General features: G+C 35.6%; 58 protein-coding genes (1 of these 58 cut by a window edge). 27 read left to right on the forward strand and 31 right to left on the reverse strand.

Translation table 11 applies throughout. From position 1 onward, the window contains the following. From lpdA to B2C77_RS12960, 5 genes are all read right to left on the reverse strand, one after another. Positions 1 to 460: the beginning of a dihydrolipoyl dehydrogenase gene (gene lpdA / locus B2C77_RS12940; RefSeq protein ID WP_077704467.1), read on the reverse strand. It extends 947 nt beyond the left edge of the window; the window shows 460 of its 1,407 coding nt (coding positions 1-460); it begins with the start codon at positions 458 to 460; its stop codon lies off the left edge, out of view. A 4-nt stretch (positions 461 to 464) separates the two neighbouring features. Further along, on the reverse strand, positions 465 to 1,733 hold the full coding sequence (locus B2C77_RS12945) for a dihydrolipoamide acetyltransferase family protein (RefSeq protein WP_077704469.1): 1,269 nt from the start codon (positions 1,731 to 1,733) through the stop codon (positions 465 to 467). Positions 1,734 to 1,758: 25 nt separating this feature from the next. Beyond that, complete coding sequence (locus B2C77_RS12950; RefSeq protein ID WP_077704472.1) at positions 1,759 to 2,736, reverse strand: alpha-ketoacid dehydrogenase subunit beta; 978 nt, start codon at positions 2,734 to 2,736, stop codon at positions 1,759 to 1,761. 3 nt (positions 2,737 to 2,739) lie between these two features. Beyond that, positions 2,740 to 3,783 carry a pyruvate dehydrogenase (acetyl-transferring) E1 component subunit alpha gene (gene pdhA, locus B2C77_RS12955; protein ID WP_176087400.1) on the reverse strand — a complete coding sequence of 348 codons (1,044 nt, stop codon included), beginning with the start codon at positions 3,781 to 3,783 and terminating at the stop codon, positions 2,740 to 2,742. A gap of 704 nt (positions 3,784 to 4,487) precedes the next feature. After that, positions 4,488 to 5,177, reverse strand: coding sequence for a YkyA family protein (locus tag B2C77_RS12960; RefSeq protein ID WP_077704478.1), 690 nt, complete (start codon positions 5,175 to 5,177; stop codon positions 4,488 to 4,490). A gap of 320 nt (positions 5,178 to 5,497) precedes the next feature. Here B2C77_RS12960 and def point away from each other — a divergent pair, with 320 nt between their 5' ends. Next, on the forward strand, positions 5,498 to 6,049 hold the full coding sequence (def, locus tag B2C77_RS12965) for a peptide deformylase (protein WP_077704480.1): 552 nt from the start codon (positions 5,498 to 5,500) through the stop codon (positions 6,047 to 6,049). 227 nt (positions 6,050 to 6,276) lie between these two features. Here the strand turns inward: def and B2C77_RS12970 are convergent, their stop codons facing one another. Beyond that, positions 6,277 to 7,050: a Cof-type HAD-IIB family hydrolase gene (locus B2C77_RS12970; RefSeq protein WP_077704483.1), complete on the reverse strand. Its 774-nt coding sequence runs from the start codon at positions 7,048 to 7,050 to the stop codon at positions 6,277 to 6,279. Between the two features lie 558 nt (positions 7,051 to 7,608). Here B2C77_RS12970 and B2C77_RS12975 point away from each other — a divergent pair. The 3 genes from B2C77_RS12975 (at position 7,609) to B2C77_RS12985 (ending at position 10,438) form a co-directional block, all read left to right on the forward strand. Beyond that, on the forward strand, positions 7,609 to 7,818 hold the full coding sequence (locus tag B2C77_RS12975; protein ID WP_073005381.1) for a DNA-dependent RNA polymerase subunit epsilon: 210 nt from the start codon (positions 7,609 to 7,611) through the stop codon (positions 7,816 to 7,818). 3 nt (positions 7,819 to 7,821) lie between these two features. Then, positions 7,822 to 9,489, forward strand: coding sequence for a ribonuclease J1 (rnjA, locus tag B2C77_RS12980; protein WP_077704486.1), 1,668 nt, complete (start codon positions 7,822 to 7,824; stop codon positions 9,487 to 9,489). A 193-nt stretch (positions 9,490 to 9,682) separates the two neighbouring features. After that, positions 9,683 to 10,438, forward strand: a complete 756-nt coding sequence (locus B2C77_RS12985) for a transposase (protein WP_497012658.1) — start codon at positions 9,683 to 9,685, stop codon at positions 10,436 to 10,438. Between the two features lie 211 nt (positions 10,439 to 10,649). Here B2C77_RS12985 and B2C77_RS12990 read toward each other — a convergent pair whose 3' ends face one another. From B2C77_RS12990 to cbpB, 8 genes are all read right to left on the reverse strand, one after another. Next, the gene (locus B2C77_RS12990; protein ID WP_073005395.1) at positions 10,650 to 11,315 is read right to left on the reverse strand and encodes a potassium channel family protein; all 666 of its coding nucleotides are present in this window, start codon (positions 11,313 to 11,315) and stop codon (positions 10,650 to 10,652) included. Positions 11,316 to 11,616: 301 nt separating this feature from the next. Beyond that, on the reverse strand, positions 11,617 to 13,458 hold the full coding sequence (locus B2C77_RS12995; RefSeq protein WP_077704492.1) for an ABC transporter ATP-binding protein: 1,842 nt from the start codon (positions 13,456 to 13,458) through the stop codon (positions 11,617 to 11,619). Between the two features lie 16 nt (positions 13,459 to 13,474). After that, complete coding sequence (locus B2C77_RS13000; protein ID WP_077704495.1) at positions 13,475 to 15,226, reverse strand: ABC transporter ATP-binding protein; 1,752 nt, start codon at positions 15,224 to 15,226, stop codon at positions 13,475 to 13,477. A gap of 243 nt (positions 15,227 to 15,469) precedes the next feature. After that, positions 15,470 to 15,895, reverse strand: coding sequence for a TlpA family protein disulfide reductase (locus B2C77_RS13005; RefSeq protein WP_077704497.1), 426 nt, complete (start codon positions 15,893 to 15,895; stop codon positions 15,470 to 15,472). Positions 15,896 to 15,984: 89 nt separating this feature from the next. Next, complete coding sequence (locus tag B2C77_RS13010; RefSeq protein ID WP_077704500.1) at positions 15,985 to 16,227, reverse strand: YkuS family protein; 243 nt, start codon at positions 16,225 to 16,227, stop codon at positions 15,985 to 15,987. A 170-nt stretch (positions 16,228 to 16,397) separates the two neighbouring features. Next, positions 16,398 to 17,513 carry an N-acetyldiaminopimelate deacetylase gene (locus B2C77_RS13015; RefSeq protein ID WP_077704503.1) on the reverse strand — a complete coding sequence of 372 codons (1,116 nt, stop codon included), beginning with the start codon at positions 17,511 to 17,513 and terminating at the stop codon, positions 16,398 to 16,400. Between the two features lie 16 nt (positions 17,514 to 17,529). Next, positions 17,530 to 18,249, reverse strand: a complete 720-nt coding sequence (gene dapD, locus B2C77_RS13020; RefSeq protein WP_077704506.1) for a 2,3,4,5-tetrahydropyridine-2,6-dicarboxylate N-acetyltransferase — start codon at positions 18,247 to 18,249, stop codon at positions 17,530 to 17,532. Positions 18,250 to 18,636: 387 nt separating this feature from the next. Beyond that, positions 18,637 to 19,077 carry a cyclic-di-AMP-binding protein CbpB gene (gene cbpB / locus B2C77_RS13025; RefSeq protein ID WP_077704509.1) on the reverse strand — a complete coding sequence of 147 codons (441 nt, stop codon included), beginning with the start codon at positions 19,075 to 19,077 and terminating at the stop codon, positions 18,637 to 18,639. A 282-nt stretch (positions 19,078 to 19,359) separates the two neighbouring features. On the opposite strand from cbpB, the gene B2C77_RS13030 reads away from it, so the two are divergent. Both B2C77_RS13030 and B2C77_RS13035 read left to right on the forward strand, forming a co-directional pair. Continuing rightward, complete coding sequence (locus B2C77_RS13030) at positions 19,360 to 19,662, forward strand: ArsR/SmtB family transcription factor (RefSeq protein WP_077704511.1); 303 nt, start codon at positions 19,360 to 19,362, stop codon at positions 19,660 to 19,662. An 11-nt stretch (positions 19,663 to 19,673) separates the two neighbouring features. Continuing rightward, a complete protein-coding gene (locus tag B2C77_RS13035; RefSeq protein WP_077704514.1) occupies positions 19,674 to 20,594 on the forward strand; it encodes a cation diffusion facilitator family transporter in 921 nt (306 codons plus the stop codon). Between the two features lie 475 nt (positions 20,595 to 21,069). Here B2C77_RS13035 and B2C77_RS13040 read toward each other — a convergent pair whose 3' ends face one another. Further along, positions 21,070 to 22,245 (reverse strand): IS4 family transposase, encoded by a 1,176-nt coding sequence (locus B2C77_RS13040; RefSeq protein WP_077704518.1) that lies wholly within the window; start codon positions 22,243 to 22,245, stop codon positions 21,070 to 21,072. A 348-nt stretch (positions 22,246 to 22,593) separates the two neighbouring features. Between B2C77_RS13040 and B2C77_RS13045 the strand changes: the two genes are divergently transcribed. From B2C77_RS13045 to B2C77_RS13055, 3 genes are all read left to right on the forward strand, one after another. Beyond that, positions 22,594 to 23,448: a metallophosphoesterase gene (locus B2C77_RS13045; protein WP_077704521.1), complete on the forward strand. Its 855-nt coding sequence runs from the start codon at positions 22,594 to 22,596 to the stop codon at positions 23,446 to 23,448. Positions 23,449 to 23,570: 122 nt separating this feature from the next. After that, complete coding sequence (locus B2C77_RS13050) at positions 23,571 to 24,044, forward strand: YkyB family protein (protein WP_077704524.1); 474 nt, start codon at positions 23,571 to 23,573, stop codon at positions 24,042 to 24,044. Positions 24,045 to 24,215: 171 nt separating this feature from the next. Then, the gene (locus tag B2C77_RS13055; protein WP_237342742.1) at positions 24,216 to 24,419 is read left to right on the forward strand and encodes a hypothetical protein; all 204 of its coding nucleotides are present in this window, start codon (positions 24,216 to 24,218) and stop codon (positions 24,417 to 24,419) included. A 292-nt stretch (positions 24,420 to 24,711) separates the two neighbouring features. Here the strand turns inward: B2C77_RS13055 and B2C77_RS13060 are convergent, their stop codons facing one another. Continuing rightward, complete coding sequence (locus B2C77_RS13060; protein ID WP_077704527.1) at positions 24,712 to 25,056, reverse strand: hypothetical protein; 345 nt, start codon at positions 25,054 to 25,056, stop codon at positions 24,712 to 24,714. Positions 25,057 to 25,704: 648 nt separating this feature from the next. On the opposite strand from B2C77_RS13060, the gene B2C77_RS13065 reads away from it, so the two are divergent. Beyond that, positions 25,705 to 26,607 (forward strand): DMT family transporter, encoded by a 903-nt coding sequence (locus tag B2C77_RS13065; RefSeq protein WP_077704530.1) that lies wholly within the window; start codon positions 25,705 to 25,707, stop codon positions 26,605 to 26,607. A 97-nt stretch (positions 26,608 to 26,704) separates the two neighbouring features. Here the strand turns inward: B2C77_RS13065 and B2C77_RS13070 are convergent, their stop codons facing one another. Then, a complete protein-coding gene (locus tag B2C77_RS13070) occupies positions 26,705 to 26,860 on the reverse strand; it encodes an FbpB family small basic protein (protein WP_077704533.1) in 156 nt (51 codons plus the stop codon). A 117-nt stretch (positions 26,861 to 26,977) separates the two neighbouring features. Between B2C77_RS13070 and B2C77_RS13075 the strand changes: the two genes are divergently transcribed. Then, entirely contained in the window at positions 26,978 to 28,141 is a 1,164-nt protein-coding gene (locus tag B2C77_RS13075; protein ID WP_077704536.1) for an aminotransferase A, read from the forward strand. Here the strand turns inward: B2C77_RS13075 and B2C77_RS13080 are convergent. Further along, positions 28,138 to 28,317 carry an aspartyl-phosphate phosphatase Spo0E family protein gene (locus tag B2C77_RS13080; protein WP_077704539.1) on the reverse strand — a complete coding sequence of 60 codons (180 nt, stop codon included), beginning with the start codon at positions 28,315 to 28,317 and terminating at the stop codon, positions 28,138 to 28,140. The two genes, B2C77_RS13075 and B2C77_RS13080, sit on opposite strands and share 4 nt — an antisense overlap. Positions 28,318 to 28,969: 652 nt before the next feature. On the opposite strand from B2C77_RS13080, the gene lepB reads away from it, so the two are divergent. The 4 genes from lepB (at position 28,970) to B2C77_RS13100 (ending at position 33,129) form a co-directional block, all read left to right on the forward strand. Beyond that, positions 28,970 to 29,503, forward strand: coding sequence for a signal peptidase I (gene lepB, locus B2C77_RS13085; RefSeq protein WP_101934078.1), 534 nt, complete (start codon positions 28,970 to 28,972; stop codon positions 29,501 to 29,503). A gap of 726 nt (positions 29,504 to 30,229) precedes the next feature. After that, positions 30,230 to 31,333, forward strand: a complete 1,104-nt coding sequence (locus tag B2C77_RS13090) for a zinc ribbon domain-containing protein (protein ID WP_254843970.1) — start codon at positions 30,230 to 30,232, stop codon at positions 31,331 to 31,333. A gap of 27 nt (positions 31,334 to 31,360) precedes the next feature. Beyond that, complete coding sequence (locus B2C77_RS13095) at positions 31,361 to 32,494, forward strand: S1C family serine protease (RefSeq protein WP_077704548.1); 1,134 nt, start codon at positions 31,361 to 31,363, stop codon at positions 32,492 to 32,494. 485 nt (positions 32,495 to 32,979) lie between these two features. Then, positions 32,980 to 33,129 (forward strand): YjcZ family sporulation protein, encoded by a 150-nt coding sequence (locus tag B2C77_RS13100; protein ID WP_073005450.1) that lies wholly within the window; start codon positions 32,980 to 32,982, stop codon positions 33,127 to 33,129. A 66-nt stretch (positions 33,130 to 33,195) separates the two neighbouring features. On the opposite strand, the gene B2C77_RS13105 is transcribed toward B2C77_RS13100, so the two are convergent. From B2C77_RS13105 to B2C77_RS13115, 3 genes are all read right to left on the reverse strand, one after another. Beyond that, entirely contained in the window at positions 33,196 to 35,142 is a 1,947-nt protein-coding gene (locus tag B2C77_RS13105; RefSeq protein WP_077704550.1) for a bifunctional diguanylate cyclase/phosphodiesterase, read from the reverse strand. Between the two features lie 21 nt (positions 35,143 to 35,163). Then, positions 35,164 to 36,528 carry a TrkH family potassium uptake protein gene (locus B2C77_RS13110; protein ID WP_077704553.1) on the reverse strand — a complete coding sequence of 455 codons (1,365 nt, stop codon included), beginning with the start codon at positions 36,526 to 36,528 and terminating at the stop codon, positions 35,164 to 35,166. A 208-nt stretch (positions 36,529 to 36,736) separates the two neighbouring features. Next, a complete protein-coding gene (locus tag B2C77_RS13115; RefSeq protein ID WP_077704555.1) occupies positions 36,737 to 37,147 on the reverse strand; it encodes a YwpF family protein in 411 nt (136 codons plus the stop codon). A gap of 203 nt (positions 37,148 to 37,350) precedes the next feature. Between B2C77_RS13115 and nfsA the strand changes: the two genes are divergently transcribed. Beyond that, positions 37,351 to 38,106, forward strand: a complete 756-nt coding sequence (gene nfsA, locus B2C77_RS13120; RefSeq protein ID WP_303046183.1) for an oxygen-insensitive NADPH nitroreductase — start codon at positions 37,351 to 37,353, stop codon at positions 38,104 to 38,106. Between the two features lie 75 nt (positions 38,107 to 38,181). On the opposite strand, the gene B2C77_RS13125 is transcribed toward nfsA, so the two are convergent. After that, positions 38,182 to 38,631: a hypothetical protein gene (locus B2C77_RS13125; RefSeq protein WP_077704560.1), complete on the reverse strand. Its 450-nt coding sequence runs from the start codon at positions 38,629 to 38,631 to the stop codon at positions 38,182 to 38,184. Between the two features lie 236 nt (positions 38,632 to 38,867). Here B2C77_RS13125 and B2C77_RS13130 point away from each other — a divergent pair, with 236 nt between their 5' ends. From B2C77_RS13130 to B2C77_RS13165, 8 genes are all read left to right on the forward strand, one after another. Beyond that, positions 38,868 to 39,074, forward strand: coding sequence for a DUF1657 domain-containing protein (locus B2C77_RS13130; RefSeq protein WP_073005461.1), 207 nt, complete (start codon positions 38,868 to 38,870; stop codon positions 39,072 to 39,074). A 323-nt stretch (positions 39,075 to 39,397) separates the two neighbouring features. Continuing rightward, entirely contained in the window at positions 39,398 to 39,868 is a 471-nt protein-coding gene (locus tag B2C77_RS13135) for a hypothetical protein (RefSeq protein WP_141130722.1), read from the forward strand. Positions 39,869 to 39,884: 16 nt separating this feature from the next. After that, a complete protein-coding gene (spoVAC, locus tag B2C77_RS13140) occupies positions 39,885 to 40,364 on the forward strand; it encodes a stage V sporulation protein AC (protein WP_073005463.1) in 480 nt (159 codons plus the stop codon). Then, positions 40,364 to 41,365 carry a stage V sporulation protein AD gene (gene spoVAD, locus B2C77_RS13145; protein ID WP_077704566.1) on the forward strand — a complete coding sequence of 334 codons (1,002 nt, stop codon included), beginning with the start codon at positions 40,364 to 40,366 and terminating at the stop codon, positions 41,363 to 41,365. The genes spoVAC and spoVAD overlap by 1 nt, the downstream gene beginning before the upstream one ends. Before the next feature lie 18 nt (positions 41,366 to 41,383). Further along, a complete protein-coding gene (spoVAE, locus tag B2C77_RS13150) occupies positions 41,384 to 41,734 on the forward strand; it encodes a stage V sporulation protein AE (RefSeq protein ID WP_077704569.1) in 351 nt (116 codons plus the stop codon). A 15-nt stretch (positions 41,735 to 41,749) separates the two neighbouring features. Continuing rightward, on the forward strand, positions 41,750 to 41,950 hold the full coding sequence (locus B2C77_RS13155; RefSeq protein ID WP_077704571.1) for a hypothetical protein: 201 nt from the start codon (positions 41,750 to 41,752) through the stop codon (positions 41,948 to 41,950). Between the two features lie 21 nt (positions 41,951 to 41,971). Then, complete coding sequence (locus B2C77_RS13160; protein WP_077704574.1) at positions 41,972 to 42,826, forward strand: DUF421 domain-containing protein; 855 nt, start codon at positions 41,972 to 41,974, stop codon at positions 42,824 to 42,826. Positions 42,827 to 42,983: 157 nt separating this feature from the next. Beyond that, positions 42,984 to 44,216, forward strand: a complete 1,233-nt coding sequence (locus B2C77_RS13165) for a dicarboxylate/amino acid:cation symporter (protein ID WP_077704577.1) — start codon at positions 42,984 to 42,986, stop codon at positions 44,214 to 44,216. A gap of 37 nt (positions 44,217 to 44,253) precedes the next feature. On the opposite strand, the gene B2C77_RS13170 is transcribed toward B2C77_RS13165, so the two are convergent. The 5 genes from B2C77_RS13170 to B2C77_RS13190 form a co-directional block, all read right to left on the reverse strand. Beyond that, on the reverse strand, positions 44,254 to 45,234 hold the full coding sequence (locus B2C77_RS13170) for a zinc-binding dehydrogenase (protein WP_077704579.1): 981 nt from the start codon (positions 45,232 to 45,234) through the stop codon (positions 44,254 to 44,256). A 121-nt stretch (positions 45,235 to 45,355) separates the two neighbouring features. Continuing rightward, the gene (locus tag B2C77_RS13175) at positions 45,356 to 46,279 is read right to left on the reverse strand and encodes an ArsA family ATPase (protein ID WP_077704582.1); all 924 of its coding nucleotides are present in this window, start codon (positions 46,277 to 46,279) and stop codon (positions 45,356 to 45,358) included. A gap of 16 nt (positions 46,280 to 46,295) precedes the next feature. Further along, positions 46,296 to 46,553: a cory-CC-star protein gene (locus tag B2C77_RS13180; protein ID WP_077704584.1), complete on the reverse strand. Its 258-nt coding sequence runs from the start codon at positions 46,551 to 46,553 to the stop codon at positions 46,296 to 46,298. A gap of 182 nt (positions 46,554 to 46,735) precedes the next feature. Beyond that, on the reverse strand, positions 46,736 to 48,466 hold the full coding sequence (locus B2C77_RS13185; RefSeq protein WP_077704587.1) for a carbon starvation CstA family protein: 1,731 nt from the start codon (positions 48,464 to 48,466) through the stop codon (positions 46,736 to 46,738). Positions 48,467 to 48,888: 422 nt separating this feature from the next. Further along, positions 48,889 to 50,310, reverse strand: a complete 1,422-nt coding sequence (locus B2C77_RS13190; protein ID WP_077706911.1) for a hypothetical protein — start codon at positions 50,308 to 50,310, stop codon at positions 48,889 to 48,891. Between the two features lie 384 nt (positions 50,311 to 50,694). Between B2C77_RS13190 and B2C77_RS22105 the strand changes: the two genes are divergently transcribed. After that, entirely contained in the window at positions 50,695 to 50,877 is a 183-nt protein-coding gene (locus tag B2C77_RS22105) for a nucleoside/nucleotide kinase family protein (protein ID WP_237342744.1), read from the forward strand. A gap of 60 nt (positions 50,878 to 50,937) precedes the next feature. Continuing rightward, a complete protein-coding gene (locus B2C77_RS22110; protein ID WP_237342745.1) occupies positions 50,938 to 51,237 on the forward strand; it encodes a hypothetical protein in 300 nt (99 codons plus the stop codon). Between the two features lie 210 nt (positions 51,238 to 51,447). Here the strand turns inward: B2C77_RS22110 and B2C77_RS13200 are convergent, their stop codons facing one another. Beyond that, positions 51,448 to 53,235, reverse strand: a complete 1,788-nt coding sequence (locus tag B2C77_RS13200) for a M3 family oligoendopeptidase (protein WP_077704590.1) — start codon at positions 53,233 to 53,235, stop codon at positions 51,448 to 51,450. 345 nt (positions 53,236 to 53,580) lie between these two features. Between B2C77_RS13200 and B2C77_RS13205 the strand changes: the two genes are divergently transcribed. Beyond that, positions 53,581 to 54,117, forward strand: coding sequence for a YceI family protein (locus tag B2C77_RS13205; RefSeq protein WP_077704593.1), 537 nt, complete (start codon positions 53,581 to 53,583; stop codon positions 54,115 to 54,117). Positions 54,118 to 54,498: 381 nt separating this feature from the next. Here the strand turns inward: B2C77_RS13205 and B2C77_RS13210 are convergent, their stop codons facing one another. The 3 genes from B2C77_RS13210 to B2C77_RS13220 all read right to left on the reverse strand — a co-directional run bounded on the left by B2C77_RS13210 (position 54,499) and on the right by B2C77_RS13220 (position 57,325). Further along, the gene (locus tag B2C77_RS13210) at positions 54,499 to 54,732 is read right to left on the reverse strand and encodes a hypothetical protein (protein ID WP_141130723.1); all 234 of its coding nucleotides are present in this window, start codon (positions 54,730 to 54,732) and stop codon (positions 54,499 to 54,501) included. A 272-nt stretch (positions 54,733 to 55,004) separates the two neighbouring features. After that, positions 55,005 to 56,234, reverse strand: coding sequence for an IS4 family transposase (locus B2C77_RS13215; RefSeq protein ID WP_077704598.1), 1,230 nt, complete (start codon positions 56,232 to 56,234; stop codon positions 55,005 to 55,007). Between the two features lie 218 nt (positions 56,235 to 56,452). Next, positions 56,453 to 57,325, reverse strand: coding sequence for a VanW family protein (locus B2C77_RS13220; protein WP_077704601.1), 873 nt, complete (start codon positions 57,323 to 57,325; stop codon positions 56,453 to 56,455). Positions 57,326 to 57,671 lie beyond the last annotated feature (346 nt).

Here is a 57,671-nt window from a genome sequence, read left to right on the forward strand (position 1 = left end):
TTTCAATTGGTGTTGATCCTGTAGCAATAATGCAATGATTAAAGGTATATGTTTGAGAATTTTTCTCATCCATAATTTTTGCAGTGTTTTTATCTACAAAGTATACTTCACCTTTAACAATATCCACTTTGTTTCCTTTTAACAAGCCTTCCACACCAGAAGTCAGCTTGTTAACGACACTTGCTTTCCACTCTTGGACTTTAGAAAAGTCAACAGAAACATTTTCTGTTTTAATTCCCATTTCTTCATTTCCATGAGCTTGTTCAGCTAAATGTCCAGCTTGGATTAATGCTTTGGATGGAATACATCCAACGTTTAAACAAACCCCACCTAAAGCGCCTTTATCAGCAATTGTTACTTTTTGGCCTAACTGTGCAGCACGAATAGCAGCAACATAACCACCAGGACCTGCTCCAACAACGAGTGTGTCTACTTCAATTGGAAAATCTCCTACTACCATAAACTCACGCCTCCATCATAATTAATTGTGGGTCGCTTAATAATCGTTTGATTTGATTTAGAGCATGTTGTGCAGTTGCTCCATCAATAATACGATGATCAAAGCTTAATGATAATGCAAGTACAGGTGCTACAACAACTTCCCCATCACGAACCACTGGTTTTTCTGCGATACGGCCAATACCAAGAATAACCGCTTCTGGGTAATTCAATACTGGCGTAAACCATTGACCACCAGCAGAACCGATATTTGTAATTGTATTCGATGCACCACTCATCTCTTCAGGTGCTAGTTTACCACTTCTAGCCTTTTCTGCCAATTCATTAATCTCTTTAGAAATTTCAAAGATGGATTTACGATCGGCATTTTTCACGACTGGAACAAGTAGACCTTTGTCTGTATCTGCTGCAATACCTACATTGTAATAGTGCTTGTGAACAATTTCATTCGTTTCATCATCAACGGAAGCATTTATCATTGGGTATTTTTTAGAAGCAGATACTAGTGCTTTAACAACATACGGCAAGTATGTTAATTTAATCTCTTGCTCAGCAGCTACGGCTTTAAACTTCTTACGGTGAGCTACTAATTCTGATACATCTACTTCATCCAATAAAGTTACATGAGGAGCTTTTGTTTTAGAATTAACCATCGCATTGGCAATTGCTTTGCGAATTCCACTCATAGATTCACGAGTTTCAGGGAAGTCTCCCACTGTTTCTGTAGCTGCTTCTTTCTTAGGAGATGCAGCTTCTTCTGTTGTTCCTTTTACATCTATAGCAGGTTGGTCTCCACTTAAGTAAGCATCAATATCCTCTTTTAAAATACGTCCGTTTTTACCTGATCCCGTAACTTTAGAAATCGTTACCCCTTTATCACGTGCGTACTTCCTTACTGATGGCATTGCAATTACTCTTTCACCATCATCTTCTTCCACTTCTTCATTTGTAGTCTCAGGAGCTTCAGATGTTTTTTCGTCAGCAGAGGCTTCTTGTTTTGAATCTGCCGCTTCTTCCTCGTCATCTGATTCATAGCCTTCTGCATCAAACGTAATAATAGTGTCACCTACAACTGCTACCGTTCCTTCTTCTACATGTAATTTTGTCACTGTTCCTTCCACTGGTGATGGAATTTCCACTACAGCTTTATCATTTTGCACTTCACACAAAACATCATCTTCTTTAACTTCGTCGCCTTCATTAACGAACCATTTAACGATTTCACCTTCATGAATTCCTTCACCAATATCAGGTAATTTAAAATTGAAAGCCATAATATTTTACCTCCTGTCTTAATAATTAAAAGTTCATCACACTGTTTACTTTTTCTACAATATCTTTATGATTAGGTAACCAAACTTCTTCTGCTTCTGAGAATGCGTAAACGGTGTCTGGAGCCGCAACACGTAATACAGGAGCTTCTAAATGCAGAATGGCACGTTCTTGTATTTCAGCTACTACATTCGCAGCAACGCCCGCTTGGCGTTGCGCTTCTTGAACTACAACAGCACGATTTGTTTTCTTAACCGATTCAATGATCGTTTCGATATCAAGTGGCGATACAGTACGTAAGTCAATAACTTCAGCATTAACACCATTTTCAGCTAGCTCTTCAGCAGCTTTTAACGAAGCATGTACCATCGCACCGTAAGCAATTAATGTAACGTCTGTACCTTCACGTTTAACATCTGCTTTTCCTAGTTCAATCGTGTATTCCCCTTCAGGAACTTCACCACGGAATGAGCGGTATAATTTCATGTGCTCCAAAAACACAACCGGATCATTATCACGGATGGAAGAAATAAGTAAACCTTTAGCATCATGAGGAGTAGAAGGAATAACTACTTTAATACCTGGTTGTTGAGCAATTAACCCTTCTAATGAATCAGCATGAAGTTCTGGTGTATGAACACCTCCGCCAAATGGAGCACGTACTGTAATTGGTGAATGATGAACGCCACCTGAACGATATCGCATGCGAGCCATTTGTCCGCTAATGGAATCCATTACTTCATATACGAAGCCGAAGAATTGAATTTCTGGAACAGGGCGGAAACCTTGTAAGCCTAAACCAATTGCTAGACCACCAATACCTGATTCGGCTAAAGGTGTATCAAACACGCGTTCTTCACCAAACTCGGCTTGCAATCCATCAGTAGCACGGAACACGCCACCATTCTGACCGACATCTTCTCCGAAAACAAGCACATTTTCATCATTTTTAAGTTCCGTACGTAGTGCGTCTGTAATGGCTTGAATCATTGTCATTTGTGCCATGATTTACTTCGACTCCTTTTCTTTATATTCTTCCATCTGTTCTTGTAAATTATATGGAAGTTCTTCATACATATTTGCCATTAAATCTGTTACTTTCTGTTTTGGATGTTGGTCTGCTTGCTTAATGGCTTGCTTAATTTCCTCTTTTGCTTCTTCAATTACTTTATTTTCATCTTCTTCAGACCATAGATTTTTTGCTTCTAGATACTTACGGAAACGAACTAATGGGTCTTTCTTTTCCCATTCATTATCTAAATCTTCTGTACGGTAACGAGTCGGATCGTCACCAGCCATTGTATGAGGACCATAGCGATACGTCATTGTTTCAATAAGCATCGGACCTTCACCATTAACTGCACGCTCTCTAGCATGTTTTGTAGCAGCGTAAACAGCAAGTACATCCATACCGTCTACTTGAATGCCTTCAATTCCTGCAGCAACAGCTTTTTGAGCTAATGTTTTTGCATTTGTTTGTTTTTCTACTGGTACAGAAATTGCAAAACGGTTATTTTGTACAAAGAAAATCGCTGGAGCTTTATATGCACCTGCAAAGTTAATTCCTTCATAAAAATCACCTTGTGATGTACCACCATCACCAGTGTAAGTAACAGCTACATTTTTCTTACCACGCTTTTTCATTCCTAAAGCTACGCCAGCAGCCTGTACATATTGAGCGCCAATAATAATTTGCGGACTTACAGCATGAACACCTTCTGGCATCTGGTTACCATGGAAATGTCCTCTAGAGAATAAAAATGCTTGATATAATGGAAGACCTTGCCATATCAATTGTGGCACATCTCGATATCCAGGCAATAGAAAATCCTCTTGTTCAAGTGCAAACTGACTTCCTAACTGTGAAGCCTCTTGCCCTGCTGTTGGTGCATAAAATCCTAAACGCCCTTGGCGGTTCAATGCAATTGAACGTTGATCTAAAACCCTTGTGTAAACCATTCTACGCATAAGTTCTTTTAACTGCTCATCGGAAAGATCGGGAACGTCTTCTTCATTGACAATCTTTCCATCTTCATTAAGAATTTGGAACATTTCGAACTGACTCTCAACACTCTCTAAAACGTGTTTCAAAATAGTTCACCTCTTCCTTTCTGTATCCATTTAGTATTGTCATTTCTAGCCTACCCAAAATCAGAAAAAAACTGTACTTTTTATGGTATTCCCATTTTTGCTTACTATAAATCTATAAGTGAATGCCCAAATAGGCAGAGCACACAAATAAAACATTCCACCCTTGCTCTATACCAGCAAGTAGAGGCTTTTATATTGATTGGCCCCCCATCTGTATGTACATACACATCATAAACAGCTATTTAAACTGTTACATAAAAAAGCAAAAAATCATTAGTACAATTTCTTTTCATATAAATTCTAGCTCAATTCTACTTAGTGGTCAAACACTTTGTTTTCTTTAATTTATTTTCCCATAATTTAAAAGATAGCTTTATTTAATAAAGCGCTTTCTTCCTTATTCTGTTATAGTTCGTTTTCTTATCTGTATTACCTATTATTAGGAACAATAGCGAGAGTTTAATATTTTACATCTATGACAAACCACCTCCTTCTCATCACCCTGTTTTCGCCGAAGGATCTATACGATAAGCAAAACGACGACGTTTTATCGTCTTAAAGACTTTGGATTTTTAAATTGGTTTTACTTTGTAAAAATGTGTACCGTTATCCTTAGACTAGCAAAAAACACTCTCTTAGTTTCACCTAGAGAGTGTTTCAATATCTTACTTATCTTCTGTTTTTTTGTCAGAATCTCCTTCATAGGTAACATCCATACCCACTTGCTCGTAAAAATCTCTTTTCATTTCATTGTATTCTTTCGTATGCTTGTTAAAAGTATCGTTTGACGCAATTACTTTTTCATATGCATTATTAATAGCATCTATTATTTCCGTTAACGTTTCTTGCTTTAAATCTTCTTTTGATAACAATTCATACATTTCCTTTTCCAATTTCAATGCATCTTTGTAAGCTTTATTTAGATTATCGTATACTTTATAACGATCTTGCATCGTCTCTACCATTTTTTTAGCAGTATCTTTAGCTTCTTTAGCTTCTAAATCTTCCACAACTTCTTTCGTTTTAGTAAATTCTTCTTTTGCTTGTTCTATGCTTTCTTCTTCTTTCTTTATCGCTTCTTTCCGTTTATCTACCGTTTCAATAGCTTGTTTAGCTAACTTTTTAATTTCATCCATTTCGTCTTTACCAAGATCCATAATTTGGTTATATAACTCTTGTTCCTTTTTTTCCAAATCAGTTATTTTACTTTGCTGTTCTTCAAATCCTTCTTCTAGCGTAACTGCTTCTTCTAAATGATTCTGTATTTGTTCTTCAGGAGTCCCATTACTACACGATGCTAATATAAATAAAAGCATAAAACCTAATGCAACGATTGCGAACTTTTTTAATGACATTATTTACCTCCTACACCTATAAATCAAATATACGATTTATAGTATAACATAAAATGGGTTGTACAAAAGGAAAAAATCAATTCCTCCTTGGCTCCATAATAAAGTGTTTCTTTTAAAAAATCCGTTCCATCTACAAATTACTCTTTAGTGCCTTGAAGGACGAAATACCTCAAAGCTTATGGTTGAAATAAGTTAACATTATTCAGCTTATATAAATAGTGAACAGATACGTCGGTCCCTAATAGCAAATTATGATGAAATGCGTATAAATATGATAAAATGATCTTTGGAACTATGCACATAGAATTAGGAGTGGTACGATGTTAACTATGAAAGATATCGTTAGGGAAGGCCATCCTTCATTAACAACAATTGCTGATGAAGTAACTATTCCTTTAACGAAAGAAGATAAGCAATTACTTGGTGATATGCTACAATTTATAAAAAATAGCCAGGATGAAGAAATTGCTCAAAAATATGGCCTTCGTGCTGGTGTTGGGTTGGCTGCTCCTCAGCTAGGATTGAATAAACGTTTAATAGCTGTTCACTTTGAAGATGGTAGAGGGAAAAAATACAGCTATGGACTTGCTAATCCAAAAATAATTAGCCATTCTGTAGAAAAAGCATATCTTCCGTCTGGAGAAGGATGTTTATCCGTCGATCGAAATATAGAAGGATACGTTCCTAGATATGCTAGAGTCACCGTAAAAGCCATAAATATGGATGGAGAAGTCATTAAATTAAGATTAAAAGATTATGCTGCTATTGTGTTTCAACACGAAATTGATCATTTAAACGGAATCATGTTCTATGATCATATTAATCAACAAAACCCCTTCTTCATACCAGACAACGCAAAACCTATAGAATAGATAGGGCTTGGGTGAACATTTTATTCATGAAAGTAAATGGTATATCACATACCGTCGCTTTGATAATGCCCTTGGCACCACAGGTACCTAGTGAGTTTCTTCATGCTTAAGCACTTAAGAAACTCACCAAGGTCTTTTCCAAGCATGGTTACGCATGTCTTTGTAACTAACTTATAGATAGCTGCTTTCGTAGCAAACACCTAACATTTCTTTGAAACATAGTAAGGTTAAATTAAACCAAGATGCTTCAACCCATTTGCAAGCCCATCCTTATCAACGTCCTCCGTTATATAATCTGCTACCGCTTTTAAATCAGAAACTGCATTCCCCATCGCTACCCCTGTTCCAATTTCCTGTAACATTTGCATATCATTTAACCCATCCCCGAAGGCAAATGTATTTTCAAACGCTAAACCGCTAGCTTCAATTAATTTTTCTACTCCAATCGCTTTTGACCCACCTAACGGAATAACATCACACGAGTACTCATGCCAGCGAATAAAGTCTAACGTAGGAAGCTGTTTAGCTAACTGTTTTTCTTCTTCTTGTTTACAAAATAATAAAGCTTGATAAATCAATGTAGACTGATAAAAGTTAGGATCCACTTCTGGATAACTGAAATTCATGCTGCTTAAACTTTCTTCTATAAATGAATGGTTAGGTTCAGAAGCTTTCATTTTCTTCGAGCTAGAAAAAACAATGGGATAATTATTTTTCGTAATCTCATGGTTTAAACGCAAAAGATCATCTTTTTTTATCGGGTTTTGATAAACTTCTTTCCCTTCAAACACAACATACTGCCCATTAAAACTAACAAAAGAATGGATGTTTAACTCTTCACGTATAGGCTCAAACATAAAAGGTGCCCTTCCAGTTGCTATCGCTACGTACACATCATTATCCTGCAATTGTTTAATGGCTTGCTTTGTACTATGTGGAATTTCATTTTTTTTGGTTAAAATCGTGCCGTCAATATCTAAGAAAACCATTTTTTTATGCATGTTTATCCCCTTTTCTGATGTATAAATTTAATCGTGTTGTAAAAAATAAGCGTAGTAATCATCGGATCTTATTTCAACAAACTGTGCTCCTACATTCACTAAACGAAGCACAGTTTCCAACTTTTATGCACTCTTTTCTATCACAGCCATGAGAAATATTTTTAAGAAATAGCGTGTTTTTATTTCAAATTTCCTCAACTCATACTATACTATAGATAAGAGGGATTGGATCGGTAGATGTTTTTCTTGTTTTTTAAAACAAAGAAAGGAGATGACACGTCATGCTGAAACGTCTAAGAAAAAAGCTCAAAAAACGCTGGAAGGACTTTTTAGGCCAAGGACGTGTGCCAACTACTTGTAAAAAGACTACCAATGATTAATTTGCCCAATCACATACTAAAGGTACCATAAAGTAAATGAAAAAGACAAAGCTACACTATTTGGAAAAAGACGATACCTTTATCTTCATTCTTGTGTCGGGTAAGATATAGCATTAACTCCGTGTTCAAAACTGTAATAATAATAAACCAACAATGAAATTAGTCAAGGAGAGATGAGATGATTTATAAAGTTTTATATCAAGAACTGGCTGACGAGATTCCAGTTCGAGAACGTACAAAAAGCGCTTATGTGGAGGGAAACTCTGTAAGAGAAGTTAGAGCAAAAATCAACGAACGCAAGTATAATATTGAATATATCCATGAATTGGATGAAGCACATTTAGCATATGAAAAACAATCCGAAGATTTTCACGTGGAGAAAATCTAAACAATGAAATTCGTGAAAAATGATCAAGCTGCCGTTTTTGCTCTAGGTGGCTTAGGAGAGATCGGAAAAAATACGTATGGCATTCAATTTCAGGATGAAATTGTGCTAATCGATGCTGGAATTAAATTTCCGGAAGATGAGTTGTTAGGTATTGATTATGTTATCCCTGACTATACGTATTTAGTACAAAACCAAGATAAAATTAAAGGATTATTTATTACCCACGGACACGAAGACCATATTGGGGGGATCCCATATCTTCTCCGTGAAATTAATGTGCCAATATATGCTGGTAAACTTGCGTTAGGATTAATTAAAAATAAATTAGAAGAACACGGTTTATTAAGAAATGCTAAATTACACACGATTCAAGAAGACGATATTATAAAATTCCGAAAAACATCGGTAAGCTTTTTCCGAACAACTCATAGTATTCCAGATTCCTATGGTATCGTAGTGAAAACTCCGCCAGGAAATATTGTTCATACTGGAGATTTTAAATTTGATTTTACTCCAGTTGGTGAACCAGCTAATTTATCGAAAATGGCTGAAATTGGAAATGAGGGTGTGCTTTGCCTTTTATCAGATAGTACGAACAGTGAAGTTCCCGGATTTACGATGTCCGAAAAAGTGGTTGGGGAAAATATAAAAGATATTTTTAGCAGAGTTGACGGACGTGTTATATTCGCAACTTTTGCGTCAAATATTTATCGATTACAACAAGTAGTGGAAGCATCTGTTAAAAACAACCGTAAAATAGCTGTATTCGGAAGAAGTATGGAATCTGCTATTAACTTAGGACAAGAATTAGGTTATATTCAAGCGCCGAAAAATACGTTTATTGATGCTAATCAAATAAACCGTCTTCCAGCACAAGAAGTGACCATTCTTTGTACCGGATCTCAAGGTGAACCGATGGCCGCTCTCTCAAGGATTGCCAATGGTACTCACCGGCAAATACAAATTATCCCTGGCGATACAGTGGTGTTTTCTTCATCTCCAATCCCTGGAAACACCATTAGTGTCAGCCGAACAATTAATAAATTATATCGTGCAGGTGCCGATGTCATCCACGGAAAATTAACCAATATTCACACATCAGGGCATGGTAGTCAAGAAGAGCAAAAGCTCATGCTACGCCTAATTAAACCAAAATACTTTATGCCTATACATGGTGAATACAGAATGTTAAAAGAGCACATTAAATTGGCCGTTGCTTGTGGTTCAGACGCTGATAGTTGCTTTGTCATGGACAACGGAGATGTTTTAGCACTTGGAAAAGATACAGCAACAATAGCTGGAAAAATTCCTTCAGGTTCCATTTATGTAGATGGAAACGGAATAGGCGACATAGGTAATATTGTCCTAAGAGATCGTCGAATACTTTCAGAAGAAGGGCTCGTTATTGTAGTTGTAAGCATTAATATGAAAGAGTTTAAAGTTTCTGCAGGCCCTGACATCATTTCACGTGGCTTTGTCTATATGAGGGAATCGGAGGACTTAATTAATGAAGCACAGAAATTGGTCGCGACGCATTTAACCAAAGTGATGGAACGCAAAACGTCACAATGGTCTGAGATTAAAAATGAAATTACAGATACTATCGCTCCATTTCTGTATGAAAAAACAAAGCGTCGCCCTATGGTACTACCTATTATTATGGAAGTTTAACATAAAAAAAGGGGCTGTTGCACAATCAGGTAATTGATTGTGTAACAGCTTTTTTGTGTATACACAAAAAACAGACCACAAAGGGCCTGTTCTCATGTATTATTAATTTATGACCAATAAACAAATAACACAAACCCAGTATACGCAAACTGCAGCAAATTATCAATTATATTTACCGATGGATGTAGAAGAAATGATTCCTATGGATGATTCGGTCCGGCTCCACTGCCTCTTATGTGAAAGGATGGATTATAGAGAACTACTACAGGCATACGCTTCCAAAGGGAGAAAACCAGCAGTCGATCCAGTCATTCTATTTAAGGTCATTACCTACGCAGCCTCGCAAAAAATCTACTCTTCCCGAGGGATAGAAAAAGCATGTCGTCGGGATATCAATTTCCGTTGGCTTCTTCAAGGGTATGCAGCTCCTGATCATTCTACTATCAGTCGTTTCAAGCAAAAATATCTGACCGATATGGTGATGGAACAGCTCTTCTTTCAACAAGTCGTGTGGCTTTATCAACAAGAAGCGATTACCGGTGAAACCATCTATATCGATGGCACCAAAATCGAAGCGTATGCCAATCGGTATTCTTTCGTATGGAAAAAGGCAATCACCAAACATGAAGCCAAGATGTATACCAAATGGCAAGCCCTGCTGGAACAGATCAATACAACATACTGTCAGATTTTCACCAGTCCTTACGAGACCTTTTTAGAAGATTTGAAAAAAGTGCTTGTTTTCCTGGAGAAAGTAAAAGCGAAAGAAAACATCACGTTCGTTTATGGAAAGGGGAAAAGAAAAACGGTCCTTCAACGTTATCATGAACAAGTAAAGGAAATGCTTCAACGTAAAGAACACTACGATACTTCCAATCAGATTATGGGAGAGAAACGAAACAGTTATTCTAAAACAGACCATAATGCCACGTTTANTATTCTACTATAAAATCGGATAAAATAAATCTACAATTGGATCCCCGCTTTGTTAGTAGCCTAAAAGTATGACAAGGGCTTCGCTTCATCATAAAAACTCGGTTATTGCCAAATCTTTATGGCGATGGAAAGTCGTCGTTTTGCTTATCTATAAAGCCTAGAAGTTTATTGCTTTCCTATAATACGAAAAAGGAGATTTAAATTTTGTATCCTACTTAGACTGTTTATTCTTCAATCACTAAATGCTTTTCAAAACGCGATATATCTTTATCTGCACCAATAACGATTAAAATGTCCCCTTCCGAAAAACGATGATCCGCACTAGGCGATACGTTAATATCTTTCCCATGTTTAATGGCTACTACGTTACATCCATAATTAGCACGAATATCTAATTCGACAAGCGTCTTGCCTAGCATTTTTTCACCAACTTTTACCTCAACAATGCTATGGTCATCGGATAGTTCTAAGTAATCCAATATGTTATTTGATATAATACTATGTGCAATTCTTTTTCCCATATCTCTTTCTGGATGTACCACCTGATCTGCGCCAATTTTATTAAGAATTTTCGCATGGTAATCATTTTGAGCTTTTACTGTAATTTTCTTAATACCTAAATCCGTTAAAATAACCGTTGTTAAAATACTTGCTTGAATATCATCTCCGATTGCAACAATAACATGGTCAATATTCTTTATTCCTAGTTCTTTTAAAGAAGCTTCATCTGTTGAGTCAACAATAACAGCATGAGAAGCTATATTTTTAAACTCATTAATTCTATCTTCATTGTTATCAATAGCAAGCACTTCCATCCCTTCCATGCTTAACTCTTTACAAATACTTCCACCAAATCTTCCTAATCCAATTACTGCGAATTCTCGTTTCATCCTTTGTTCCTCCATGTTTCGTCTTTGTTCATAGCTTATCACAGTTCTATTCGTTCTACCATATTTCAAGATGAAAACTTTATTGAAAAAAGATGTACAAAATACTCTTTTATTACAATAGAAAACCACGATTTATAGCATTTGAAAGACTTGGCTATCGCCAAGTCTTTACATTCAACCATCATGTACCATAAACTTTAAGAACAATGAACGCAAAAATGAACGTATACAGCTACATTTACTATACGTCCACCTACAATCACGAGGAATGAAAGAACCCCATACTGACTGAAGATTTACTTTATATTGCATCTAACATTTGAAATTGTGCTTTTACTAAATGGTAGTACTCTCCACCTTGTTTCATTAAATCGTCATGATTTCCGCTTTCTAATATGTGTCCATTCTCAAGCACAAATATATTATCAGCCTTACGAATGGTAGATAAGCGATGCGCAATAATAATAGCAGTGCGTCCTTTCAATAATTTAGCTAAAGCATCTTGAATCTTAACTTCTGTTTCTGTATCAATACTTGCTGTAGCTTCATCAAGTATTAAAATTTTCGGATTAGCTAATAATGCTCTTGCAAACGATAACAATTGTCTTTCCCCTGCAGATAAAATATTGCCACGCTCTTCAACTTCCGTTTCATAACTATTCGCCATACGCTTTATAAATTCATCAGCGCCAACGACTTCTGCTGCGCGAATGACTTCTTCATCAGACGCATCTGGCCGCCCAAAACGAATATTTTCCATAATAGTGCCTGAAAAAATAAATGTATCCTGTAAAACAACGCTTATACTTTGTCGTAAGCTATCTAATTGGACTTCACGTAAATCATAGTTATCAATTGTAACCTTCCCTTTTGTTGGATCATAAAATCTACTTATTAAATTAGCAATTGTTGTTTTACCACTTCCAGTATGGCCAACTAATGCAACTGTTTGCCCCGCATGAATAGTCAGAGATATATTGTTCAATGCAATGCGATCTTTATTGTAATAAAAATTCACTTTATCAAAGACAATTTGTCCTTTCATGTCCTTGAAAACATGAGCATCGCTCTTTTCTTGAACATTTGGCCGTTCATCTAAAAATTCAAAAATACGCTCAGATGCTGCCATTGCCATGAGCATTTGATTATACATCTGACCTAAACGAGATATTGGTTCCCAAAACATACCAATAAAAAAGGCGAACGAAACAAACGTTCCAATAGCAATGCCACCACTATTTTCACCAAGTAAAATTAAGTATGCCCCATAAGATATTAAAATAACTGTACCGATAGCATTGCTCAATTCAACAAACGGACGAAACATAGCACTCTTCTTCGTAGCTTCCTTCCAGCTACTAAAATTATCTTTATTTACTCCATGAAAATACTCACTATTTTCTTGTTCTTGAGAAAATGATTGCGTAATTCGTATCCCTTGTAAACCTTCATTCAAATGAGAATTCATGCGTGATTGTTGAATTCTTACTTGTTGCCAAGAACGACGAATCGTCCGTCGTAACTTGGTTGTTAGGTAGAACATTAGCGGAAGTATAACCATAATCGCTAACGCAAGCTTAGGGCTAAGCACAAACAAAATAACAATGATCCCTACTAATGTTACAATGTCCATAAGCAAGTTAATAATTCCATTTGTAAATAATTCCTGAAGTGAATTAATATCATTCATAATGCGAACTAAAATAGAACCGGCTGAACGGGAATCAAAAAAACGATGCGATAACCGTTGGACGTGCGAAAACAAATGTTGTCTAATATCGTAAATAACATTTTGACCTAAAATATTTACCCACTTTATCCGAAATACATTTCCCGCATAGCTTAATAAGTATAAAATGCCAATAACCACCACTAAATAAGTCAACAGCGTTACATTTTGTTCACTTATAGCTACATCAATAGCGACTTTTCCGATTAAAATTGGTACAATTAATCGTACAGCTGTCGATATAAACATAGCTATAATTGCAGCCGGTAAATAAGTTTTTGCATAAGGTTTCAAATAGACCAGTAGACGCCACATTTGCTTCCAATTAAACGGCTTTTCAATTGCTTGGTCTTGCGTATAATGAAAGCGTTGTAAGTGCCTGCTTTTGGACTCTTTGGACTTATCCTTTGTCATTCACATTTTCCTCCTTCTAAGCGTGCTGACGCTTCATCACTTCTTCTCTATCCTGGTATTGAATATCATAAATTCGTTGATACGGTCCCTGATTCTTAATTAAGAAGTCATGATTACCACGCTCTACGACTTCTCCCCCTTCTAAAACTAATATTTCATCTGCATGTTTTAATGAAGCAATTCGATGAGCTATAATAAATGAAGTTCTCCCCTTCATTACTTCTTGTAAAGCCTTTTGAATTCTAAATTCTGTTTCCATATCTACTGCAGATGTAGCATCATCCAAAATAAGAATTTTAGGATTAATACAGATCGCTCTTGCAATGGCAATACGTTGTTTTTGTCCTCCTGATAGTCCCATCCCACGTTCACCTAACATCGTGTCATACCCTTCTGGCATTTTCATAATAAAATCGTGCGCTTGCGCTCGTTTAGCAGCATCTATAATCTGCTCATCCTCTACACCTGGGCTACCGTAGGAAATATTTTCACGAATTGTCGTAGAAAATAAGAATGCTTCTTGCAAGACAAAGCCAATTTCCTTGCGCAAAGCTTTAAGATAATAATCAGAAACAGGCTTTTGATCAATAAGTACATCTCCAGAAACAGGCTCGTAAAAACGCGTAATGAGCTGTGTAATACTCGTTTTACCAGATCCTGTAGAACCAATTAATCCAATAACTTTCCCAGGGGGAGCATCAAAACTAATATTCTTCAAAGCAGCGTCGTTTTCATCCGCATATGTTAACGTAACATTTCGAAATGTTACATGCCCGTGTATAGGTTCTCTAATAGGGTGTTCGGATTCTGTAATATCCTCTTCTGCTTCTAAGATTTCTAATAATCTTTCTGCAGAAGCTTTTGCTTGTGAAAACTGATTGACAACAAAACCAAGGTTCATAAGCGGTCCCATAATATACCAAACTAAGCTAAAAAAAGCGATTAATGCACCAAGAGACAATTGCCCATCAATAACAAGAAAACCACCATATGCCAACAATGCTGCCGCACAGAAATTTCCGATAAATTCCATTAAAGGAAAGTACTTTGCCCAAATAAACGAAGTGTGTAAATAATTTTGCCTGTACGAATCATTACGATCCGCAAAACGTCCAATTTCAAATCCCTCACGCGAGAGTGACTTCACCGTATGCATACCGCTAATGTTTTCTTGAACACGCGTATTTAAATTACCATAAGATTTTCGAATCAGGCGAAAAGCCGGATGTACACGTTTATCAAATTGAAATACAACAATAGCCAGAAAAGGCATCGCGGCCATTGTAACTAAAGCAAGCGGAACTGAGTAATAGAACATAACTCCCAAACTAACCGTTATAAGTAATATTACTCTTAACAGTTCCGAAAATCCAAAAGATAGAAAAAAACGAAACCCTTCTACATCAGCTGTTAAGCGAGACATAATATCTCCTGTTTTAGCGTTATCATAATACGTAAATGATAATCGCTGTAGCTTTTGATATAATCCATCACGTAATTTATATACAGCTGTAATACCAAATAAATCCCCTAAATATTGATGATAAAAAGTAGCAAATCCTTTAACAGTCATTAACAACAAGAAAATAACGGAAATGTACGGAATTAATTCATAGCGATCCATTAAAACAACGCGATCAATTGTTTGCTGTAAAATAACGGGATAAACAACTGTGATTACCGTTACAAAAAACAAGAAGAATACAGATAGTAAAAAATGTTTCTTGTAAGGCAAATAATATTGCTTTAACTTTTTAAACGTGTCCACACATGTGCCTCCCTCAAGTTTTTAATTACGTAACATATAATATAACGGGTTTCGAAATAAATTTCTACTGTTTTGCCGAATTTTTTTAAAATTTTTTACTTTATAATTTTAAAGGTGTAACATGTTAGAAAAACTTAACTTAACTTAACAATCCAGTTTTCTAAAGTATACTTTCTTATTAGCTATAATATAAAAAGCGCCTCCTTTTATATGCATAAAAAAGGAGACGCTTATCGTATTAAACTAAATCATACGCAAAATATTTTTCTCAAGCATGTTTAGATTTGTTTTACCACGCTGGATATGACGTAACTTTCCAAATTCATCAAATACATAATAGGCTGGAACATATGTTACTTGAAATGCATCTGAAATGCTTTCATTATGATCGACAGCTATAGGTACTTTCAGTTCTTGTTCCTCCACCACTTTATTAATTTCAAGTAAGTTGTTATCTGTATCAGATAATGGCGTATGAACTGAAATAAATTGTACTTTACTTTTATATTCAATACAAAGATTTATAAAATGCGGCATCGCTTGTTTACATAAAACACAGCTAATAGACCAAAAATGAAAGCAAGTAGGTTTATCACCTATTAATAAAGGTTCACTATTCAACCATTCACAAGTGGTATCAAAATCGGGAATTTGCTGACCTAAACGCATAAAAGCTTCCTCCTATACCCTGAAAACAATTCTTCTATATTTTTATATGTGGTATAACATAAAAACGTTCTCAGGATATAGAAGGTGGATTAAACAACTTTTTGATTCACTACATTACACACATCTTCTGTATTCATACCTTGTGCGTTAATAACAGCACCTGCTATTTCCGCCTCCATGACTCCCATTACATCTTTGTCTTGGCCAGAAATTACACAACAATCACAGTAAGCTGCATCCTCTGCTCCACGCAAATCCACTACATGATGCCCCATTTCTGTGAGTGCTTCTTTTACATCGCTAAGCGTAGTTTCAACACCAATTCTCGCCATTCCATTACCTCCTCAAAGTAGCTTAAAAAGTTTTAGAATAAGGATATTCCAGATTGAATGTATAGCTGAAAAGTTACATTTCACTGTAAAGATCTAGCTCTAACACTCTCTAGTCCTTTTCAACTAAACATACCTTATATTTTGCTACTTATAGGAAACATATACATATTTTATTGAGAAAGTTTGGAAAAAGTTAAATGAACAGCCTCCACGCCAACGTTTAAAGCAGCTTCATCTGGATTTAACTGTGCATGATGCAAACCATAAGCAGAGTCTACCCCAAGCCAAAACATAAAACCTGGTATTTCTTTGAGCATATATCCAAAATCTTCACCAGTCATAGCAGGTTCTGCTTCTTGATAATGCACATTACTACCAGCTAATGCCTGACGGAATTCCTTTACTTGTTCAGCTTGATTATAAACTTGATAATAGTTCGCTCCATAATCCACTTCAATCTTACAATCGTAAGCAATCTCAAACCCTTTAATCAGTTTCTCTAGTTGGTTTTTAACTGTATTTATACTATCAGGATGTTGTGTGCGGATAGTCCCTTCTAAACGGGCAGTCCCAGCAATCGCATTTTGGACAAATCCGCTTTGCATTTTACCAATTGTAACAACAGATGCTTCAAGTGGATTCACATTTCTAGAAACAATTTGTTGCATCTGAACCACAAAACTACTGGCAGCCACTGTCATATCTTTCGTTAAATGAGGATAAGCAGCATGCCCGCCTTTTCCAGCAAAATCAATAAACAATTCACTCGTATTTGCAAACAGTAAACCAGGTTTACTAGCAACTGTTCCTACTGGCAACTCAGGGGCAATATGTAGAGCAAATACGATGTCCGGACGCCATGACTGAAATGCTTCAGATTGAAGTAATGGTAATGCTCCGCCAGGCCCCTCCTCTGCTGGCTGAAAGATGAATAAGCAATGATCGTTCATTGGTTCTAAGATAATCTTCTCTAATACCCCCAAAGCAATGGCCATGTGAAAATCGTGACCACACGCATGCATTTTCCCGTCATGCTTCGATGAAAAAGAGAGCCCTGTCTGTTCATTTATTGGTAAACCATCTATATCTGCTCGGTAACCAATTGTTTTTGTTGGGGCCTTACCTTCCACAAAGACGAGAATACCTGTCTCCCATAACTTGATAGATACTTTATCTGTTTCTAGTGATTTTATATTTTCCAACAAGTATTGCTGGGTCTTCTTTTCTTGAAAACCCAGCTCAGGTATTTGATGTAATTTACGACGAATTTGTTGTAAATCTAACATGCCGTCATTCCCTTACTTAGTCATTTAGTTTACGAAGCTCTTGTTTAATTTCCGTTTTTGACTTCGTATTCTCATCGATTTCTTTTAGTACCCGCGCAGGCGTTCCAGCTACAAGCGTATTTGGCGCTGCATCCTTTGTTACGATTGAACCTGCAGCAACGATCGCACCTTTTCCAATAGTAACACCTTCTAAAACAACGACGTTTGCACCAATAACTACATTATCTTCAACAATCACTGGTTTTGCTGATGGGGGCTCAATCACTCCCGCTAGCACTGTTCCAGCACCAATATGACAATGTTTACCTACTGTAGCTCGTCCACCAAGCACAACATTCATATCAATCATCGTACCTTCACCAATCACGGAGCCAATATTAATCATTGCTCCCATCATAATCACGCAGCCGTCACCAATATCAACTTGGTCTCGAATGACTGCACCTGGTTCAATACGAGCATTAATTCCTTTTAAATCTAGTAATGGAATAGCTGAATTACGACGATCGTTTTCAATGACATAATCGTGAATCATATCTTTAGATTCTTCAAGTAACTTTTGAATATCATCCCATTCACCAAACAAGACTCCACTCTTTGATTCTATAAAAGCTTGGATTGAGTTATCCGCAGATAAACGATCTAAACCTTCTCCTTTTATATATACCTTTACAGGTGTACTTTTCTTACTATTCGAAATAAAATTAATAATCTCGTTTCCATCCATCATTTTCATTTCATGTTTCCCTCCTAGTTATGTACTACTTTATAATTTAGCAGATCGCTTTTTTTGTCGCAATCAATACCTACTTCCTTTTACTATTCGACTAAACTGGGAGAACTCAAAAATTGGTTAGCTCTTTCTTTACCACTTCGTTTAAAAGGAGAGGGATGAGAACATACTTATAGCAAAAGCCGAACAATCAAATGATAATGGTTCGGCTAATTTACGCTACAAAAAAATATAAAATTTTAATGTCTTCTGTCATAAAGACTCGGAACAAGCAACTAACTTTTTCTAAAGCTACTAACAACAGCGGTCGTAAAATACCTCTCACTGCTTGTAGGATTAACTTTATTGTTCATTTTTACACGGTTGTCTTTTTTATACCTCAACCCTTTTTTATTTTGCAGCATACATATCTTTTTTAAGTTGTTTTAATATTGCTCTTCGTGTTAAAATTCCATCAAAATATCCATCCTTATCAGCAACACAAACAAATGGATGATTAATGACAGCGTTTAAACCTTTCATCAAAGAATCTTCTTTTGTTAAACAAGGGACATCATCATTTAATACATCTTTTACCACTATCGTTGACAGACGTTCGAATTCAAATCGTTCCAAACCTAGTATTTGATCTAAAATCGTCGTTTTACCAATAATGCCAACTAACTTATATGATGGATCCAAAACAGGAACAGCTGAATATCCAGACTTTACTAATACGAGCAAAGCATGTTCTAGCGGATTGTTTACTTGAACATGTGCGACTTTTTCGGAAGGAATCATTATTTCGCCTAACGTAATGTCTGTTAAATATTGATTTTGCAACATGCTCATCACATCACCCCTTTTTTCATTCTTCATATAGAAGGTTTGCTGTTTAGAAAAACTCGGTTTATTACTAAGTATGAATCGCCAAAGCAATAGCTTTTTTATACGATATTTTTAAACTTTTAAAACCTTCTATAGCGTGAAATAAATATAAGACGGAGAACAGACTACATTTATTTTACCATAGTAAAGCAAGAAGCAAAATAAATTGCATTATAATTGCATATAAAATATGTATGAATTATAATATGTGCATATGTACATATTATAATGGGAAGGAGTTTTTTCATGGACTATCAGCCTATTGATGAGCAACTACTTGACGTTGTATCGCAGACATTTAAAGCTTTATCTGACCCAACGAGAATAAAAATTCTACACTTGCTGTTTCATAAAGAATGTTCCGTTAATGAAATTGCAGAACGATTAGAAATGCACCAGTCAACAATTTCCCATCAACTAAAGTATTTAAAACAGTTACGTTTGGTAAAAAACAGACGAGAAAAGACAACCTATTATTACTCTCCAGACGATTATCATGTGATGAATGTTTTGGAACAAACAATTGAACATACGAAACATACTAAATAGGAGGTTATTATATGGCACACAAACATAATCATAATCACAGCCATGGACATCATCATGGAACGAGCAACAAGAAAGCTCTTTTATTCAGCTTTATATTAATAACATTTTTTATGGTTGTTGAAGCAGTTGGAGGGTTTTTAACAAACAGTCTTGCACTTCTTTCAGATGCTGGACATATGCTAAGCGATGCAGCAGCACTTGGCTTAAGCTTATTAGCATTTAAAATTGGAGAACGACAAGCTAATACTTCTAAAACTTATGGGTACCGACGATTTGAAATAATTGCTGCGTTTATAAACGGTGTAACTTTAATCGTTATTTCCATCTATATATTTTATGAGGCATTTCAACGTTTTATGGAGCCGCCAAATGTAAGTGCAAGCATGATGATTATTGCAATCATTGGGCTGATTGTAAATATTATCGCAGCTTGGGTACTGATGCGGGGAGATTCACAGGAAAATTTGAATATACGAAGCGCCTTGCTTCATGTTTTTGGTGATTTATTAGGTTCTATTGGTGCTATTATTGCAGGTATTCTTATTTTGCTTTTTAACTGGAATATTGCAGATCCCATTGCCAGTGTTATTGTTGCATTTTTAATCGTTATATCTGGAATTCGAATAACAAAAGATTCCATTCACATTTTAATGGAAGGTAAACCGTCACATGTTGATGTTAAAGAAATTAAGAAACAACTGCTGGAACTTCAAGGTGTTGAACACGTCCATGATTTACATGTATGGTCTATCACTTCTGAATTTCCTGCACTAAGCTGCCATCTTGTAGTACAAGATTCTATTGATAGGGACAACCTACTTATGAAGGCAAACGATTTATTAAAGAAAAATTTTTCCATTTCTCATTGTACTTTGCAACTTGAAGGAGAAAATGCAAGAATTCAAGAGGAATGCGAGGACTGTTCTCATTAAACCATTCAGCAGGTTCAAAATCCTGCTGAATGTTCCCTTATCTACTCCACACAAAATTTTTCTTCATTTTAATTCTTCTTTTTTCAATTTATAGCGTACAAAGGCGCAAGCGCCCGGTTAGCAACGTAGCGAGTGGAACGAAGCAACTAAAGTTTTAGGAATGGGCGATTCGTGAAGTCGCCTAGTTGCTGGGCGCTGGAGTCGGACGTGGCTAAATAACTTAGTACGTTTATCCACAGCTGCAAAATTTTATAATTTCCCACTAGCGTTGCATAAAAAGTAATGCTTCAAGTCAAGCGTTAATTTTCCATTTGAGACATATGTAACAGAGTTTTCTGATATATGTTATTTGTACACAATGAAAAAAAGACAACAGGCATGAGAGGTAGCCCTTCATCCATTTTTTGAATAGTATATACTTTTAAACGAATGGATCGTATGTTAAATCATCTAAGTGTAACACGTCTCCTGTCTCCTATTGTGCTAGGGTCTCTGCAAAAATTCGCTCATTGTCCCACCTTCGTCGTCCACTGGACTCTCGCTCTGGTTCTTTACGCACTTTCAAAATAAAGGTTGCCATGGATTGATCGTAACCATCCTTTATCCAACGCAACATTTCCAGCAAGGTTCCTTTGAAACCTATTTTATTTTTCATTAGGATGATCAGGAAAAAGGTAATCATTGCAAGATAGACTTGATTATAAACGGCATTTTCACTCTTACCATATAATGTTGTAATGACCAAGTGTTGCTTGATCCATTTGAAAAACAACTCTATTTTCCAGCGGTTTCGGTAGATATCGCTGATTTCTTGCGCACTGCGCTTGGCGTCGTTACACACAATCCGAATAGGCTTGCCATTACTATCTGTTGTCTCTATCAATTGTAATGGATGTTTCATGTTTCCGATTGTCACCATGGCATGGCGTGTGATGGGAGAAGATGGATCCACGAGTAACTCTTCCACGACGTGTACCACTGTATTGGCTTTGATACGCGTTGCAAATTTTATTCCTTTTTCCGAATAGGCATCGAACTTCGCAAAGTTGAAGTACCCGCGATCGAATACATGAAGCACATCTAACTGATAAACAATTAATTCATCCAGCTGTGTCTCATCCGCTGGTCGGGCTGGCGTTAGAATCATCTTATCTAGCGAGAGCGTATCATTGCACAACCTAATTGAAGTGTGCATTTTAATCCCGGCTTTTGTTTCTCGAAAATCAGCCCATTCATAGCCACTAAGACACATGGAAATAGTCGATGAATCAATCAAATGCAGCTGAAGCAATGCCTTTCCTGCTTTCACAGGTCCTAGTGTATACTGTACCTTTTGAATGAGATGACGAAGAATAGCTTCTGGTATTTCATGTGGGATTTGTCTATTCTTACGCGAGAGTTGTGACTTACTGATACTGTCTATACCTACTAATCGCTGCACCGTTTTTTTGCGTGAAACAGACTGACTGATTACTGCAAGATTTTCTGATTTTTTAAGTTGTGCGTAAATAAATAAGCGAATATAGGCAATGGTATCTAGCTTTTTCACATACTTGTCTACCCCTTCCATATCAATCATTTTTTGAATAACTTTTGTATCTAATGGATGAATGTATTCCTTGAATACCATTTTTATGGTATGATTGTCCATGAAAGACTCCTTATAATTTGGGATTTGGACAGGACTACCATTCCCTAATTATAAGGTTTTTTTATGCGTTTTTGTATTGATAATTCCTATTATTCTTAGTATTGACACGAGTTGTTTTTTCTTGACTACTTTATAAAAAGTTTATGCAACGCTAGTGATAATTTCCTAGACTAGTACAAATATAATTGAAATTGGATTCTATTTTCCTATTTTCATGTTATAATTTTAATCTAATGAATGTTAGAAAACCTGGCTGATAGCCAAACTCTATAGGCGAAAAAGCGCCGTCGTTTTATATATACTATAAATTTTTATACTTTCCTATAGTGCGAGAAAGGTTTGTCACATATGAATAGAAGGTCTTTTCTAAAAAAATCCCTCGGTAGTTTATTTACTTTGTTAGGTTTAAGTGGAGGAACGTTTTACTACGCTAAAGATGTCGAACCTATTTTACTCCACGTAAATAAAAATACGGTTGCGTCTAGTAAAATTCCAAAAGCGTTTGACCAATTCAAAATCGTTCAATTTTCAGATACGCATATTGGTTTTCATTACACATTAGAGCAATTAAAAGAGTTAGTAACAAAAATCAATGGGTTACAAGCCGATTTAATTGTGTTTACTGGTGACCTAGTGGATGAGCCTCAAAATTTTCATTGGGATAATACCATAATTGATATATTGAAAGGGTTGCAAGCTACAAAAGGAAAGTTTTGGATTTACGGAAACCATGATCATGGTGGGTATGGAACAGAAGTTGTTTATAATGTAATGGAAAAAGCAGGCTTTCAACTATTGCAAAATAGTTGTGTTTCAATTAAATTAAAGGATGCTGCATTTAATTTAGCTGGCATTGATGATTTGATGTTAGGCAAACCAAATATTAACCAAACTCTAGCGCAAGTGAATACGAACCTCTTTACCGTTTTACTGGCTCATGAACCGGACTTCGCAGATAAAGCCAAAAACCATCCAATAGACTTGCAGCTATCAGGACACAGTCACGGTGGACAAATTCGCTTTCCATTTATAGGTCATCTTTACAGCCCAGCATATGCTGAAAATTATGTACAAGGGAAATACACCTTGAATGAAGGCCGTTTTCAGTTGTTTGTCAGCAGCGGCATAGGTACGACTCGACTCCCCTTTCGATTTCTATGTAAACCAGAAATTAATATGTACACATTGAAATCAAAGGTTTAGATAAGGGGAAATTTACTTCAATGAAACTGTTATATACACTCTTTTACACTACTTCCCTTGCATCTAGTTACTTGTTACGATAGGATATAGACAACTTAATTTCCTAAGGAGGAGCACATAGGATGAATGAATCAGAGCAACTTGACGATCTAGCAAAAGCAATTTATACAGTTAACCGACACGCAAAAACAGCTCCTGATCCAAAACACTTATATTATATAAAAAAAGCAACGATAAACGAGTTACTTAAAAAGAATTTAGCAAAAAAGGTGGGTTTACACTTCTCTAAACACCCTAAATATAGTAATCAGCATTCCACTCTACTCGTTCAAGTTGCTAATTACTATTTTCATGTACCTCCAACGAAAGATGATTTCAAAGAATTACAGCATTTAGGAGAATTGGATGAGAGTTACCGTAACCCCCAAACAAAAATGTCTTTATCAGAAGCAAAAAAAATAATTTACAGTTACTTGAATTGGAAAGTAAACAAATCTTCTCAAAAAACAAAAAGGGTTAGCAAACGAAGCTCTCCCTATTACACTCCATCATCTTTAGGTAAAATGAACTGGGCAAAAAAAACACATCGTCATTAATGAGTATACTTTATACGATAGCTTAATGCGTTAACTTTACAAATATAAATTATCCCCACTAAGATGCTTACAATTATTGTATGTTTTAACTTCTTCTCAACAAGGTATAACATATACAAGAGCAATTGTAAGGTGTTGTAATGTTTTGTTTTAAAAGGAGAGGATAATTATATGATGGAATATAATGATTTCATGTATGAACTTCATAAGTATGCTACGCAAACCCATGCTTTAAAAGACAAATTTGAAAAACTATCAGGAGAAGAAAAACAAGTTGTTATCCATGCAGCTCCAGAAGAAATTACCAATCCTGAGCGGATCCACCATCCTGTATTTCAATGGCTTGAAAATCTTCAAGATAAAAACAGTAGATAGACGGGCGTACGGTGTCTCCCCTATAGCAAAGTATAAGAATCATGGTTTTCATATGCAATTATCGCTTTTGCTGTAAAGGTTTGATCGATTATAGGCAAGCTGAGTTTAAGAAGCTGAATATGTAAAACAACAAATGATCATTTACAACATTGACAGCTTAAAGGCTAATCATCTTACGAATGAACGTTAGAAAAACTTGGCTTGTCACCAAGTCTTATGGCTAAAGCCTTCGCACTTTAATTTGCCAAATGAAGGATGACAACATGCTTGTTTATAGCGGAATCGTTAACATTTATTTCAACCAACTTCTGATCATAGCTTTAAAAATTAGTATTAAACCAAAAGCAGCTAATGATTGCATAATTAGCGGAAAAGACTGAAAAAAACTAATATTAATTCCGCCATTTAGCAAGCTGATTGCAAAATAGGTAGAGAGAACGAATAAACTAATAATAATATAAGAAAGAAGTAACAATGCTTTACGATGAATTATCCATCGAATAAATGACCGTGAAATAAAATAAATAAAACTGAACAAACTAACTAGAAAAATGATATACCAATACTTCCTATCCAGTCTTAATGGGTCTAGTATTTCTAAAATGAAATCCATGTAATCCAAGCCTTTCCGTTGCATATTTATCCCCTATTATCTTTGCCAACTTTAATGACTAGCATACATCGGAATAACCCGGTTTTATAGCATCCTACTATTTTTTTTAAAAGGCGAGAACAAAACGCAACTTCAATAAGCACGCGATGATAAAGCGTTTATTTTTTCATCCAACCCGTATGCACAGTGATTATGTGCTAAAAGTTTATAAAGTGAACAAGAATGGGATGCAATCATCTATTCCAATATTTATATTTTGAATAGATTAAATTTTTAATTGATTTCTGATATAATATGTTGAAGGTGGTTTCCATACAATTTGATATGGATATAAGGGGCTTTTAAGGCTCCCGCTTCAAGAATGGAGAGATGCAATCTAAATGGAAGATAACAGCACTGAAACCTCTTTATTTGTAAGAGGTTCGTTCCTATCCTTGCAGTACTAATAATCATTTGGAATGAGTAAATCTCCCATGATTAAAGATGCATTTATACTTTGTATGAAAAAACTCTGTTTACAATATAATTTGAGGCAATACTTTAAGAATCTAAACATTATAAAGCAAAAGTTTTCATGATAGAGTGGCTTGCGCTCTCGAGCGAGTCACGATGGTTTCTTATCGTGTTAATAAGTTATTGTAAACTATGTCACATCTAAAACGGGGGTTAGCTTTGAAGAAAGCATATATATTCATTATACTTGGGGCTGCATTATGGGGTACGATTGGATGGTATGTGAACCAACTCTATGATTATGGATTTTCCCCTATAGAGGTGGTTATTTTACGAGCATGGACAGCAGCAATAATGCTGGTTGTTTACTTACTTCTGTTTGCTAAAGAGCAATTAAAATTGCGAACTGTAAAAGATATTCAATACTTTATTGGAACAGGCATTTTAAGTATTTCTTTTTTTAATTTTTGTTTATTTACTACAATGGAACTTACCACCATTCCTGTAGCAACCGCTCTTTTATATACAGGTCCTGCTTTCGTAGTAATCCTGTCGACCTTTTTCTTAAAAGAAACCTTAAACAAAGAAAAAATAGCTGCTTTACTATTTACTTTCCTTGGTGTTTCTTTAGTTATTGAATTCTTTCCATCAAATATGAATGCTGTATCTTTCCAAGCAGTTCTATTTGGGTTAGGAGCTGGTTTCGGCTACGCTTTATACAGCATTTTTAGTAAGTTTGCATTAAAAAAATATTCAACCCTTAGTATTACTACATATACTTTTGTTACATCAGCCATTGCGCTGACCCCTTTTTTCCCTTTTGCAGAAAAAGGAATGTTACTGCTACACCCCACCGTTATTCTTTATGCATTTGGTCTTGGATTTTTACCAACTGCTTTTGCGTATATTATTTATACGTGGGGGTTAAAAGATATTGAAGCCTCTAAAGCATCTATCTTAACCACTGTTGAACCAGTAGTTGCTATGATAATCGGTATCTTTATTTTCAAAGAGACTTTTACCTTCCAACAAATTATTGGCATGGTTATTATTTTAGGGACCATTCTATTGATGCAACATCAACCAAAAAAGAAGGCTAGCTTTATAAAAAAAGCAGGCTAACAAGCTAGTATTCTTTTTCTGAAAGACTGTTTTTCTGTTTCGTTTTTTAAGAACAGAAAAAACAGTCTGAATATTAAAACCAATTTTTCTGGTTCATTTATAAACTTACTTTCTTATCTCGCTTTTTTTCTACTAGTTCGATCTGTTTGCTTTCTAACTTCTTTTCAATCCGTGTTATACTATGCTCATCTTCAAGCAATTCTTGCTTATTTTTCTTTACTAATTGCTCAAAATTTAACGTTTTAGGTCTCATATGATACACTCCTTTTATACTTGTACTATAAGTATACCCTATTTTTATATACACTAGATCACAAATTTTTAAATATTTTTTAACAATTAAACCAATTTTACTGTCGGAGGTTATTTTATGCAACACTTATTGAATAAACATGTAAAAGAAATAGAAATATCAGGCATTCGTAAATTCTTTAATATGGTTTCAACGGAAGACGATATTATATCTTTAACTATAGGTCAACCAGATTTTCAAACTCCTGAACATATTAAACAAGCAGCTATTCAAGCGTTAATGTCTAACCATACATCTTATACACATAACGCTGGTATACTCCCATTACGTAAAGCTATTTCTCATTTTTACGAATCAAACTATGAACTGTCCTATTCGCCTGAAAATGAAGTAATCGTCACCGTAGGAGCTTCACAAGCTATCGATATCACTTTTCGTACCATTTTAAATCCTGGTGATGAAGTATTGCTACCAGCGCCTATATATCCTGGCTATGAACCATTAATCCGTTTGGCTGGTGCTATTCCCATCTATATGGATACAACGAAAACAAATTTAAAATTGACAAAAGACATTTTAAAGGAACATATTACGTCCAAAACCAAATGTGTTATTCTCCCGTACCCGTCCAATCCAACTGGCGTGTCTTATACCAAAGAGGAATTAGCAGCATTTGCAAACGTATTAAAAGACCAACAGTTGTTTGTGTTGGCTGACGAAATCTATAGTCAGCTTTCTTATGACTATCCACATACTTCCATTGCGAGTTTTTCCGGTATGAAAGAGAAAACGATTGTCATTAATGGGGTATCCAAATCGCATTCCATGACAGGGTTTCGAATTGGGTACACACTTGCCCCAGACTGGATTTCGAAGGAGTTGATAAAAGTGCATCAATACAATGTGTCTTGCGCAACTTCTATCAGCCAATATGGAGCATTAGAAGCATTAACTGAAGGGTTAGAGGATACAAAAAAAATGAAAGCAGCTTACCATGAACGAAGAGACTACGTATACGATAGATTACAAAAAATGGGGTTACATTGCCCAAATCCAAATGGCGCATTTTACATGTTTCCTTATTTTCCATTCACAAATACGAGCTCATTCACCTTTGGACTAGATTTGGTTAAAAAAGGACGAGTTGCTTTAGTTCCTGGTAACAGCTTCTCGAGATTAGGGGAAGGATATATGCGACTTTCTTACGCCTACGATAAGCATACACTAAATGTAGGACTAGATCGTTTAGAAGCGTATTTACAACAACACCCATTAGATTAATATTCCGTATGCTTTGATTGAAATTGTCTTTCCATATCATATTTGTTTAGTAACTTGTCTAATTCTTGACTTAATTCAATGGCTTCTAAATTAGTAAAGCCTTTCTCTAAAGCAACTTCTGTCATTCGGTACCGTAAATATTCTATACGTTTTAATAATTCATCTGTCGTGTTCATTGTAGATAAAGAGCTACCTCCTTTTTCTGTAGTATATCATAGCAAACCCGTTCTGAATTTGCAGTCGACCTTTGTTGGTTTATGGCCTAAAAGTCAGGTGCTAAAGCCCTTTAAACAAATCGAAAACTTATGGAACTCATTAACGTCAGCCTTCCTTTTTAGAAAGTCTTACAGCACATTATATCAAGATAAAAATTTGCAACATAGTGCAAATAGCCTAGCTAATAGTCATGAGGATGGTAATATTGATTAGACAATTACCTTATGATCACTTTTATATAATACAGACTTGCATTAAATGTAGCATAGGTTGACAGAATATGACAAGCTTTTAGCTATTCGTAAATTATTAAAAAGCTTGGCCTGTCGCTATTCGAGTTTTAAAAAAGAATAGCGCATATGCAATTGAAACAGTAGTTATTTTTGCAACTTATAACAGGACTAAAGGCCTTTATTCTTATTCAAAAACGCCAAATATTTATTTTAGTCCTTACTTGTTTTTCCAATTTCAAATGAATTAAAACATGGATAAATTAGTTAAAGTGCTAATACGAAGAGTTTCTACCGGTAAATGAATATGAATTTAAGCTTTTACGCTCGCTTAGTTACTATCTCTGTGCTACTATATTAGTGAAATGTTTTTTGGGAAAGGATGTCTTCGGTGACAAAATCAAACAAGAAAAACGAATGGATAGAATGGGCAAAAGCAATTATTATTGCGATTTTAATTGCTTTCTTTATAAAAACATTTATTTTCGCAACATCTATTGTTGAAGGAGAAAGCATGGACCCCACTCTCCAAAACGGTGAAAGAGTAATTTTTAATAAGCTTATATATATTCTTGATGAGCCAGAACGCGGAGACATTGTTATTATTGAAAAACCTTATAAAAATTATGTGAAACGTGTTATTGGGCTGCCTGGGGAAACAATTGAAATAAACGATGGTAGTCTCTATATAAACGGGGAAAGATATGACCAAACTTTTCTAAGTGAAGAGGTGCAACGCCAATCTGGTAATTATGGGCCAGAAAAAATTCCTGAAGGCAGTTATTTCGTAATGGGCGATAATCGTGCCATCAGCAAGGATAGTCGTAATGGATTAGGTTACATTGAAGAAGATGAAATTATTGGACGGTCAGAGTTTGTAATTTTTCCATTTGATCAATGGACACTAACAAGATAGAGCTGGATAATAATTGTCCAGCTCTATCTTATTTTCTTATTCAATTCAGAAACATAACACAAACATAATTTCCCTTAAAATATTTATGCCCCATACACTTCAAAAGTTATGTTTTAGTTGTAAATTTACCATGAATTTACTTTTCACTGTCAAATACACAATAACCAAGATTCAGTATTAAAATGGCGAAACAAATAACCGCAAATGTAATTTCCATATTTTCCATATAACAGTTGCACCCCCTAAATCATGTACTATATTTAAGTACGAATGTTCAAAAGTTCACTGCCACACGTTTACATTTTAGTCAAACTTAAGAACAATCCCCCACTATACAACTCCAGTATATCATACCAATTTTAAATAACGTTGGAAAGAAAAAATATGATAAAATATAATTACATGGTTGTTATGACAAACAAGTAGAATGGTTCCTTCACCCCAAGGCTTGTCTAGAGACTTAAACTTATGCTAGTCTTTATAGCGAAAAAACGCTGTCGTTTTGCTTATACGTAATCTTAAACTTTTATATCTAAAAGCTATTATACGTATTGGCGTGAAGATGCTGTTATCTCCAATTTACACTTGTCAGACTTAGGCTTTTCCAATTCGTGAAGTGGAATCTTACAGCACCGTATATCCATGATAAATCCTAGATTAGCAGGTGATTGCATGCTTCATTGTCCTTATTGTAGCACTCTAACAAAAGAAAATGAGACGTATTGTATGAAATGTGGAAGAATGCTTCCTGAAGATAGATATCATCGACTTAGTAGTAAACCAAACTTTTTTAAACGGTGGAAATCACCAATACTATCTACAGTTATTTTATTATTTTTTGTTATTTCTTTATATGTCACTTTGGAAATGCGTACTGCGAAAGCTAAAGATTATTACACAAAAGGTGAAGAAAAGGTACTGGATCAGGATTTTAAAACAGCACAGTCCTTATTACAAGACGCCCTTGATATGAAGGATAATTTCCAACAAGCCGAAATTTCCTTAGCCTTTATGAACCAAGCTTTGTCGATGGAACAAACACTACAAAAAACGGAACAATTACTTAAAGAAAAAAAATATACACAAGCCTTAGAAATTTTAAATGAATCAGAGAAAGGTTTGCAAGATTATAATGGTGAAGCTGTAAACAAGTTGGTTGAACGTGTTACAAAACAAAGGAACAAGATTAATATAGAGAAATTAAGACAGGCACTAAAACAAGAACCAGAAATAGATCAATTAAAAGTATTGCTTTGGGACGCTGTATCCATTGAAACTGAAGAAGCTGAACAATTAACAGCTATTATACGTGAGCAAATTGTTAATTTTGTGTTTGCTAAAGCAAGTGAGCAATTAAAGAACAACCAATTTAGTGATGCCAACCTTATCGTCAAAGACGGATTAAAATATGCACCAGATTCAGAAAAGTTGTTAAGCTTACAAACAACGGTGGATAAAGAAAAAGTAGCATTTGAAACTGCACAGCAAAGTAGAATAGAACAAGCAATGAATACAGCAAATAAAGAACAGCAAATGAATGAATCTGATGCTATTAAACTGAAACAAATTGAAACAACCAAAGATGATCAAGGAAACCTTGTAGTAAAAGGACAAGTACAAAGCGTTGCAACTATTCCTATTAACTCCATTAGGGTGCAATATAGCATTACTACGGATAAGGGTGAAGCAATATTGACAAATGAAGTATACGTATATCCTGAAGAATTATACCCTGAAGAAACAGGCCACTTTGAATTTACCCATTATGATGTAAATATTAATCAGGAGTTAACCGCTGAAGTGGAGACGATAGCTTGGTATACGAAATAAATTGCTTTTTCAATTGAGGTGCAGCACATGATAAAAAATAAATATATTCCGGTTATTTTATCAAGTATTATTCTTCTCATCGGGTTTATTCTACTTATTACTATGTATCAACAATGGAAACAGGAGCGTATACAGATTAGCAACCCTGTTCTCAACCAAATAACTACAAGTAATGAGGAGCTTAATTTAAAGTCCATCATTCATGAAGCAGAAAAAAATGTGATTCAAATTGAAAGTCAAACAGAAGACAGTAGCTTGACAGGTTCGGGCTTTCTTTATAATAAACAAGGCGATATTATAACGAATGCACATGTCATTAAAGATGCAGATGTAATTTATGTAAGAACGGCAGATGCGCAAATTTATCCAGCCGCTGTTGTCGGGGTAGGAAAGGAGACGGATATTGCTGTCATTCGTGTCCCTCAGCTTGCTGGAGCCTTTATGAATGTAGAGAAAAATAAATCCCCGGAAACTGGAGATGAAGTCATTGCCTTAGGTAGTCCACATGGCTTTCAAAATACAGTTACTCTAGGTATTATATCCGGACAAGAACGGGATTTGTCCGTGGACGGCTTTCATTATAAAAACGCCTACCAAATCTCTGCTCAAATTGCAGAAGGAAATAGCGGTGGCCCCTTAATTGACCGTAAGACTGGAAATGTTGTTGGAATTAATTCTGTAGGGACAAAAGATGGATCTATTGGTTTTAGCATTCCTATAACAGATGTCATTAAACAAATTGAGGCATGGTCAAATGAAGCAAAGACGGAAGAATTGAACTTTGCCCGCACTTCTGACCTTATAAGTAAAAAAGATCCTAAGAAATTAAAAGAGGACGCAGAGTATTTAATTACCTACTTCCTTGATAGCATTGAACTTCGTGATTACGTAAATGCATATGCATTATTAGCAAATGATATGCTTTCTAAAACTTCATATAAAGATTTTAGAAATGATTATGTCGATTTTATTAACGTAGCTTTTGATGAACCCAAAAGCAACATCACTGAGGATAATCAAGTACAATCTACATTGAGTATAACCATTGAGAAGCGGGTAGAAGATAAAGGTAAATCTGAAAAAGAGTTGTACGAATATACATTTACTACAAAATATGAGAATGATCAACCAAAAATTTCCAGTATTAAAGTTAACAAATAAAAGTTGAAGTAGTCTTCAAAATTGGCAAATACAAGCTGGACAAGTCTAACTGGAAGACCAACAGCACTTAAAGACCTTTTTTTCGTAAAAGGTCTTTAAACCATACCTTGAAGCTACTAAACAATTAGTTGGGATGAAAGGACTCCCACTGATAAAGATTTATTTACACTATAGGAAAGTATAAAAGTTTAAATGTTTATAGTATAAGAAAAACTATGCCATTCGCCGTAAGACTTGGCGACAAGCCAAGTCTTTCTAATAATGTTTAAAACATACTAATTTTTTCTCTGTGTCAACTCTTATTGTTCCAGTAGCATATATTCAGTAAAGTAGGTTTTAGCCTCCCTTATAATCAAAAGAAAAGTCTTGTAAAATCCAGTCATTCTATACATCTCTTAAGGCGTGTTTCAATTATCTAGGATAAACGTCCAAACTTTTCTTACCTAATTGCATATGGTATAAGTGTAAGATTATTAGGAGGTGAAATGATGGGATTCGGATATGGCGGAGGCTGTGGAAACCCAGGCTACGGTGGTTATGGCTACGGTTACGGTTGCGGAACTGGTAGCAACTTTGCGTTAATTGTGGTGCTTTTTATTTTATTAATCATTGTAGGTGCTGCATTTTACTGTTAAATACGTTAAGGAGACAGCTTGTGCCTTCCTTAAGGCACAAGCTGTTCTTTTTTATTTCATTTTATATCAATTTGCTTTATTGTTCTTTTTAAGTAACAGCTGTTCAACTTCTTCGGATGGTAAAGCTTTACTGAAATAGTAACCTTGCAATTGGTCGCACTGTTCCGCCTTTAAAAAGGCAAATTGTTCTTCTGTTTCTACTCCCTCTGCAACAACTTTCAAATTCAGTAAATGGCATAGTTGAATAATTGATTTTACAATCATGCGGTTCTCTTCATGACTTTGATCCATAAATATTTTATCTATTTTTAATTTCGTAATTGGAAATAAACTAAGCAACTTTAAAGAAGAATAGCCAGTCCCAAAATCGTCAATCGATACTGGTATTCCTATATTTTGCAACTCCCGTAAAGTATGTAAAACTGTTTTTTCATTCGTCATGGCCATCGTCTCTGTTATTTCTAATTCCAAATAAGTTGGTGATAATCCAGTCTGATCTAAAATATGCTCTACTTTTTGTAAAAATTTTTTTTGGTGAAATTGTATAGCGGATAAATTAACACTAATTGTAATTGGTTTATACCCTTGATCTTGCCATTTTTTATTTTGTTTACAAGCCTGATATAATACCCATTCACCAATTTCGATAATGAAACCGGTTTTCTCAGCGATACCTATATATTCACTAGGAGCAATATATCCTTTTTCTGGGTGGTTCCAGCGCAATAGAGCTTCCATTCCTATAATTTCATTTGTTTTGAAATCGACCTGTGGCTGATAATGAAGCTCTAGTTGATCTTCTTTAAATGCTTGCCGAAGTTCACTTTCTAGTGTTACGGTCGATTGAAATTTCTCAGAAATAGCTGATTCAAATATTTTGTAGCTGTTCCGTTGATTATTTTTACTTTCATACATAGCAGAATTCGCGTGTTTTATTAAATCTTCAGCAGTAGTACCATGATGAGGAAATAGGCTGATTCCGATTGTTACGGTTGTGTAGATATCATATCCATTAATGGTGATAGGCTTCTTAAAAGCTTGAATTAGTTTCTTAGCAAACTCAATTACTGCCCTTTTATTCCTCATCCCTATTTGCATAATGACAAATTTATCTCCACTCATTCTTGCAATGAATGTATCTACATGTAAAAATTTTTTCAATTGGAGAGCGCAAAGGCGGATTAATTCATCACCTACCGCATAACCAAGTATGTCATTAACTTCTTTAAAGTAATCCAAATCGATCATATAAACCACAATAAATTGCTGTTCCTCATTGTTTTCAATTGCTTCTGTTAGTACATATTCAAAATAATAACGATTTGGCAAGTCTGTCAATTCATCATAATAAGCAAGGTACTCAATTCGATTTTTATTTGTTACTTGCTCTGTTACATCTTTTAAGAAACAAACGCCTATGGTGTCATTTAAATCATATTGTAATAATTCAACAAAAAGCAGTCCGCCTTCTTTCGTTACTCCTTGCAGTTCATGAAACACTTGCTTCTTAGTTAATTGCCTCTTCTCAAAAACTTGTGGAAAAAGGTTATGTATCGATAACGACGTGAGTTCTTGCTTCGAGTAAAGAAACATATGCGTGCTGTAAGCGTCAGCATCTATTATATCCCCATTTTTTTTAACATAAAGTATCGTACCTTTAAAATGCTCCGTGGCGAACGTGTCCAGCTTTTTTCTTATTTCTTGCATTTGTTTAGAAACAAGAACTAGCTTCACAAAATAGTAAGGATCACCTTCACTTGCATGTAATACGGTAACTTCAATCATTTGTTTATGAACATGTGTTACATATGTTAACTGATTGGATTCTTCTAAAGAGATGCATTTTAAATATCGATCTATACGCTCACCTACAGCAGATGAAACACCTAAAATTTCATCTGCTGTATCATTGCCAGCAACAATGCCCCCATATTGATCGATAATCAAAACCGCATCACTTAATTGATCAAGCACTTGTTGTGTCATTGGGAAAATTTCCACTTGTTCTGGCATACCATTCTCCCCTCACTTCATTTACCCGATAATTAATTTTTCTTTCGGATAATGATAATTGCCACTCTGTTTGTTTGATCGAAACATAAATAAAAATGTAATAATACCTACTCGTCCAATAAACATTAAGAACATTAAAATCAGTTTACTAAATGATGTTAATTCACTGGTTATCCCTAATGAAAGCCCCACCGTTCCAAAAGCCGATGTCACTTCAAACAGAATTTCTGTTAGCGTAAACGGCTCAACTACCGATATGAAAATAATAGAAGTAAAAACAAGTATTAAAGCCATTAGAGTAACCGTAACGGCTTTTAATAAGTCTTCATCATACACCTCTCGCTTAAATAACCGAATACTTCTACCTCCCCTAGCATATGTTGCTATAAAAATAACAACTAAAATAAAGGTCGTTGTTCGAATACCTCCCCCCGCACTGCTTGGGGAAGCTCCAATAAACATTAAAAGCGACATAAACAAATGATTAGGTTCTGAAAGTAAACTAACATCCATGGTTGACAGGCCGCCACTTCTAGTTGTAATAGATTGAAACAAAGAGTAAAACAAAATTTCATGCCAAGATTTATCTGCAAAAAAGTGGAGAAAATCAAGAACAAACATACCCATTGCCCCAATAACGATTAAAACTAAAAAGGTACTGGTCGTAACTTTTGTAAACAAGCTGAAACGGATAAATTTACGCTTATCCGAGTCAGCAAATAAATATTCCTTTACTTCAATTAGTACTGGGAAGCCAATAGCTCCAAAGATAATTAACAACATATTTATAAACTGCACAAAATAATCATCTTTAAAAGGGATTAAAGAGGAGCCAGTAATATCAAACCCGCCATTAGATATAGCACTAATCGTTCCAAACATACCATGTAAGTAAGCTTCTTTAGCTGAGTCGAAATATTGTAGGAAATACGTCCCTAAAACAAGAAAGCCGACTAACTCTATTGTTAGTAATACATACACGATTTGCTTAATTAACCGCACCATTCCTCCGAACGTGGATTGATTTTGATCCGTCATGATTAAGCGTCTTTCTTTTAGCCCAATCTTTTTTCCTAGCAACAGCCATATAAATGTACTGATAGCCATTACTCCTACAGCCCCCAGTTGAAGAATGCAAGCAAGTAGAATAATTCCTGTAGTACTTAATGTATCTGCTACTGTTATGGAACTTAGACCAGTTACACTTAAAGCACTTACAGCTGTAAATAACACATCAATAAAAGGTATTTCCACCCCATCCTGATGCGCAATCGGTAAAGATAAAATGACAGTTGAAAATAGTACAGCAAAAAAATAGAACAATAACAAAATCTGGACCGGCGATAACTTCCTTGCCCAGCGAACAATTGGTTTTTGGTAATGCATAACCTTTTACTCCTTATTAACTATCAAAATTAGTAATCTCTCTATATACCAAGCAAAGCTTTAAGGTACGTTAAGCTCTTTCATCTCAACTAACAATGGAAACTTGCGAAATCAAATATATCCATATTATATCAAGGAGATATTGAAAATGCTTGTAATATAGTAATTAAGTCGCAAGTTCTACTGTATTGGATGAAAAACTTTTATTTTATGTTAATTCCTTAAATTTCTCTAGCAATTCTTTACCTTGGTATCCTTCCTCAATTAATGTAGTTAATAAGAATTCGATATTCTCTTTTCTTTTATCGACAATATTTCCTACAAATAAAACATTAATATTAGACCCTATTTCATTTATCCCTATAATCGAAGTGATGAATGTAGCCATGTCATTGCTTTCTTTAGAAATCTTTACTTGAAGTAAGATTTCCGACTTTGTTTTTTGCAAACATTCAAAATAAGGTTGAAATGAATTATCCGTATACACTTCAATTGTCCACTGATTGTTTTCATCCTCACGATCAATAATTAAACCATCTAATAACGGTATCTGATTAGGAATTATCTCTCCATTTTTTTCTTCCATGATATTTAATAATTTTAGTTTAAATGTCTTCATAAGCCTTCCTCCTTTGTATTTTTATTCTATGTATAGCTAGGGATGCTTTAAAAACATGCTTAAAATGATATCTCTTTTGTATATCGTTAGTGTACCAAAAACAAAAGCTTATGGGTATGACTTTCTTTTTAAGTTAACTTCGTTGACAATTAAAATTATAACCGCTTATGATAAAGAGGATTATAGGGAAAAGGAGAATTGATTTGTCACATTCAGCAATCCAAACAATTATGAATCATCGATCTATACGTAAATTCAAAGATAAAAAGCTTACAGAAGAACAAATTCAAACCATTGTTGAAGCTGCTCAAATGGCTTCGACTTCTAGTTATGTAATGGCATATACCATTATTGGTGTGACTGATGAACGTATAAAAGAGAAGCTTGCAGCTATCTCTGGTCAATCTTATGTGCAAAACAATGGACATTTATTTGTGTTTTGTGGTGATTTACATCGTACCGAGCAATTAGGGTCACAAGAAGATAGAGAGCAAATGCAACAAAGTTTAGCGTCCCCTGAACAATTTATTGTTATGACGGTCGATGCGGCGTTAGCATCTCAAAATGCTGCGATTGCTGCAGAAGATTTAGGGCTAGGGATTTGTTATTTAGGAAGCTTGCGAAATGATGTCAATCAGGTAAGCGAATTATTACAGCTTCCAGAAAGAGTCGTTCCTTTGTTTGGGATGGCTGTGGGCTATCCTGATCATGAACCAGAACAAAAGCCTCGTCTACCAATTGATGTGATCTATCATGAAAATCATTACCAGACTTTCAAACACCAATTACCATTCATCAAAGACTTCGACAAAAAATTGCATTCCTATTATGAAAAACGGAAACAAAATAATCGAAATGACAATTGGTCAAAGCAAATGATTCGAAAATTTTCTACCCCTACTAGAATGGATGTTGGTACGTTTTTACATGAGAAAAATATAAACAACCAAGCAGATTAAAAACAATTAGCGAAGTAGACACAACATATTGCGGCTTTTTATAACGAATAGCCAGCCTCCTGTCAGGAATGCTGGCTATAATGCTTGTAATATCTCCTTATGGTCAATAATAATTTCTTCATTATTAACTTTGAATTTTGCTTTAAAATACAATTTGCACGGAGAATCTTTTACCATTCGAAACACTTTATTACTATTCGGATGGTGATAGATATTGCCATTGCTAAGTTGCTTTATTGTTATATCATTTTCATATTGGTGATCCTCATCTCCCAATACCACAGATACCAATGGGTCCTGATGCTCGACCTCTACCGTCCCTTCACCTGTATATTGTAAGGAACTAAATACTTTAATTCCTTCGTCTACATTTGCGATATGAATATGTAATATAAAATCACCGACCTCTTTGGACCTCGTAGTCGTCTCCTTAATGGTAATACCGCGGTTTCCTACGCCAAGATAGAAGATAATCAAAAACAATACTCCACCAACAACAATTAATAAAAGTGATTTTTTTTTCATAAGCATCCTCCTGCTCCCACTTACTATATATGACGTTTTTCCCCCACAAAAAGTTTCATTATTTTAAAATATTTTCATACTAAGGATTTTTCTCCTAATTAATCTTTTCTCAAAAAAAGCGCAACTAATATAGATTTTACAGCAATTGGATATATAAGGTAATATTTCCCCAGTATAATTAAAACTTATTTATCGCATTCTAATTATTGATGAGTATGAAGAAGGAGGAATCTTTTATGACTGTCTCCAGTCAAGTGAAGCAAACTATTGCTGGTTTAAAAAGCGCGCAAGCAAGTTTTGAACAATTTGCCCTACAAACAGAAAACAAACAAGCAAAACAACTATACGAAAATGCAGCGCAACAAACCATGTCCATATTAAAAAGTGTTGAACCACGTATTCAACAACTAGAACAAGAAGAACCACAATACAAAGGTTTTTAATTTGTATAAACGAAAGCTGATAATATAAAGTGAATTCTTCAATCCGTGGAGGTTTTCTTTCATCTCCTACTTAAGGTTTGTATTCTAAAAAACTTGGCATATCCCCATCCATTCTTTATGGAAACCATACTATGTACAAGGATAAAGCCTTTTACAAATCAAATGCATTTAGGTGCTGTTATCTCCTATTTTCGTCTTTTGGAAAGCAGGAGTCTTCCAGCACCTTTAGAAAGACTTGGCTTGTCATAGCGAAAGCTGTAGTGTTTACCTTTAACACACGTGATAATGTAAGCTTTGTTTACTTAAGATAAAAAGCAGGTGGTATGATGCATGTTTTTAAGTTTCTAACTATAGTTGTTTTATCTTTGCTGATTGTTGGTTGTAACACAGCAAATACACTAGAGACATCCAAGGAAAATGAAAAAGATGAGGTTAATATAACAAAAATATCTAGAAACCAACCTATTGACCAAACTCCATCCAATCAAGCAAAAGACTTATTACGACAAAACTCCGAAATAAATGCTATTCATGCAGTCAATACAGATAAGCAATTATTAGCAACCGTTGAAGTAAAACATATGCAACGCTTTAAGTTACAAAATATCAAGAAAAAACTAACTAAAAAATTACAAAAAAACTTTCCTGATTTAAAAGTAGAATTATCAGCAGACAAAAAAATAATGATGGAATTAGGAAAACTAGAAAAAAACTTGAATAAAAAACAGTACAGTAAAAAAGAAGTACAAAAAGAAGTACAACGAATTATTGATTTTTCTAAAGAACAAACGTAGAGAGAGGGAACACAATATGGCGGATAAAAAAAAGAAAAATCTACCACCTGATGTTCAGGAGTATCAAACATTTCAACAGCAAAGAGAAGTGAAAAGGCCTGTATTAAAAAATTGCTTAAAAGCTTTTTTTGTCGGCGGTTTTATTTGTTTCATTGGGCAGCTTATCTCTACTTTTTATATGTATTTCTTTCATTTCACGGAGCAAACCGCCGGAAACCCAACAGTAGCTACTTTAATTTTTATAACGATGCTCCTTACTGGATTTGGAGTATATGATCGAATTGGACAATTTGCCGGTGCAGGTTCAGCTGTTCCAGTTACTGGTTTCGGCAATGCAGTCATTTCTTCGGCTATTGAACATCGGACGGAAGGATTTATCCTCGGAGTTGGTACAAATATGTTAAAACTAGCAGGTCCTGTCATCGTTTACGGCGTATTTTCAGCATTTGTTGTCGCTTTGATAAAAACAATTTTAGTCCAATGGGGTGGGTTATAATGCTCCAAGGACATCAAACATGGATATTCGCCAATCGACCAGTTATTATATCGACTGGGACAGTAGGCGGTCCATTTGAAGCTAATGGAAATATCCCGAAAGACTTTGACATATTGCATGATGATATGTGGCTGGGTCAAGCCTCATTTGAAAAAGCACAACAAACATTAATGGAAGAAGCCTGTCAAATTGCCCTAAAAAAAAGTTCCATTGAAAAAGAACAGGTACAATTTTTTATGAGTGGTGATTTAATTTATCAAATAACACCAACAAATTTTGCTGCCAAAACATTGGGCCTTCCTTTTTTTGGTTTATTTAATGCGTGTGCCACTTCTATGGAAAGTTTAGCCCTAGCTGCTATGATCATCAATAATAAAGGAGCTAATTATATTTTAAGTGGAACAGCAAGCCATAACGCCTCTGCGGAACGACAATTTCGTTACCCTACAGAATACGGCGGGCAAAAGCCTCCTACCGCACAATGGACAGTTACTGGCGCAGGTTGTTCCTTAGTTGCTCAACAAGGTACAGGCCCCGTTATTACATCAGCTACAATTGGCAAGGTTATTGATATGGGTATAACAGACCCGTTTAACATGGGCGCTGCGATGGCGCCAGCTGCCGTAGATACGATTGAAAAACATATACAAGATAGAAACATTTCTCCTGACTATTATGATTTAATTGCTACAGGCGATTTAGGGCATATCGGTAGAGAAATATCGTATGATCTACTTGTCGATCGCGGACTATCAATGGATGAGGAAAGATATGTAGATTGTGGTTTAATCATATATCGCGAGGGACAGCCGGTGTTAGCTGGCGCAAGTGGTACCGCCTGTTCAGCCGTAGTCACATATGGACATTTGCTCAATCGGATGAAAGCCGGTGAATTGAAACGAATACTAATTGTAGCAACAGGTGCACTTCATTCTCCGATGAGCATACAACAAAATGATCCGATTCCGTGTATTGCCCATGCAGTATCTATCGAAATTTAAAACGGGACGTGATATGTAATGATCTTTTTTTGGGCTTTCGTAATTGGTGGTTTTATCTGTGTTATTGGCCAATTACTGTTTGACATTTTTAAATTAAATCCTGGACAAACTTTATCCATTTTAGTTGTTACCGGTGCCATTCTAGATGGGTTCGGCCTCTATGAACCATTAATTGACTTTGCCGGAGCAGGTGCAACTGTACCAATTACTAGCTTTGGTAATTCACTCGTTCATGGTGCTATGGCAGAAGCAGAAACACACGGTTTAGTTGGTGTTGTGACGGGAATGTTTGAAGTAACAAGTGCAGGAATTTCAGCCGCAATTATTTTCGGGGTCATTGGCGCACTAATTTTTAAACCAAAAGGATAAGGAGGTCGTTACACTATGACAATTGGTGCACAAGTAAAAGGCTGCTACTCAGCAATCAAAAGTGTGGAAGCCTCCTTACAACTGCTAACAGCTAAAACAAATGAACAAGAACAACAAATAAAATTGACGGAAGCAGAACGAATTATTACTGAAATTAAGAACGAATTGCGACATCAAGTCATCCAATTATCGAAAGAAGAACCACAATATAAATAAAACTTGGAAAGGAGGCTGTTTATGCCAGAATGGATTATCATTATCATTCGGTCATTTTCACTGTTGATCATTCTTTTTTTCATGACAAAGTGGCTAGGAAAGAAGCAATTATCACAATTAAACGTTTTCGAATATATTACTGGAATTGTGCTAGGTGGAATCGTAGCAATACATACGATAGATCCAACAAGTAATATAATTTATGCTCTTTTATCCATGTCTATTTGGTTTATTGTCCCTTTTGCTGTTGAATATATTTCTCTTAAAAGTAAACGTTTTCGCGATCTTACAGAGGGGAAAAGTACCGTTTTTATTCAAGACGGAAAAGTTATGGAGGACAATCTAAAAAAAGAAGGATATTCAACGGATGATTTACTAGGAAAGTTAAGAGACAATGGTGTGTTCCTCGCATCTGATGTAGAATTTGCAGTGCTTGAGCCCTCTGGAACATTAAATGTATTGCCTAAAAGAGAAAATCGCCCACTAACAGCCAAGGATCTTGGGTTAAAATTAGCGCCTGAAAAAGAACCGCAAACCATTATTATGGATGGAGAAGTTTTATTGGAACCACTTGCTAATTTAGCTTTAAATATGAATTGGTTGGAAACAGAATTAGATAAACAAAATGTAAGCATTGAAAATGTGTTTCTCGCTCAAGCAGATAATAATGGACAATTGTACCTTGATTTATACGATGATAAAATCAGTGTTCCTCAACCAACTGAAAAGGCACTCCTTTTAGCAAATATGAAAAAATGTCAGGCAGATTTAGAACTATTTGCTTTAGCTACAGAAAACAAACAAAGCAAAGCTTTATATGAACGAAATAGCAAAAAATTAAAGCATGCCATTGAACTGATTCAACCATACTTATAATAGATGGTAACCTAGAGATGTAGATGTCCTTTAAAATGGAATTGTAGAGAACCACAGATCCCTATTAAAACAGCGCTTCTTCCCTTTTGTTCTTTTCCATTTTCGTGTAAAATAGAGGAGCTATCCTATTTTACTAAATGAAAAGGAATGAACGAACATGAAAGATAAAATTAAAGCTTACCGCTTTCCAATTATCTTACTTATTTCGATAATGATCGGTTCTATAATTGGGCTTTACTATGGCGAAGATGCTACAGTCATTAGACCGTTGGGCGATTTATTTATTAATTTACTATTTATGATTGTCATGCCTCTCGTTTTCTTTACTATTTCCTCTGCAATTGCAAGCATGGATAGCATGAAACGTCTTGGTAAAATTATGGGCTCGATGTTAACTGTATTTGTTGTTACAGGAATCATTGCTGCTGTGTTCATGCTAATTGCCACTGTTATTTTCCAACCAGGTTCTGGCGTAGATATTCCACTTGTACAACCTGATGAAGTGACAGAAGAAATGAATTTCTCAGAACAATTAGTTCAGACATTCACTGTTTCCGACTTTATCGATTTATTTTCACGTAATAATATGCTCGCACTTATTGTTTTTTCTGTATTAGTTGGTGTCGCAACAGGGCTAACTGGTGAAAGAGGGAAAGCCTTTACTTCTTTCTTAACAAGTGGCGCCGAAGTGTTTATGAAAATTATTCAGCTTATCATGTACTATGCACCAATTGGACTAGGTGCTTATTTCGCTTCGTTAGTTGGGGAGTTTGGCGCCGATTTAATCGGTGACTATGCGAAAGCAGTTATCGTCTACTATCCTGTATCTGTTTTATATTTTGCTATCGGGTTCACCTTATATGCATTTATTGCTGGTGGCAAAACAGGTGTTAGTCGCTTTTGGAAAAACATTCTTGCTCCTGCTGCAACATCTCTTGGTACTGGAAGTAGTGTTGCTTCATTACCTGCTAATTTACAGGCAGCAAAACGAATTGGCGTACCAAAAGATATTCGAGAAACCATTATGCCTCTTGGTGCAACCATACATATGGACGGATCGTGTTTGTCTGCAATGCTAAAAATTGCTTTTGTTTTCGGTGTGTTTAACTTGGACTTCACAGGAATTGACACCTTTTTAACCGCAATCGGCATCTGTTTATTATCTGGTATTGTAATGAGTGGTATTCCAGGTGGTGGATTTATGGGTGAAATGATGATTATTACGCTTTACTCATTACCAATGGAAGCTTTACCAATTATTTCAGCTATAGGTGTTGTAATTGATCCTCCTGCTACAATGGTAAACGTTACAGGAGATACCGTATCCAGCATGCTTGTAACCAGACATCTAGAAGGAAAAGATTGGATCGAAAAAACGGACGTTGCATAATTATTATTAGAAAAACTTGGCGATAAGCCAAGTTTTTCTAACATATATCAATAGCGATCTTCCCAAATTGTCCATTACCTTTTAAATAATGAAAAGCCTGTTGCATATCATCTAATTTGTAAGTGGAATCCACTACAGGTTGCATTTGATACTGTTCGACATGCGCTAGCATTGCTTCTAACTCTTGCTTACATCCCATTGTCGAACCTAGTAACTGGTACTGTCCATAGAAAAAGGTGCGTAAATCTAACTCCACTGTATCCTCTGTTGTTGCACCGAACACGACCATCTTCCCACCCTTTTTCAAAACGTCCAACGAGCGCTGAAATGTTGCTCTACCAACACTGTCAATGACCAAATCGATCTTCTCATCAGCTAATTTATGTTGCCAATCTTCATCATGGAGCACTCCCCTATCCGCTCCAATCGATTGAGCTTTTCTCAGCTTTTCTTCACTCCGCGAACTCACAATAATTCTTGCGCCAATATTTTTTGCAAATTGGATTAAATAGGTTGCCACTCCACTTCCTGCACCAGGTATAAATATGGTATCGTCTGTATTTACTTGCCCTTTTGTAAACAATGCACGATATGCTGTTAACCCAGATAATGCAAGAACACTCGCTTCTTCCCATGTTAAATGAGCTGGCTTTTTCTCCACTTGATAAGAAGGAATAGCTATTTTTTCTGCAAATGTACCGTGATCTGGCATGCCTAAAATTTCAAAACCTTGAGGAGGAGCATCCGCATTCTCAAACCAGCCTAAAGCAGGATTAATAATTACCTCATCACCGATAGCCACGTTTTTAACAGCTTGTCCTACCTCTTCAATTACGCCGGCTCCGTCTGATCCTAAAATTAATGGCTCTATCTGCCCTTTTCTACGATTTGGAATATATAAGTCACGTCGGTTGAGACCAGCCATTTTCAGGCGAACAATTACCTCATTTTCTTTTGGCTTCGGATCATTCATTTGCGTTACCTGTAATGTATCATTTTCATGAACAAAGGTTTTCATAAAAATTCCACCTTTCCTGTTAAGTTTATAACCAAAAACACTTCCTTTTTTTAATAATGAATATTGGGGATTCAGATATCAAACGAACCCGTTCAGCCCCTTTATGCTAAAAATTTTCCCTTTAGAAAAAAGCACTAAACGTTTCTAACTGCCTCTTATCCATAATATCATGATGAAACAATGGAACATACCATTTTTTTTGTTCCTTAAATATGGCTTCTATTTTTTGTACGTAAGTTTGCTCCATTTGTTTTCGTTTTGCAAAAAAATTTCCGTCTACTTGTTCTGGTAATAGTTTATTAACAATGATGTTTTTTACATAGATTTCATGTTGATGCAGCAATCGAATAGCCTTATCCGTTTCAGTTATAGATAAACTTTCTGGATTAACCACAAAAATAAAGCCTGTTCGTTCATCATCTAGTAGCAATTCTCTTGCTTTTGCAAATCTTCCTTTCCTACCCTCAAGTACATGATAAATAGGATCTTCTATTGGCTCCCCATCATTTAGTAATTGCGTATAGTTTTCATTCGTTTTCTTTCTACGTTGTAATAATCCGTCTATCCAAATACCCATTAATTCCGGCAAAGTTAACAATCGAATCGTGTGTCCCGTTGGAGCTGTATCAATAATACATTGATCATAATGTTGATGTTCCTCGATAATGATAGAGATAAGCTTATTGAATAATGCAGCTTCATCAGCCCCAGGTGATGCTTTAGCCGTATCCAATTGGCGATTTACTTCATTTATCATAGATGGTTGAACAATCCCTTTCATATTTTCCTTTACACTATTAATATAAGCCGTCGTTTCTTGTTCAGGATCAATTTCAAGTACATCTAAATGTGAACTAACTTTTTTAATCCTCCCTCCAATATTCTCTTCAAAAATATCTCCCAAATTATGGGCGGGATCAGTAGAAACAAGCAAAGTTTTTCGACCTTCTTTTGCGCGCTTCCATGCTAAAGCCGCAGCGGAAGTTGATTTTCCCACCCCTCCTTTCCCACCAATAAAAGCAATCTTTTTATGCAGTTCCTCCAATATAATCACTCCTTTATTAACAGCAACGAATGCCAGATAACGGCGATTTTTCCATTCCCATTCGTAAATGCCAATCGTGAAATTTTTCTAGCATATAAGGGTATAACTCTAGTGTATAATAATATACTGGATTTGGAATTCCAATCATCTCTGAGTAAAGTAAGAGCAAGAAAATATCGTCCTCATGCCTCAACTCACGAGCAATTTCCTGACGATGAGGTAGACTGATTACTTCTTCATAATATTGAATAAGCTTCTTTATTTGCTCGATCATGATATCTCCCCTTCCAATAGCACGATTTATTTTTTAGAAAAACTTGGCTGTCGCCAAGTCTTATGGCGGAAGAACGACGTCGTTTTGCTTATACTATAAAACCTAGAAATCTTTATACTTTCCTAATACGCACAGATAATGAAAAGGGACCTTCCTTAGATCCCTTTTCCATGGTTTATGAACTAGTTATCTAGATTTTGATCTGTATCCCCTCGTAATACAGAAAAAGCAGTTATAATAATCCAAATCGCAAACACAAAAATGATAGATCCTAATACAAATAATAAAGTGTTCGGTTCTGTTCCAGTCCAGGACCACTCAAATAATACTTGTTGAAACATAGCATATAATGTCATCACCATAACAAATATCATAGGAATAATTACCACGGCATAATTTCTCCCTAACCGCTTTAACCATACGGCAATAAGCATTAAACTAATTGCTGCTAGTAATTGATTTGCTGTTCCAAACAATGGCCATAATTGATAGCCCCCTGAGCCAAAACCTTTAGGACCTTGTGGGAGTAAAACAAGTGCAGCACTCGATAAAACAGCTATAGACGTAGCAACATGCGTTTTTGTTAATACTGGGAGTTTATATTCCGTACCTAACTCCCCAATAATATATCGCATAAGCCGAACGGATGTATCTAATGTTGTTGCTGCAAAACTAACAACAATGATGGAAACGATCGTTACCGCAATATCAATCGGTATACCTAATCCTCCCGCTAATACAGCTGCTCCTTCTACGAAAACACCTAAACCACTTGCATTTGCAGATGCAAAACTATGATAAACAGCTGAAAAATCCGCAGTACTTGCAAAAAATGTCGCTACAGCAATGATGGATACTAGTGCTAAAATCCCTTCGCCAACAGCTCCAGCATAACCAACAAAACGGGCATCTGTTTCTTTATCTAATTGTTTGGAAGATGTCCCCGAGGAAACAAGACCATGAAACCCTGATATAGCTCCACAAGCAATCGTAATAAATAGGAGTGGAATCCACGGTGTGTCTGCGTTAGCATTTGTCACAGGTGCAGTCATTTCTGGATTTGTAAAAATTAGTCCTACATATAAAATTCCTAACCCAACAACAAGCTGATGGGAGTTAATAAAGTCTCTTGGTTGCAACAATTGCCAAACAGGAAGTGTGGAAGCAATATATACATACACCAGCAATATAATAATCCAAATAAAGAACGCTGAGGAGACTGCGCCTAATCCAAATATACCCGTGTTGCCTTCTCCCCCCATCCATTGCACAAGGTCAATTTGCATCCATTCTATCTTGCTTGATAATACAGCTACAAGATACATGACCGCTAATGCAATAACAGATGGTAGAAGCATTTTGATATTTCGTTTGTATACAGCATACCCAATCCAAATAGCTAAAGGAATTTGGATAAATACAGGTAGAACACTTGCTGGATAAGAGATAAATAAGTTAGAAATAACCCAAGCAAACACCGCATTCACCATAAGTACAAGAATTAAAATAATAAATAAAAACAATATTTTAGCTCGTTGACCGATCAGGCGATGAGCTAATGTACCAACAGATTGACCTTTATTTCGTACAGATAATACGAGTGTCCCAAAATCATGAACCCCTGCGGCAAATACAGTTCCTAGAATAACCCATAAAAATGCTGGTAACCATCCCCAGTATACAGCTATAGCAGGTCCCAAAATAGGCGCTGCTCCAGCAACTGAAGTAAAGTGATGCCCCCATAATACGAACTTATTTGTCGGAACAAAGTCTACCCCATCTTTATATTGATGCGCGGGTGTAACATAGTTTGGGTCTAATCGAAAAATTTTCTCAGCTACAAATTTCGAATAATACCGATATCCTAATGCAAAAACAACGATACCAATAACAGCTACCAATATACCAGACATACATTCCCCCCTTTTTTTATGAAAACGATCTTGTTAACCTTTATGCGCAAACGCTTTAATTTAGTACGTTTTATCTAAAAATATTTTAAATGTAAAATACTTTGAAAAAATATAGAACTACCTTTAGTACCTATGTACTGGGAAAAAGAGTTGGAACATCACTCCATGAATTGAAAAATAAACAAAGTCATTCCCCTATACCTTCTTGTAACCCTAGAAGTAAGCTTTGCTTATCGACAAGTATTTCATCTATTCGTTTTTCTTATTGGTAAACCCTTAAAGTTTTATCAATTTCTATTATGCAAATAAGCAGAACCATTATAATCTTGGTTGTTCGGCTTTGCTATATCGTATTTGCTTGTACCCCAAACTCTTTACAAGTGCGCATCAACTAAAAATTATTCATTGCTCCCTAAAACGGGTCACAATACCCAAACTGCCATCGTTGTTGCTACCACAAGGCCAACGATAACTGGGATAAAGTTTTTTCTAACAAGCTCCATGACGGAAATACCACAAAATCCCGCAATCGCTACAAGAGATGACCAAGCAACAAGCGCTCCTCCGCCTGTCCATATAGACCCCATCTGTCCAATTGCAGCAAGTGTTGCCACATCGACGCCATTTGATGGCAACGAAGCCGATAAAGCACCTGTTAGTGGAAGTCCAGAAAAACCCGATCCATCTAAGCCAGTAATCATACCGATTATTAAAATACTAAATGCTACTAACCATTGGTTTTCAGGTAAATAGGACTGTGTGGACTGTACTAAATCAAACAAAAATGCTGGGGCATCTTCCCCTATGCCTAATATGGCATCTGCAAAATTTGAACTTCCTAAAAAAAAGAATCCAGCTATTGGTATCACTGGGCCCATAGCTTTGAAGGCAAATACAAATCCATCTGTAATATGGGTAGTAATATAGTCCAGTGCTTTCTCTTTTCGAAGCGCTAACGTTGATAACAAAAGCAAAATAACAGATACACCACCAATAAAAGCTGCTCCATCACCGCCTTCAAAACCGCTCATTCTTCCTGAATGAAGCTTTTCATATATCATGTAAATAACCACTGCAGCTAATGCTAAGGGTACGAAAACAGCAAACACCTTGCTCCATTTCGTTTGTATTTCCTTATTTGATTCAATAGGAGCATCTTGAGAAGTCTGCATACTTGCTAAATCTTCTAAGTTTATGGGATTATTGGCGTTACGTATCTTATTACGAGCAAATAGATATGCTAAGCAGACTGCAACAGCTCCAGTAATTAAGGAAAGTATGAAAGCTTGTTCTGCGACTGCTGTAGTATGTACGCCAGCTGAAGCAGCAGATAAGCTTGGAGCAACTTGCACAATATAATCTGAGGACAAAGCCATTCCTTGCCCAGCTATAGCAATAGCCACCGCTGCAGTAATTGCTGGTAAGCCAACGCGAATAGCTGCTGGTACTAGTAAAGCACAAATAAGTGGAACTGCTGGTGTTGGCCAAAAGAATAGAGAGATAATGTATGTTGCAATGACTAAAACAAAGAAAGAAATATGTCCATTTATCATTATTTTCTGTATTGGTTTTATCATGTGTTTATCTGCTCCCAAATCCCGTAATGAATTTAATAATGCAAGCATAAACGTAATAATTAAAAAAATGCTAAAAAGTTCTCTAGCAGCAACTAAATTTGCTTGAAAAATAGCTTTAAACCCTTCAACAATGCTTCCTTTGTATAACCATGCGATTAAAAACGTTCCCAATAAAGATGGTAGAACGACTCCTTTTCGCATCATCATTGTAATGATAATGAGCAACGTAAACAGACCATACACATAGTGAGATATAGAAAGCTCCACCATTAACCTTCCTCTCCGAATAGTGTGTTACAGCCTATGCAAGCGTTACTTATTTGGTTCTGTTCTGTTCATTAACTACAGAAGAGAGGTCTATCATATATTATGAAATACGCTTTCGCATTTGGTAAACAAAACTAGATGATCGTGATAGAATAAATTCACACCCATCATATAAAGGAGGCTGAAATAAGCATATAGGAGACATTAGAAAAACTTGGCTTACCGCCAAATGTTTAATGCAAAGCTGTAGTTTTCTTATACTATAGACCTTAAAACTTTATACTTTTCTATAGTATAAGTATATAAAGCTTAGCTTTTCTCCAAGTCTATATGATGTGTAATTGTGAAAGCTGTAATTTTTCTTTGAGAGGAAAGGTGATTTCATTGATAATTTGGATTAACGGCGCTTTTGGTTCTGGAAAAACACATACTGCTTATGAGTTACATAGAAGATTCCCCAATTCATTTGTGTATGACCCAGAAAACATGGGGTTTTTCATACGTGATAATATTCCAAAAAACATGCAAAAGAACGACTTCCAAGATTATCCTATTTGGCGTGAATAATTAAATTTCACCTTTTTAAAATATATAGCGGATCATTATAATGGCATTATTATTGTACCTATGACCATTGTCCATCCAACTTATTATCAAGAAATTGTTGTTAAACTTAAAAATGAAAATATTACTGTGAAACATTTTGTTTTATGGGCTTCCAAGAAAACGTTAGAAAATCGGTTATGCAAGAGAGGTGATGGGAACAATTCCTGGCCCGCCAAACAAATCGATAGATGTATGCAAAGTCTATCCAATAATATGTTTCAACAGCGGATAGTTACAGATGATGTAACGATTGAACAAGTAGCGGAAAAAATCGCGTCAATGTGTGGCATTCATTTACTTCCTGACCATAGCAAGTTTTAATCAAGTAGAAAATAAATACAATTTAAAAAGTAATGTCAATAGTACGAAACTCCACGAAGACGAGCCGCCTATTGACATTACTTTTCTTTATTTGCAAACAGAGTTTTTCAATAGAAATAACAAATGAAAAGGGGCAGAAAACGTCACTCTCTGCAAACTCCTAATGCATTCCATTTTTTATAAATTAAAAATGAGCCATAGAAGGGCAATCTATACTAATTTCATAAATTCATCTACATCCTTCATGCACTCAAGTACAGCTTCTTCCCAAAACGCAGTTTCGGTTAAATCTACATTTAAATGCTTCTTAGCTAAATCTTCCACCGTCATTCTACCAGTATCACGTAATAAAGAAATGTAGGCTTCTTCAAAGCTTCCTTCTCCATTTTTAGCTTTTGCATACACGCCATTACTAAATAAATAACCGAACGTATATGGAAAATTATAAAATGGTACACCAGTAATATGAAAGTGAAGTTTAGACGCCCAAAAATTAGGGTCATATTCTGAAAGCGTCTCACAATATGCTTCTTTCTGAGCTTCCACCATTAACTGATTTAATCTCTCTACAGAAACTATTCCTTGTTTTCTTTCCTCATAAAAACGCGTTTCAAATAAAAATCGGGCATGTATATTCATAAAAAATGCAACACTTCGTTGAATCTTATCCTCTAGTAAAGCTTTTTTCTCTTCTTTTGAAGTTGCTGCTTGTAAAGAGGCATCGGCAACTATCATTTCCGCAAAGGTAGAAGCAGTTTCTGCCACATTCATTGCATATCTTTGATTTAAAGCATTCACATCATTCATCACATGCTGATGATAGGCATGCCCTAATTCATGTGCTAGGGTAGCAATATTACTAGCTGTTCCAGAATACGTCATAAAAATTCGCGTTTGCTCACTGTGCGGAAAGCTTGTACAAAAACCGCCAGGGCGTTTACCTGGTCGATCCTCTGCTTCAATCCAACGCTTTTCAAACGCCATTTCTGCAAAATCAGCCATTTTAGGGCTAAATTTTCGGAACTGATCTACAATAAAATTGGCTCCTTCTTCGTATGTATAGGTTTGAACTGTTTCACTGATTGGAGCAGTTACGTCATAAATACTTAATGTATCAATATCGAGAAGCTCTGCCTTCTTATTTAAATAATGGACAAAGTGTCCTTTATATTTTGTAATTGCTGTCCACATAGCATCTAATGTTTCTTGTTTCATCCGATTAATCATTAGCGGTTCTTTTAGCACATTTTCCCAGCCTCTATGCTTATACGTCTCTAAGCGAAAACCAGCCAAATGATTTATTGTTTGACCAAATAAGTCTGCTTGCTCCTCCCAAGCCGCTGATAGTTTGGTAAATACGTGTTGACGGAAACGACGATTCGGATCTGTTAATTTATTGGTTGCTTGTCCAATCGAATAATGTTGCAAACTTCCTTTTTCTTCTAACGTAATTTCCATATTCCCAACGATGACATCGTACATTTGCCCCCATGCATGATAGCCATCCTTTGCTAAATCATTAATTAAGGCCTCTTGTTCTAAAGGTAAAAGGTTTTGCGCCTGCTCTCGGTACTCTTCTAGCACAAATATAATCTCTTGTAACGATTCATGCTGTGAAAATAAGCTCCAATCTTCCTCTGTTATTGCACCAAGTTTTTGTTTTAGCTTTGTTTGTATTCCACCAAATTTTGCATTCAATTGAGATCGCTCACCAAGCAAAGGTTGTACATGCTGATCATTTGTATCCTGTGCGTGTAAACAACTTATAAATGCAAAAGCCTCTCTCATCAATTTTGTCGTGCTTTCCATTTGCTGACATAAATCTATTAGTGCCTCAATATTTTCCTTTGTAGCCTTAGGTTGAAGCTGATTTATGTAAGCATCCAGCTTATCAAGTTCTTGATCTACGATTGTTAAATGTTCTCGAAACTTCGTAGATTTACTTCCTCCAGGGAAAATAATTTCTAAGTCCCACGTCAGATCCTTTAATGGTTTCAAAAAAACCCTCCTTATTTTTTCAGAAAATTCACTATGAATTAAATTATACCAGACTTTTCATGGTATATCATACATTTTATAACTGAAGAACGAATAAATCTAGATCAATATGCAATTTTAATGAAGATGAGAAACAACGAAAGCTTGCTCAAAAGGACTATTTCCTTTAGACTAGTTCGTTTTTTAACGTACTTCTAAGGGTACAGATAAAATAAGACACTTCTCCTTTCAATCTTTTTTGTTAGCAGGAAATCTAATCAATTACTTGACAATATAAAGTTTCTCTTTTACACTAGGTTACATAAAGTAATAATAATTCAACTAATTTGTGGAGGGATAGTTTTTATGATGAAATCGGTTTGGAATGTAGACTCCGTTCATAGCGAAATTGGCTTTTCAATTAAGCATATGATGATTTCAAAAGCAAAAGGAAATTTTATTTCATTTGACGGGGAGATCAAAGCTGACTTAGATCAATTTACAGATGCAGAAATTAAACTTACTATTGACGTAAGTAGTGTGGATACAAGAAATAAGGGTCGGGACGACCATTTACGCTCTGCTGACTTTTTCGATGTAGAAAATCATCCAAAAGCTACATTTATTTCCAAAGAAATTAAAAAAACATCTGACAACCATTATGAGGTTATTGGAGATTTAACACTTAAAGGAACGACGAAAACAGTGGCCCTTGAGGTTATTGTTGAAGGCCAAAGTAAAGATCCGATGAGTGGAAATACAGTTGCCGGTTTTAGTGGAGAAACTACCATAAGCCGAAAAGACTTTGACCTAACATGGAATACAACTTTAGAGACTGGTGGCGTTTTACTTAGTGACGATGTAAAAATTAGTTTCGAGATTGAGGCGCATAAACAAGATTAATGGTATATAAAGGACAAAGGCTCGGGGCGCCCGGTTAGCAACGTAGCGAGTGGAACGAATCAACTAAAGTTTTAGGAATCATGGTGAGGCGGTGTTGCACGAACCAATGATGACTTATCGTAGGGCGATTCGTGAAGTCGCCTAGTTGCTGGGCGCTGGAGTCGAACGTGGATAAATAACTTAGTAAGTTTATCCACAGCTGCAAAATTTTATGATTTCCCACTAGCGTTGCATAAAAAGTAATGCTTCAAGTCAAGCGTTAATTTTCCATTTGAGACATATGTAACAGAATTTTCTGATATATGTTATTTGTACACAATGAAAAAAAGACAACAGGCATGAGAGGTAGCCCTTCATCCATTTTTTGAATAGTATATACTTTTAAACGAATGGATCGTATGTTAAATCATCTAAGTGTAACACGTCTCCTGTCTCATATTGTGCTAGGGTCTCTGCAAAAATTCGCTCATTGTCCCACCTTCGTCGTCCGCTGGACTCTCGCTCTGGTCCTTTACGTACTTTCAAAATAAAGGTTGCCATGGATTGATCGTAACCATCCTTTATCCAACGCAACATTTCCAGCAAGGTTCCTTTGAAACCTATTTTATTTTTCATTAGGATGATCAGGCAAAAGGTAATCATTGCAAGATAGACTTGATTATAAACNAAGTTGTTTTTTCTTGACTACTTTATAAAAAGTTTATGCAACGCTAGTGATAATTTCCTCACTAGCGTTGCATAAAAAGTAATGCTTCAAGTCAAGCGTTAATTTTCCATTTGAGACATATGTAACAGAATTTTCTGATATATGTTATTTGTACACAATGAAAAAAAGACAACAGGCATGAGAGGTAGCCCTTCATCCATTTTTTGAATAGTATATACTTTTAAACGAATGGATCGTATGTTAAATCATCTAAGTGTAACACGTCTCCTGTCTCATATTGTGCTAGGGTCTCTGCAAAAATTCGCTCATTGTCCCACCTTCGTCGTCCACTGGACTCTCGCTCTGGTTCTTTACGTACTTTCAAAATAAAGGTTGCCATGGATTGATCGTAACCATCCTTTATCCAACGCAACATTTCCAGCAAGGTTCCTTTGAAACCTATTTTATTTTTCATTAGGATGATCAGGCAAAAGGTAATCATTGCAAGATAGACTTGATTATAAACGGCATTTTCACTCTTACCATATAATGTTGTAATGACCAAGTGTTGCCTGATCCATTTGAAAAACAACTCTATTTTCCAGCGGTTTCGGTAGATATCGCTGATTTCTTGCGCACTGCGCTTGGCGTCGTTACACACAATCCGAATAGGCTTGCCATTACTATCTGTTGTCTCTATCAATTGTAATGGATGTTTCATGTTTCCGATTGTCACCATGGCATGGCGTGTGATGGGAGAAGATGGATCCACGAGTAACTCTTCCACGACGTGTACCACTGTATTGGCTTTGATACGCGTTGCAAATTTTATTCCTTTTTCCGAATAGGCATCGAACTTCGCAAAGTTGAAGTACCCGCGATCGAATACATGAAGCACATCTAACTGATAAACAATTAATTCATCCAGCTGTGTCTCATCCGCTGGTCGGGCTGGCGTTAGAATCATCTTATCTAGCGAGAGCGTATCATTGCACAACCTAATTGAAGTGTGCATTTTAATCCCGGCTTTTGTTTCTCGAAAATCAGCCCATTCATAGCCACTAAGACACATGGAAATAGTCGATGAATCAATCAAATGCAGCTGAAGCAATGCCTTTCCTGCTTTCACAGGTCCTAGTGTATACTGTACCTTTTGAATGAGATGACGAAGAATAGCTTCTGGTATTTCATGTGGGATTTGTCTATTCTTACGCGAGAGTTGTGACTTACTGATACTGTCTATACCTACTAATCGCTGCACCGTTTTTTTGCGTGAAACAGACTGACTGATTACTGCAAGATTTTCTGATTTTTTAAGTTGTGCGTAAATAAATAAGCGAATATAGGCAATGGTATCTAGCTTTTTCGCATACTTGTCTACCCCTTCCATATCAATCATTTTTTGAATAACTTTTGTATCTAATGGATGAATGTATTCCTTGAATACCATTTTTATGGTATGATTGTCCATGAAAGACTCCTTATAATTTGGGATTTGGACAGGACTACCATACCCTAATTATAAGGTTTTTTTATGCGTTTTTGTATTGATAATTCCTATTATTCTTAGTATTGACACGAGTTGTTTTTTCTTGACTACTTTATAAAAAGTTTATGCAACGCTAGTGATAATTTCCTAGACTAGGACATAGCCGAACAACTAATAATGCTATTTGTTCGGCTTGTTTGCTATTTAAAATTTTTCTGGAAATGTTCAACAATATCTGAGGAATAAACACGAACAACTAATTTCTCATCCAACACATTCGCTCGCAGTAAAAGCGGTTGATTATACTTATTTTTAAAACTGAAATCAGGTCCCCACCAACTTACAGTTGCATCTTTTCCTGGCGGGACATAGGGAACATTTTTACTATGAGCATACCTTTCTACAATTTCAATTCCCTTTAAATCAACAGCATTAAATAAAGTAGACGATACTTGACAAATGCCCCCGCCAATATCTTCAGCCAATTCACCTTTAACAATAACTGGTGCGCGCTTATATCCTTTTTCCTCTGTTCTCTCCCCTACTACTGTATTAAATGAAAATAACTCACCAGGAAACACCACATGACTATCTATCGCTTTGGCAGCAAGTTCAATATTCGTGGTTCTCTCCTTATTGGATTGTTTAAAATGAGTAACATAACTACCTAATTGTTTTTGACTAATTTCGAGTAATAGCGCTTTATCTACACGAGGGTATATCGGTTTTACAGGAACTTGAAATTCGTGGATATCTTTATTATAAAAAGCTTCTCTAAATCCAATGTGAAACTGATTTCTATCTATGGTAACCCCCGGTTTTCCAGATACAACCTGCCCATTACGGTCTAATTTTGCATTTATTGGAGGGTGGTAAACTTTTTCATTTAAGTATTTCATTAAACTTTCCAATTTTAATTCATTTATAAAAAGTTTTTCTACGTTTTCTAGCGCATATTGATCAATTTCTACACGTTTCATCTTAATTTGTTCTGATTGCACTTCATTAGCTATAACTTTCTCAACTGGTAATAAAAACAATACGAATATGAACGCACAAGCAACTAACCTCATTATAAGAACGACCTCCCATTTATAGTATAAGTAAAATAAGGGCAAGTCATTCAAAAAAGGGTAATCATTAGAAAAACTTGTTTTATTATGCAGTGGGTATTATAGAATTGTTTGCCTGCACAACATGAACCTAAGCCCATGATGCCGCTCTTACATAGTATAAACCAAAACCATATGTCAGCTATTAAAAAAGAGTAAATATACATTCCATATAACTATGTACTTCTTCTATTTGACAACCAATATTGAACGCACCATCCTACACTAGCTCCTATTAGTAATACCATATAATATACTATCAAAAAATATACCGATCATTAACCCTAAACCAGTTATATACAAATAA

The sequence above is a fragment of the Virgibacillus dokdonensis genome (assembly GCF_900166595.1).
In the GTDB taxonomy this organism is placed as follows: domain Bacteria; phylum Bacillota; class Bacilli; order Bacillales; family Amphibacillaceae; genus Virgibacillus; species Virgibacillus dokdonensis.

Coding starts and splice junctions, on each gene's coding strand:
- B2C77_RS12945 (WP_077704469.1), bottom strand. CDS start 1,733: ATGGCTTTCAATTTTAAATTACCTGATATTGGTGAAGGAATTCATGAA.
- B2C77_RS12950 (WP_077704472.1), bottom strand. CDS start 2,736: ATGGCACAAATGACAATGATTCAAGCCATTACAGACGCACTACGTACG.
- pdhA (WP_176087400.1), bottom strand. CDS start 3,783: ATGTTCCAAATTCTTAATGAAGATGGAAAGATTGTCAATGAAGAAGAC.
- B2C77_RS12960 (WP_077704478.1), bottom strand. CDS start 5,177: ATGTCATTAAAAAAGTTCGCAATCGTTGCATTAGGTTTTATGCTTTTA.
- def (WP_077704480.1), top strand. CDS start 5,498: ATGTTAACTATGAAAGATATCGTTAGGGAAGGCCATCCTTCATTAACA.
- B2C77_RS12970 (WP_077704483.1), bottom strand. CDS start 7,050: ATGCATAAAAAAATGGTTTTCTTAGATATTGACGGCACGATTTTAACC.
- B2C77_RS12975 (WP_073005381.1), top strand. CDS start 7,609: ATGATTTATAAAGTTTTATATCAAGAACTGGCTGACGAGATTCCAGTT.
- rnjA (WP_077704486.1), top strand. CDS start 7,822: ATGAAATTCGTGAAAAATGATCAAGCTGCCGTTTTTGCTCTAGGTGGC.
- B2C77_RS12990 (WP_073005395.1), bottom strand. CDS start 11,315: ATGAAACGAGAATTCGCAGTAATTGGATTAGGAAGATTTGGTGGAAGT.
- B2C77_RS12995 (WP_077704492.1), bottom strand. CDS start 13,458: ATGACAAAGGATAAGTCCAAAGAGTCCAAAAGCAGGCACTTACAACGC.
- B2C77_RS13005 (WP_077704497.1), bottom strand. CDS start 15,895: ATGCGTTTAGGTCAGCAAATTCCCGATTTTGATACCACTTGTGAATGG.
- B2C77_RS13010 (WP_077704500.1), bottom strand. CDS start 16,227: ATGGCGAGAATTGGTGTTGAAACTACGCTTAGCGATGTAAAAGAAGCA.
- B2C77_RS13015 (WP_077704503.1), bottom strand. CDS start 17,513: ATGTTAGATTTACAACAAATTCGTCGTAAATTACATCAAATACCTGAG.
- dapD (WP_077704506.1), bottom strand. CDS start 18,249: ATGAAAATGATGGATGGAAACGAGATTATTAATTTTATTTCGAATAGT.
- cbpB (WP_077704509.1), bottom strand. CDS start 19,077: ATGAGCATGTTGCAAAATCAATATTTAACAGACATTACGTTAGGCGAA.
- B2C77_RS13030 (WP_077704511.1), top strand. CDS start 19,360: ATGGACTATCAGCCTATTGATGAGCAACTACTTGACGTTGTATCGCAG.
- B2C77_RS13035 (WP_077704514.1), top strand. CDS start 19,674: ATGGCACACAAACATAATCATAATCACAGCCATGGACATCATCATGGA.
- B2C77_RS13040 (WP_077704518.1), bottom strand. CDS start 22,245: ATGGACAATCATACCATAAAAATGGTATTCAAGGAATACATTCATCCA.
- B2C77_RS13045 (WP_077704521.1), top strand. CDS start 22,594: ATGAATAGAAGGTCTTTTCTAAAAAAATCCCTCGGTAGTTTATTTACT.
- B2C77_RS13050 (WP_077704524.1), top strand. CDS start 23,571: ATGAATGAATCAGAGCAACTTGACGATCTAGCAAAAGCAATTTATACA.
- B2C77_RS13055 (WP_237342742.1), top strand. CDS start 24,216: ATGATGGAATATAATGATTTCATGTATGAACTTCATAAGTATGCTACG.
- B2C77_RS13060 (WP_077704527.1), bottom strand. CDS start 25,056: ATGCAACGGAAAGGCTTGGATTACATGGATTTCATTTTAGAAATACTA.
- B2C77_RS13070 (WP_077704533.1), bottom strand. CDS start 26,860: ATGAGACCTAAAACGTTAAATTTTGAGCAATTAGTAAAGAAAAATAAG.
- B2C77_RS13075 (WP_077704536.1), top strand. CDS start 26,978: ATGCAACACTTATTGAATAAACATGTAAAAGAAATAGAAATATCAGGC.
- B2C77_RS13080 (WP_077704539.1), bottom strand. CDS start 28,317: ATGAACACGACAGATGAATTATTAAAACGTATAGAATATTTACGGTAC.
- lepB (WP_101934078.1), top strand. CDS start 28,970: ATGTCTTCGGTGACAAAATCAAACAAGAAAAACGAATGGATAGAATGG.
- B2C77_RS13090 (WP_254843970.1), top strand. CDS start 30,230: ATGAAATGTGGAAGAATGCTTCCTGAAGATAGATATCATCGACTTAGT.
- B2C77_RS13095 (WP_077704548.1), top strand. CDS start 31,361: ATGATAAAAAATAAATATATTCCGGTTATTTTATCAAGTATTATTCTT.
- B2C77_RS13100 (WP_073005450.1), top strand. CDS start 32,980: ATGATGGGATTCGGATATGGCGGAGGCTGTGGAAACCCAGGCTACGGT.
- B2C77_RS13105 (WP_077704550.1), bottom strand. CDS start 35,142: ATGCCAGAACAAGTGGAAATTTTCCCAATGACACAACAAGTGCTTGAT.
- B2C77_RS13110 (WP_077704553.1), bottom strand. CDS start 36,528: ATGCATTACCAAAAACCAATTGTTCGCTGGGCAAGGAAGTTATCGCCG.
- B2C77_RS13115 (WP_077704555.1), bottom strand. CDS start 37,147: ATGAAGACATTTAAACTAAAATTATTAAATATCATGGAAGAAAAAAAT.
- B2C77_RS13125 (WP_077704560.1), bottom strand. CDS start 38,631: ATGAAAAAAAAATCACTTTTATTAATTGTTGTTGGTGGAGTATTGTTT.
- B2C77_RS13130 (WP_073005461.1), top strand. CDS start 38,868: ATGACTGTCTCCAGTCAAGTGAAGCAAACTATTGCTGGTTTAAAAAGC.
- B2C77_RS13135 (WP_141130722.1), top strand. CDS start 39,398: ATGATGCATGTTTTTAAGTTTCTAACTATAGTTGTTTTATCTTTGCTG.
- spoVAC (WP_073005463.1), top strand. CDS start 39,885: ATGGCGGATAAAAAAAAGAAAAATCTACCACCTGATGTTCAGGAGTAT.
- spoVAD (WP_077704566.1), top strand. CDS start 40,364: ATGCTCCAAGGACATCAAACATGGATATTCGCCAATCGACCAGTTATT.
- spoVAE (WP_077704569.1), top strand. CDS start 41,384: ATGATCTTTTTTTGGGCTTTCGTAATTGGTGGTTTTATCTGTGTTATT.
- B2C77_RS13155 (WP_077704571.1), top strand. CDS start 41,750: ATGACAATTGGTGCACAAGTAAAAGGCTGCTACTCAGCAATCAAAAGT.
- B2C77_RS13160 (WP_077704574.1), top strand. CDS start 41,972: ATGCCAGAATGGATTATCATTATCATTCGGTCATTTTCACTGTTGATC.
- B2C77_RS13165 (WP_077704577.1), top strand. CDS start 42,984: ATGAAAGATAAAATTAAAGCTTACCGCTTTCCAATTATCTTACTTATT.
- B2C77_RS13170 (WP_077704579.1), bottom strand. CDS start 45,234: ATGAAAACCTTTGTTCATGAAAATGATACATTACAGGTAACGCAAATG.
- B2C77_RS13180 (WP_077704584.1), bottom strand. CDS start 46,553: ATGATCGAGCAAATAAAGAAGCTTATTCAATATTATGAAGAAGTAATC.
- B2C77_RS13185 (WP_077704587.1), bottom strand. CDS start 48,466: ATGTCTGGTATATTGGTAGCTGTTATTGGTATCGTTGTTTTTGCATTA.
- B2C77_RS22110 (WP_237342745.1), top strand. CDS start 50,938: ATGACCATTGTCCATCCAACTTATTATCAAGAAATTGTTGTTAAACTT.
- B2C77_RS13205 (WP_077704593.1), top strand. CDS start 53,581: ATGATGAAATCGGTTTGGAATGTAGACTCCGTTCATAGCGAAATTGGC.
- B2C77_RS13210 (WP_141130723.1), bottom strand. CDS start 54,732: ATGAAAAATAAAATAGGTTTCAAAGGAACCTTGCTGGAAATGTTGCGT.
- B2C77_RS13215 (WP_077704598.1), bottom strand. CDS start 56,234: ATGGACAATCATACCATAAAAATGGTATTCAAGGAATACATTCATCCA.
- B2C77_RS13220 (WP_077704601.1), bottom strand. CDS start 57,325: ATGAGGTTAGTTGCTTGTGCGTTCATATTCGTATTGTTTTTATTACCA.